The organism is Catellatospora sp. NPDC049111, from assembly GCF_040648615.1.
In the GTDB taxonomy this organism is placed as follows: Bacteria; Actinomycetota; Actinomycetes; order Mycobacteriales; family Micromonosporaceae; genus Catellatospora; species Catellatospora aurea.
Map to the genome: position 1 here is coordinate 366,368 of NZ_JBEZEB010000005.1, position 42,383 is coordinate 408,750.

Here is a 42,383-nt window from a genome sequence, read left to right on the forward strand (position 1 = left end):
CGTCACCGTCATCGACGGCCCGAGCCCGGACAAGCGCGCATTGATCACCATCGACTCCTACGGCGGCCACTGCCCGCCCAACGGCGACGTCCTCGCACCGGCACTTTTGATCAACCGCTTCGACGTATCGCTCGCCAAGGACATCCACCAACCGCAGCACTCCGCCGAGATCGTCGCGGCGTGGCGGCACTGCGCGACCTTGGGCGGTTCCGGCGATACCTCGCCATGTTTCACGGCACCACAGCCATCGAGGTCGTCACCGTCGACGCGACCACCGTGGTGGTGTTCGACACCGCCGACTTCCGCACCTGCACCGGCTCGCCGCCGCAGGACGACCTGAGCTGCGAAGCGGCCATGTGGCGCGACTGGCTGCACGGCGACGTCTACACGGTGACCGTACAGACCTACGACACCGTCGACGGCCACGACCCGTTGTGGCACGACCACGAGAGCGTTTCCGGTGTCCTCGGACACCGCGACGCCGTCGAAACCGCCGTTGATCTACTCGCCGATACGAATAGTCAACACATCGACTGCCGCTGCCGACAGATCTGACCGCCGCCACGCATTCACGCCAGCGCTGAGCGAGGCAACCCTCGCCGCGGTCCTCGACGACCCCGGCCAGACCCGGCACGGCAGCGCAGCCGCCTGCAGCTGTGCCGGGTCAACGCCGCGACCGCCGCGCCACCATCCCCCCGCCGTGACCTGTTCCTGCGAGCAGCGGAGACCTGCCATGCATCTCATACACCTTCGGGTGCTGCACAACACCGACTACCGACGCGCCAGGTCGACTGACATGACCTACGCCGACGGCGACCAGCTGGCCGAGGTGTTCGACCACTGGTTCTCTGCCGACGAGACCACCACCGCCGAAGATGTCGCCGGATGGGCGTACCTGGCTTTCAGTGCCCCCCTCGAAGCGCTGGCCGACTTGCGCCGACAAGGCCGCGGCGAGTCCGCATTCCTCGCCGGAAGCCTTTACCACCTGCTGGGCCGGCGGTGCCTTTACATCGGAGACGTCGTCGAGGTCCGCATCGACCAGGACGCAGCCTGGCTGGCCTGCGAACGCAAAGGCTGGCGCCGCATCGAGCAACCAGCCGTCGTCGACGGCGCACCGCTGTCGGCCGAGCTGATCTACGAGTTCCGCCAATCCATGCCGAGGAACTGACGACCGAACAAGAAGACCTCACCAGCCGGGAAGCCCACCGGCTGCCCCGGCCCTACCCCACAAGGACGTAACCGGCAATGAAGCAGTTCACCGTTCGGGTCGGCGACGTCGCCGCGCTGCTCGCCGTCGACGCGGGCTACCGCGGCGTCTGGGCCGACCATCTCCGAGCCGACCGGCGCAGCAAGCTGACCGGCGTCGTCATCGAGGACCTGGTGCGCGACGCGGCCACCACCGCCGCGCTGCTGGTCGAGGGCGCCTACGGCGTGCACATCCTGTCGTACTACCTCAACAAGGAGTACGAACAGGGCGCCGTCGTGGTCGTCCACCTTCCAGACGATGCCCGTGCCATGTCCCAGCCGGTCAACGTCACCGGGTGGCTCGACGGGCTCACCACTGATCCAGACCCGGCCGTATATGCCGCCGCCCTGCTGCAGTCCGTTGCCGACATGGCCTCGGCCGCTGTCAACGCACTCAGCCTCTACCCAGCCGTTCAGACGCGTACAGGCGTGAACGCCGACCCTTTCGCCGTCACCGTACGCATCCAGACCCGCAAGCTCTTCAAACTGCTCGACCGCCAGCACCGCCACTTCCCATGGCACGTCGACCTGTGCGACCGCAACAGGCTCGGCATCACTGCTGCTGATCTGGCCCAACTGCTCGCCGATGCCGCGGACACCGGCCTGGTCATCAGCGGTGCCGTCGCCTCCATCACTGTCATCGCCCTGGACGTGCACGGCTTGAGGGATCCCGATGCCGCGGTGCTGGTCACCTACGACGGCGGAAGCACCACCCTGGGTGCCAAGTTCAACGTCCGCAGCCTGCTCGAATCGTTCGACCCGTCCCTGCTGCCCGGCGATTTCGCCATCTACCTGCTGACCGCGTTGGGCGACATGGCCACCGCCGCCAGCGACAGGCTGGGCGAACAGTTGACCCAGCACACCAGGCATGAGCAGCCGGTCGCCGCAGCGACCACCGCCATCACCCGCACGCCCACCAGGCCGCAGCCCTGACCACCGACACGTGCCTCCGGACCATCATCCGGGGGCAACGCCGTACCTGGAGGACACGATGCCCGCTGCGGCCTTGTATGCCCCCGGCCTGACCGACACCCAGGGCGCGACCCTGCTCCGATACGACACCCAGACGACGGCAGCCAAGGAGCTGCGCAGGCTGTACCTGGCGCCAGAGGTGGCGCCGGTGAAGATCTCGACTCGGTTCGGCTGGTACTGGGCGCTGTGGGCCACCCCGCTGGGCGACCCCGGCGAGGCCAGCATGCTGACCACCGCCGAGCGTGGCTGGCTCCAGGTCTGCGCCGTGCCCTGCGTACGGCACGAGACGACCGGGACGTGCCCCGGCCACCCGTACACCGGCAAGGCCGCCCTCGATTACACGCTAGCGCTGTGCGGGCACCGTACCCGCGTCGCCCGCATCTTCACGCAGCGCCGCGAGAACCGCACCGACGGCACCTTCGATTGGCTACCTGCGGGAACGCACTACCGGGCCAACTGCCTGTGCGGTTGGAAGGGCCGCATCACCGACTGGCACCGCGCTGCCCGCCTGGACGGCGACGACCACAGCGGGGCACCGAGCGGCAACCGCCACGACCGGATCGGCGGGATACCCAGATGATCGACAGCGCCCCCGGTGGCGTCCTCGTGGATCCGCCGATCACCCTCACCACGATCCTCGACGAAACCCTCGCCGACCAGGCGGGCCCGATGAACGCGATGGCCTGGACCGACGCCGAGATCGACACCGCGGCCGCCGCGGCACCATCGCACGCCGACATCTTCTTCCACAGCTTCGGCCTGCTACGTCCCGGCCCCCAGCTCGCAGCCGTGATGACCAGCGAGCTCGTAATACGCAGCCATGCCCGTGAGCTGCTCGCCCGGCTATCCACCGGTGCCGACACCCGACCGGCGACAGCCGTGGAGTTGTTCGTCGCGCTGCATCACACCGGCCGTCGGGTTCCGCTGCACGGCGCAGCGGCCGGCCTCTACTTCCGCCTGCTGCTGTCCGCTTTCCCAGGGCAATCCGCCACTGCCGGCCTGGCCGACCGGCAGGGCCACTACGAAAGCCTCTACCGCGACCGCATCGACGATCTGGAAGAGGACCTGCGACGCAGGTTCACCGACGCTCATCGCACGTTGGCCGCGACCATCACCTGCACCGGACGCCACCACGGCGACCTCGTCGCCTGCCGCTACGCCGCCAGCACCAGACCACTACCGGAGCGGCCACAGACCGCCGGTCCACCACGTATGTGAGGAGCCAGACATGTCCAACCGACGCGGCGGCCGCGGCGAGCCCGGCACGGAACCTGCATCCGCCGACCTGACCTACATGGCACCTGACCAGCTGCGTTTCGGCAGCGTAGGAGTCTTCGCCGGCGAGTGGGCGTGGTACGGCAACCCGCCTCGAGTCCCCGTCGGCTTCGTCGGCACTCTGGTCGACAGGTTGAACGGGTGGGCGGTGTTCAGCTGCACCCGTGAAGTCGCCGAAGCGATCGTCGCCGACAACGACCGGCGACGTCGCGCGGAGAAGGCCAGGCTGATCGACCTCGACCTTGACGTCGCCGGGCCCGAACTTGCGCAGAGGGTCGACCAGCTGTGCCCGCCGCTGCGCTTCGACGGCGATGTGATCGTTTTCGACGAATCGGCCCTCCACGAGGGCAATGCCATCACCCGGTACGTCCCGGATGGTGACGGCCGCTACCGGCTCGACGGCGACAGCTGGTGCTGGCAGGCAATCGATCCGGGTTACTGCGACCGCATCGCCGGCGTCGTCCCCGCTCGGGAAGCCGCCCAGGAGTACGTGATGGCCGTGCACTCGCCGCTGCGGATGCCCCACGGACGGCTCGCGGTCACCGCTATGCAGCACGCGTGGGTGAGCGACGGGATCGCCTACACCGCGTCTCTGCACCTCGACGGCCAATACGTCGGCATGATCGAGAACAAAGGCGGTGGCGTGGCAACCGTCTACCACACCGCGGGCCGCGGTTTCGGCTGGCGCGAGCTGAACGACTTCGTCGCCGCCTGCCGTTGGCAGGAGGGCCCCGTCAGCGAAGATGCGGTTCTGGAAGCGCTGATCAGCGAATTTGAGATCAGCAAGGTCATCAGCGAGTACGAGCCGCATGGTGAGGCCCTGGTGGCGCTGCGCGGTGACGACGGCAGCATTATCAACATTGAGTACCGGCTCGACAAATGGCACATGGCCACCGGCGACCCTCAGCAGATGGCCACCACCCTCACCAGGAAAGTCGCCGGCATCTACAACTCCCTCGACAGCTTCACGTGGCAGTTCTGGTGGGACGGCTGCTGGCGGACCTTGGGCACGGTCGACGCGGCCATGATCCGCGACGCGACCCGACAGTAGCTTCACGCTGCCTGGGCGCAGGTCGGAGCTGCCGCACGCTGCGGCACGAGCACCGCTGCCCGACCGCAGAGGCTGTTCGACAGCTCGGCTCGGACCCGGCAGGACCGGCATATCGACGCGTAGCTGCGCGCGTCGACCGGCGCACTGCACCCCCCCGTACCGCCTACGACCGCTATCTGCGGCCCAGGTAGCAGCCGCTGCTACGGCGCGGCCTCAACCCACCAGCCGTAGCCGGCCCTCCTGGTACGTACCCGTCACGGGCTCGGCCCATCGGCCGTGCCCGCTCTTCCCATCCTCAGAGAAGGGCACCATGTCCGACAACTTCACGTTCAGCAACCGGCAGGAGCTGGCCACGGCCCGCGCCGCCTGCAGGCGGATGCTAGCCGCCAGACTGCACCTGGCCCCATCGCAGCGCGATGCCCTCACCGCGACCCTCGCAACGCTGGAGGGCATGGGCGATGCCGGCTCCGGCAGCACGCTGCTCAACAGCAGCCAGCAGGCGGCGTTGGTAAGCGCCCTGAGCCGACTCGGCCGCCACGCCATCGGCAGTACCCGCGACAACGCGGTCGAGGGCTTGCTGGCCAGGCTGCCGCAGGTGGCGCCGTGGCCACTGCCCAACCTGGATGTCGCCCAGTTCGTCCGGCTGGGCTTCGGCGACTCACACCGCCTGGCCGTCAGCAGCCTGTCGTTCGCCGTAGCCGTGCCGGACCTGCCGACGCTGGAAACCTGTCTGGGCGAGTCGATCCGCACCTACAACAATTTCGACGGCCGCACCATCGCCACGGCGCTCGCCGTCCTGTGGGACGACCTGTCCACCGTCATGCTCGGCCGTGACTCCAGCCCGTTCGTACAGATGCACATCCCGTACACCCGCCAACAGCGCAACGGCGGCGACAACACTCACGCCATCGCCCTCGAACCCGCCGAGCGTGACACGGTGATCGACGCGGTCATCGCCGCCGGCACGGCCTGCCGCGCCGACTCGATCCTGTTCACCACCGCCCGACAGCCGGAACCCGGCCCAATCCGGCCAGCCGCCGCAGACCTGGCGACCGTCCGGCTGTGGTGGGACTGACCAGGAACACACATCCGCTGACGGCGGCACCGGCCGCCCGTCACACCGGCAGCCGCAGCTAGCACCCGACGGGCGCTAGCCGGCATATCCACGCCAGATCCTTTCGCACGGCGGCTTCGAGCCCACCGACCGTGCGGGTCGGGCCGCCGTGACCGTCTCCTCCGGGGAAGGAACACCGGCACATGCCAAACACCGGCCAGGCCCGCGAGCAGCTGCTCGCGATCTTCGGCAGCGACCTGCCGCTCCTGCCCGAACAGCTGCGCATCGCCGCCCGTCACCACCGCGACGGTGCCGAGCATCTACGTCGCCGCCAACCCGACGCGCTGATTCCCGCCGATGGCGCACGGATGTTGGCCGCTGGCCATGACCTCGACGCGGATCGCTGCGACCGCATCGCCGACCAGATCGAACACATCCTGCACGGTGAGGGCAGCGCACCGGTCCACCCGCCGGCCCGGCGCCGCCGACCCCACGTGATCGTCCTGACCGCCGACGCGCAGTTGCGCAGCGCGGTCAGCACCGCCGCCGCCCGCACCAGCGCCACGGTCGCGATCTACGAGACCCCCGGCAAAGCCCGACAGAACGCGACCCGCGCCGATCTGCTCATCATCGGCGTGGACATGGCCCGCTGGTTCACCACGCCGATCACGGGCGGTTGCCTGACCGTGGTCGCTGGTGTCGACCCCGTGGACCGAACCGCGGCCAGCGACCACGCTCACCGGCTCGACGTCGACCTGTTCGTGCTGAGCACGCCTGACCGCGACACGCTCACCGCCCTGCTGGCCAAACTACCCGGAGCGAAGGCCACGACCTGAACGCGCCGGCCCCGTTCACTGACCCGTCGCCCGTCCACCAGACCCACTCATCACGGGAACACCCCGGTCTTCGGCGGACGGACCACAACTCGCAGATGTCCCGTATCTGTCCAGCTCACAGGGAGGTTGCCCGATGGGCACCCGAGGCAACGTCGGAGCGATAAACCCCGAGGGCACCGTATCGGTGCGCTACGTCCACAGCGATGCCGACATGGACTACCTGCCGTACGCCATCGCAAGCATCTGGTGGAACACCTTCAACCGCGACACCAGCGCCACGATCGCCGCGCTGCTGGCGCACGACTGGGCCGACCTGGATCCCACCACGAAACCGAACTCGCACACCTGGGCCGGAGACGTCCCGGTCGCCGGCGTCGGCATGCGCATCGCCGCGCCGCTGACCGACGGCCCCGTCACAGGCCGACCGGACCAGATCCAGGCACACGGACTCATGTACCTACTCGATCCGACCCGCCCCAGTGAACTGATCATCTCCGACGGAAAGGGATCAGACCTGACCGGTGCGCCGGCATTCGACCTGAACATCGGCGAGACCGTCCACATCCCGCAGCGCTGAACTCGCCGGCACCGACGACCGCCAACCACCGCCACCGGCAGGCCGAGCGACAGCCACTGGCCTGTACCGCCAGGGCCGACTGGCCCCGGCCAGCCAGACGCGCAGACATCGGCCTGTCCCCGACCTCGCCCTCACAGCTTTCGCGATCACTCGATCGCACACCAGCGCGGGAGGTCCCATGCGACACCATCTGTACCGCCTACCCGACCGGCCATGAGCACGCACCAGACGGCGGTCACCGCCGCCCAGGCAGCGGTCGGATTCCGGCACCTGTATCTACGCCAGCTCATCGCGTCCGGCATCCCACGCTCGGAGATCGCCGACCTCGAACGGCAGATCTCGGCTGGTGCGGCCGTCACGATGCCGCCTCACCTGGCCGAACTCGGCGACATGCTGGCCCTGCTCGGCAACGCCGCGGCGCACGGCGCGAGCCTGAAGACGACGCTTCAGCTCGGCCTCTGGGAACAACACAAGATCATCTATCGTCTTGATGCCGACCTGGCCAACGACCTCGCTACCGTCAGCGACAAAGACGTCCTTCACCGCGACGTCCTACACCGGCTGCCACATCCCGACCCCTACATCCACCTGCCGAACCCAATCATCTTCACCGGCCGGTCGGGACAAGCGACCGAGGTCCGCGGGTTCTTCATCTCCGGGGTCCGTTACGACGCCGACTCCCCGATGATCTGCAGCACCCATCACCCCCAGCGCCAGTACCTCGCCTTGCTGTTTCCCCGCCTGCCCTACGACACGCTCGACGACACGGCCGCCGGCCACGAAACGCCCGAGTACGAGTTCAGCCGCATCCAGCTGCTCTTCCCCGGCGCCACGGCCACACTGGGCGAGCTGATCGCCGACACGCAACGGCGCTTCAGAGATCACACCGGAGACATGCCAAGAGAAGACGTCGCCAGACTCCTGCGCGCGAGCATCGCTCCGATCCTCTATACGTGCACGGTCAACCCCGACATCCGCCAGACAGCGGCCGGGCGCTCCAAGAGGCACCGTCGCCAGGGCAAAGCCGTCGCCATGTACGACCTGGGCTACCGCCTGGGCTCGGCGATCCGCTCCTGGAAGGCCGAGCGAGCCAGCGTCACCGCGACGACAGGGAGCGGCAGCACAAAGCGGCCGCACTGGCGCAAGCCCCACCTGCACACCTTTCGGACCGGCGTCGGCCGGACCGAGACGGTCATGCACTACATCTCCGGAATCCCCGTCAACGGCTACACCGGCGCCGACAAACCCGTCGTCATCCCCGTCAGGAAGTGACCCGCCCGCACATCGGCAACCGTCGACGACCCGCCTTGAAAGGCAGGACACAACCGTGCCCCGAGTCTTCGAGGTCACTTGGACCGAAATCAGCCAACACAGCTACACGATGAACACCGCGGAACTGGCCGCCGTGCTCGGCATCAGCCCGGTCGACCTCAAAGCCATGCCAGACGCCGACGTTACCTCCGCAGACACCGAGGACGCCGCCGACAACCTGAACGAATACTCCGAGGCCGGATTCGACGGCGTCTGCCGAGAAAACATCGAGATCACCGTCATCCGTAAACCGGCGAAGCCTCGCACATCCCGGCCCGCTGCCGGTACAGCCGAGCAGAACGACGTCGGCGACACCGCAGGGTCTACGCCGAGCCCGCAATAGCCCTCGCACCCATGCGACAGCCCGGGTCCGCAGGTGTCGGACCCGGGCTCTACCGTAACCGGACCCGCCCGGCCACCAGGCCAGGACAAGGAGCACCAAGATCATGACCGACCAGACGACGACCCCGGCCGCCGCACCAGTGGTCGACCCCGCACACGCGCAACCCTTCAGCAACCTTGAGGACTACCGCGCCGCGATCGAGCGGACGCAGCAGGCCGCCGCCGCGTACTACACCGGCAGCGGACTGGTCATGGACGACGCCGACTACGACGCCCTGGTCGCCCGCATCGCCGCGACCGAGGCCGCCCACCCGCAGTGGCAGGCCACCGACTCCCCGACGCAGGTCGTCGCCGGGCTCGGCGGCGATGTCGAGCACCGTGCCCCGATGCTTTCGCTGGACAACTGCTTCGACGAGGACAGCCTGCGGACCTGGGCCGCTCGGCTGGACAATACCCTGGGCCGGCCCGTGACCGCCTACACCGTGGAGCCGAAGCTCGACGGCCTCGCTGTCGCGGCGACCTACCGGGCCGGGCGGCTGGTGCAGCTCGCGACCCGCGGCAACGGCCGCACCGGCGAGAACGTCACCGGCCAGGCCCGGCTGCTGACCGGACTGCCCCTGCGGCTGAGTGAACCGGTCGACATCGAGGTCCGCGGCGAGGTGTACATGACTGACGCCGACTACGACGCCGGTAACGAGCTGCGCCTTGCGCACGGCGGGCAGCCCTTCGCCAATCCGCGCTCGGGCGCCGCGGGGTCGCTGCGGGCGCAGCGTGCCTACGACGTGCCGATGTCCTTCTGCGCCTACGGCGGCTACCTGCTGTCGGGGCCGCAGCCCGATACCCACTCCGCGGCGATCGCCTCCCTCGGCGTTCTCGGGTTCGCCACCACCGCGGCCACCACCGCCGGACTCGTCGTCTGCGGCAGCGTCGACGAGGTCGTGGCTGCGGTCACCAACCTCGGCACCAGGCGCGGTGAGCTCGGATTCGCCATCGACGGCGTCGTGGTCAAAGCCGACCTCGCCGCCGACCAAGCCCAGGCCGGCGAGTCCAGCCGGGCACCACGATGGGGCACAGCGTTCAAGTTCCCGCCCGACACCCGCATGACCGAACTGCTGGACATCGTCGTCCAGGTCGGGCGCACCGGAGTGATCACACCCGTCGCCGTCCTGAAGCCGGTCCAAGTGGGCGGTGTGATCGTGAAGTCCGCGACGCTGCACAACTTCGACGACCTCCAGCGACGCGACGTCCGTGTCGGCGACACCGTGTTCGTGCGCAGAGCCGGCGAGGTGATCCCGGAGATCACCGGCGCACACCTCGAAGACCGCCCCGCCCACGCGGTGCCGTTCACCCCGCCCACGGCGTGCCCGCGCTGCGGTGGAGACATCGACCGCAGCCAGAAGCGGTGGCGCTGCGACCGCGGCCGCGCCTGCGGGCAGGCCGAGCTGCTGCGTTACTTCACCAGCCGCGACTGCATGGACATCGAGGGCCTCGGGCCGAAGATCCTGGACATGCTGGTCGAACGCAGTCTGGTCACCGACGCGGCCGACCTGTACGACCTCGACGCCGTCACCCTCGCCAGCCTCGACCGGCTCGGGGACGTGTCAGCCAGCAGCCTGGTCGCGGCGATCGCCGCGTCCAAGACCCGGCCGCTGTCGCGGGTGTTCACCGCGTTGGGCATCGAGATGACCGGCCGGTCGCTGTCGCGGCGCATCGCCCGCCACTTCGGCACAATGGACGCGATCCTCGCCGCCGCCGCCGAGGACTGGGTCCGCGTCGACGGCATCGGCACCGGCCGGGCAACATCGATCGTCGTCGAGATCGCCGAGATCAGGCCGCTGATCGACCGGCTCGCCGAGCGCGGCGTCAACATGACCGAACCCGGCAGCCCAGCCCTATCGACCAGCGATCGGGCAAGCGAGCTGCCGTTGCGGCGCGCTGACGGCTCACCGATGACGGTCGTGGTCACCGGGAGCGTCCCGGGGCTGTCGCGCAACGAGAGCAACGAAGCTGTCGAGACCCTGGGCGGCAAGTCCTCCGGGTCGGTGTCGCGCAAGACCGACCTGGTCGTCGTCGGCGAAGGCGCCGGCAGCAAGGCCGACGAAGACGCCGAACTCGGGGTGACGGTGATGCCCGCAGAGCGGTTCGCTGAGCTGCTGGCCGCTCACCGCAACGGCGACCAGGCTGCCGTCGACGCCGTCATCAGCCAGACATTCGCAGCCGCCGGCTGAACGACCGGCTACGCCGGTCAGCCACCGCCGCTGCGTACACGCTCGCAACGCAGCTGGACGTGCCGCCTGCGGCATCGCACGACATCGATAGCGAACACCGTCGACGCCGCTGCCCACCGCGGCGGCGTCGACGGCTGCGCAAGCACTTGCCTGGCCGTGGCAGTCCACACGCCGCAGGGCCGAACACGGCCAGCGCTGCTGTCCGGCCGACGGCGCGACGCAACTGCCTTCCGCCCGATCACGCACGGAGGCCGATCCCCGATGCGCATCAGCCACACCCTGCAAACCATGCGGGACCGCTCACGTTGCCTTGCAACCCTGTCCACCCACGCCGACGAGCTGTACTCACTGGCGGCGCTAGCTGTCGTATCCCTGGAACTACGTGCCGTCCACCCCACCGCCGCATGGGTGATCATGGAAGTCGTTCCCAGCGACAGTCCTCGCTACGACGACGACTACCTCATCTCCACCATTCGCAATGCCGACGGCGAGATTCTGCTACGCACGACAGCAGGCCAGGGCGACGATGACGTCAGCGACCTGCTGCAAGAGTTCCAGTTCGAGGCCCGCGACGCCAGCCAGTACATCTGCCTAGGCAAGACGTCCTTCGGTATCGCCGACGCTGGCCTACCCTTCGCCGCCGGCGAAGAAATCACCGTCGAGACAGCCGCCAGGCTCAAATTCCACTGGACAGTACTCAACATCGACGACCTGCTCGTTGAATGCGATCGACGCATTCCCGCCGGCCAAGACCTCGTCCTTGTCGCACCCGGCGTCGGCAGCTGAGGAGCGACGACACCTGGACCGACCCCAACACCAACACCGCCCCCAGCACCCCAGAACCGTCAGACAGCGGACGGTATCGGCAGACCGGCGCCCTCCGGTCCGTAGAAGTTCGCGCAGGCGGCACCATTACCCTTCCCGGACAGATCTACCTGCCCGTCCGCTACGACGCCAGCCGACACCGGGGCGGGGCCGAAACGAACCCAGCCCGGCTCCGGCACCCACACTCATGGCGCTGGGTATACGAAACCGGCGACATCGACAGTGGACCGCCCTACGCACGTGACCTTCCCCTAGGTTTCACGCTCCTGCGTGTCAGCGACGACCACCCCGACCAAGGCTCGGAACACCGGTCGCTCATCGTTGGCCTGAGAGAACTGGACCTCGTCGCCGCGCAGCTGCCCGCCGCCATCATGTCTCTGCCGCCCAGCTGACCCGGGCGCAAAGCGACCCGAACGGAGCTTCAGCCACGTGGGCAGGGCGCGGGTCGACGTGCGACAACACAGCGCCAGCAGTCGGCGCCGGTCACGCCCTGCCTTCGACAAGCAAGGAACCGACCTTGAAGATCACAAACCGGACCGACCTCGGCCCACGCATTGTCGATGGCGCCACCTACGAGATCACCAGACTCGTCTGGCAGGACGGCGGCCTGTCCTACGAGGTGCACGACGCTGACGGCCAGGACCTGACCGCCGACGGATGCTTCGACGCCACGCCCACCGACGACGACCTGCGCTCACTGCCGCTCAGCCGACGCAGTTGCCCGCAGACACCCGACAACTGATCCGCTCGCCCAGCCACGCCACACCCGAGGACACGGCGGCCTGCTCGCCCCCGGACCGGGCGCTCACATCGGCAACCGGTGCCCGCCAACGCCGCCGTCGGCATTGCCGACATCAGAGCCTGGCGCCGTAATCCGGCGATCATGCTGCGACTCGGCCAGCCCCACGATCCCACACCCGTACTTCGCGGGACGACTCCGTGCCTGGCCGCAGACCACGCCCAGGCACCGAACAGGAACAACAATGGACGACCTCGACGGCGACTTCTTCGCCGAATGCGGCGCCATGGCGCTCGAACGCTACATCAACGCCACCCGCACCACCGCCATCAAGCTGTCTCGCGTGGACACGCTGCCCCACCCCGATCCGATGGCAAGCAGGCTGACCGCCGACGAAGCCTCGCAGTACCTGTCCGACCTGCTCTGCGCGATGATGTGCTGGGCCGCCCGAGAAGGCCTCGACTTCGATGAGGCCCTCACCAGCGCACCATGGCATCACTACGTCGACCAGTTCCCCTCAACCGCAGCAACACACGACACGCCCGCCAGACCGGCCGACCACGTACCACCGACGAAGGACACGCCGGTCCTGGATCACCTTCCCCGTTCGGTCACCTCAGACGGCGAAACCTGGCCTGTGCTCGCGGCCGTGCGCGCCACCCTAGACACCGCCCCCGCCGAGTTCGTCGTCATCGCCGACCGAGGATCGGAGTACGGAACCGCCCGATACGCCACACTTCGCATTCTGCACTGGCCCGCCGAGTCACCGAACCGACGTCACAATGTCGTCGTTCGTGATGGCGAATACGACCTGACCTGGGATGACGCCGTATCTTCGCTGGCCGACCGTGGTGGGCTACTCCCACGACGACGCATTGAGACGGTCACGTTCGTCCGAGAGCCGTACCACCACGACCTGGTCATCACCTACGTCGACGGGCACCCGTTCACCCAGGGACGGGACCTCACCGCCTCCGGCGTCGTGTGCCATGTCGACCTCGGCGACGAACCTGATCGTTGGGTGGCCGACGCCATTCGGGCCCTGGAAGCCCTGTCCCCGGCCACCAGCACCGACGCCGTTCGGCGCCTGCGCGCGATGGCCGCTGGCGAAGAAGGCGACCTCGCCAACCCTCCGCCGGCCGACCATGGGGACGAACACACAGTTCGCCAGCGGTTCTCGATCGAACTCGGCAACATGGCCGACCTATTCACGCTCACCGCTGACCACGTCCGCGACTGGCGAACACTTCTGGCACCGCAGTACCGGCACCGCCTAGACGCCACCGACCTCAACGCCTTCGTCAGCGACGCAGCCGACACCGTGTTGCGCATCTCCGGCGCCTATGCCGTACGCGTCTACCCGCTTTCACTTCCCGACGACGACAGCGACGCGATTGTCGTGGTCCATCTCGACAACGGCGACGCACGAGCCGCGTCCGCGCCCATCACCATCCGGGATGTGATCTCCGCCCTCGACGCCGACGAACCCGTCGAGTTCGCGACGGGTCTTCTCTCTGCCATCGTTGCGAAAGCTGCCGGCGCAGTGGAACGTGTCCTCGCCTCTGCACAGCAGCCAGGCGCTGAGCCCAGGTCTCAGGTCGACGCCCGAGACCGCTAACAGTTCAGGTGCGGGGCCTCGCAAGAGGCTCCGCACCGCACGAACGTCGGTAGGCGTTCCCAGGCGGCCGCATCCCCGCCGACCAGAAGGGAGATCCGCCCGGCAACATGTAGGTAGTGCCGTTATCCGGCGACGATCACGTCTGACGTCCGTCACCCGAGGAGAATCCTATGGCCTGGCACTTCATGCAGGCGGAGATCACCCCACCCGCCGCGACGTCCATGATTGGCCAGGGATCGATGCCGCGCGACCAGGCCCACACCGAAGTTCAGTCGCTGCTGGACCGCCTACCCGAAACAGCGGAGACCGCCGCAGCCTGGCGGTGGGAAGCCAAGAACCACACGATCTACCTCGGGCCCTTCATAAGGGCCCTGTTTGAGCACCCTGAAAATGAAGATCCACAGGTGGGCGCCCAGGCATGGCTGGACGACTTCTTCAGAAGCGTCCGCGCCACCGGCGCGCAGATCGAGGTTGCCTGGGAGCCACGGTGACAGATCATCATCGCTTACACCGCACGCAGCAGGAGATCATCGACGCCTACCAGGCTGGCGCCAGCATCAAACTACTCGCCAGCCGATACCAGGTTTCCAGGACCGCGATGAAGACACAGCTCGCCGAGTGGCGGGTGCCGATCCGAGGTCGGGCACAGGCAAGCCAGCTGGCAAACACCCGGCCGCAAAACCATTTCCCAGAGCCGACGGCGACCCCGACGGCCACGGTAGCTGGCGCAACTCGAGCAGAGCCCCGACGGCCAGCACCTGTTGTGCCACGAGTGCGGACAGTGGAAGCGCGCGCTGGGCACCCATGCCTGGCATGTCCACGGCCTCAGCGCCGACGACTACCGCCGCCGTCATGGTCTGTCCACTGGACAGTCTCTGGCCGCTGCCGCGACGCGTCAGCGGCTATCGGAGATGCCGCAGGCGCAGCCTGGCAGCAGCGGGAGGGCGGCCCTGGAGCGCCACCGCGACCCGGCACGAGCCCGTGCCGCGATGACGGCGGACGGACAGCACCGCGCCCAGCTGGTGGATAGACGTGCACACACTGGTGCCGTTGCCAGGCGGGGGCGGGCACTGACAGACACATAGCTGCATGCTCTGCACCTCGCCGTAGACATCGACGCATGGGCCCGCGTCGCACAGCGCCTCGTCGACGATGGGGTACGGCAGGCCGAGATCAGCCGAGCCACTGGCTTGCCGACGCCAACCGTTTCACAGCGACTCAGACGGCGGCGGTGATGATCACCGAGCCGTTGACGGCGCGAGACGTCATCTGCCGGCCCGTGGCACTTAAAGCTTTGCTCGTCCGTGTGGCCGCGGCATCCGCGGCCACTTTCAGTGTGGCGCATGGCGCAGGTTATACAATTTTTTGTTACCCCACACGGTCACTGATAGTAGCCATACACGCACGGGACGCCACGATCGCGGCGGCACGTCGAATGTGTTGGCGTGCTCCTCAGCTGCTCGTTGCTATCTCAGGGCCGCATGTCATCAGACTCCACCTGAGATGCAACGCGGGTTGTCGCATCCTTCTCGGCCGCATGGACGACCCCGTTCATGGAGAGCGGCATCCGATAGCAGTTCGCGGATCTCTTCCTTCGCCCACGCAGGCGGAACAGTGACAGCTTCCAGGTCGAGTGGCCGACCGGTGCGGGTCCGACGGCGGTCCGGTCTCCCGCCTTGCCCGCGTTCGGCGCGTGCGCGTTCCAGTGCTCGCTGATGAACGTCACTGGCTTCGATCTGCCGTGGCAGGCTCGCCGCCTGCATGACCCGGCGGACCCCCGCCCGCAGTCGGGCATCGCGTATGTCGCTGGGCTCTATCCGCTGCGGGGCACGCCCAGACATCCGCAGCTGGCGTTCATGCTCGGCGCGGACCATCCGGACGGCTTCGACGAGATCGACCGGCCACATCCGCTGGCGGCTGGCGGCGTAGTAACGCGACACTGCCTCCATGGCGAAGTGGTAGTCCAGGTGCCCAACAGCCTCGAACCAGGCCATGACGTCGGACTCGCCGATGGTCCGCGCGTCGAATGCGGCACACTTGGCCAGAACCTTGCCCATCTCGCTGAGTTTCATTACACACCCTCCGCGGCGGGCGGGCGTGCTATCGCGGCGGCTCGCCGCGACCGGAGAGCGGTGACCGATTCGGTGAGGTCGACCGGCCACATCCGGTCCTTGCTGTGGGCGTAGTAGCGGGTAACTGCCTGCATGGCGTCGTCGAAGTTGAGGTGGCCGACGGCCTCGTGCCAGGCGACGACCTCGTTGTCGGTGACGGCGCGGTTGTCGAACAGGGCGCATTTGGCCAGGACCTGGCCCATTTCAGCGTGGTTCATCAGATCTCTCCTCGTTCTTCCATGGCCTCGAACTTCGCAGCGACGGCCAGCCCGTCACGGACACGCAGGTCGGCGGTCGACAGCTGCGGCTCGGGGGTGTGGCTGGTCAGTTCGTCGAGCCAGCGGCCTTGTCGTAGCCAGGTGCCGGGGTGGGCGGTATATCGGGAGCCGCCGCGGCGGCGTTGGCCGTCGTCGCGGTAGCGGCCGGCTCCGGCGATGATCTCGTCGAGGTCGACGTCGGGATCGTTGGCGATCTGGTTCCAGGCTTTGCGGGCGTCCTGCTTGGCGACACGCTTGGGGTATGCGGCCCAGAACCGGTCGAAGGCTGCGGCGACCTCAGCCTCGAGCCGACGGGGACGGCGGTGTGTCACCGCTGCGGTGTGTTCGACCGCGGGTTCGACGGCGGTGCCGGGCAGCGGCAGCGCGGCGATGACCAAGTGTGTGTCCCCTGCTCCCTGATCCCTGTTCCTTGCTCCCTGTTCCCTGTTCCCTGCTCCCTGTTCCGGACGCTGGGGTCTCGCGTCACCTTCGCGAGGTAGCCGCGTGGCTCCGTGTACAGCCAGCTGCGTGGTGGCTGTCTGTGCTGGCCACACGCCTGTGCACGGGTCGATGCGGATGCTTTGGCGTGCGGGACGTCCGGTGGGATGGGTGCTGTCGTCGCGGTGCTGTGGTCGACGGGCGGTGCGCATGACGTACCGGCGGCCGTAAATGACGAAACGGATCGTGCGCCGGCGTGCGACACGCCTCGCGTACCTGTCGCGAGGATCAGAAGCAGGCTCCGCTGTCGGCCATGCCTCCATGTCGAGCGCTCTGGCCCGTCCAGGATCAAGTACCTCAGCCTCGGCAACGTCAGGTTGGGGATAGCGGGGTTTGCTGGGACGATCGATGCGCTGGTGTTCCTCCCAGTTGGTGACCTTGAGGTAGCGCCTGCCACCGACGATGTAGCGGACGATCAGGCCCTGTGCGGCAAGGCTCGCGAGGTCGTCGCGAGTGCTGTCGCGGGCTTCGCGGGGGTCGGGTTCCAGGGGGTAGACCTCACTGGTGATGAGGCAGTGGTTGTCGCGGCCGACGCCGTTGTCGTCGACATAGGTCCACACCCCGGCGAAGGTCAATCGAGCCCGGATCGGGACTCTCGCGAGGGTTTCGCTCGTCCAGAACTCCGGTTTGATGGTCCTGATTCTGCCCATGCGGTTCTCCCTTGCGTGTTCAGTTGTCGCCGCTGAGCCGGCGCGCGGACCGTGTGGTCGGGGCGCCGGCAGGTGGTGGACGGCGTGGTGCTGCGGTCCACCTGTTGTGGTCAGGGGCGGTCTTTGCCAGGGTCGGTGGTCAGGTCGGTCAGCAACTGCTGAGCCAGGCGTGCCGTGGCGTCGGACAGTTCGAGGCCTGCCTGGTGCAGGTCGCGGGTCAGGACGGCCAGGCGGTGGCCGACGGCGTCGGCGTCGCCGTGAGCGGCTGCGGCACGCATGGCCCGGCAGGCCAGCTCCTCCGACAGCGGGTCGACGGTGCACGCCGCGTTGAGCAGCGCGCGAGCCTGGTGCGGGTCGGATTCGGCGTACATGGCCGCGGTCTGGGCGTAGATGTTCAGCACGGCCCGGCGTACGCGTTCCTCGTCGACGGTGCTCCACTCATACAGGCACCCATGGGCGAGTGGTCCGGCGATCTCAGCGAGGGCGGCGTGCAGGTGCTTGAGGCGGTGCTGGTCATCGGGTGCGGCGGCGACCTGGGCGTATTCGTCGGTTATGGTCCACCAGTCGGCGTCGACCAGGTCGGCGTTGAGCCGGTAATGGCCGCCGGAGTTGATGACCGGCTCGATCCGGCTCCCGTCGCCCGACGGGCCGGCGACGGTACGGATGACCTTGCGGAGGTTCGCCACGTCGGTGGAAAGCCGCTCGCCGGCGCGGCTGACGGTGGCGTCGGGGTAGATCGCCTCCATGATGTCTTCGATCGCGGCGCCGTCGCGGTGCATGACGAGGTAGACCATCAGCTCCCGGGCGGCGGTCCGCAGTCGTGGCGCGGGCCGGCCGGCTTGGTCCAGGACGGCCGGCACGCCGAGGACCTTGATGCGCACCGGTGACTGCTGTGCGCGTTCGGCACGCGGCGGCCGGACGGCCGGCCTCGGTGCGGCCGGGACCGCCAGGTGCGCCGATGCCGACGGGTCCGGTGCCGGTACGGCCGTGTCGCCGTGGGCTTCGCGCAGGACGGCGAGGGCTTGGGTTGCGGTGCTGGTGTCCAGCACCGCCAGGCGGCGGCCGGGGGCGTCGGTGGTGCCGTCGGCGGCGACCTCCAGGGTCGTGCCGCGGGGCCATTCGCCGATGATGACGGTGCCGATGCCCACGGACTCCCCCAGCGCGACGGCGGTGGCCAGCCGGGTGTGCCAGCGCGGATCGGGGGTGCCCGCGATCAGCAGCAGCTGCGGCAGCGGCTCGGCGTAGGCGCCGGGATTGTGCAGGTCGGCTGCTTCGGTGGTCTGGGCGTCGGCGATGATCCGCGACCGGCGGATGATCTCTTCCTCGAGATGTGCGACGGCCTCGCCGATGGTGTCGGTGACGTGCAGCCGCCGGATCGGCGTCATTACCCCGGCGGCGCCGCCGAGCAGCATCTGCAGGGTGTCGGTGGGCATGACCGCGCGCCCCTGGGCGTCGGGGTCCTCGCGGTGGCCGGAAGACAGGGTGGCCACGAGCATGCCGCGGGCTGCGTCCAGCGCACCTGGCCCCACCAGTCCCAGACCGGCGGTCAGCGGCAAATCTCCGGCACCGGCGAGCTCGGCGCCGGTCGGGCCGCTGGTCACAGCGCCGCCAGCGGGTGTTGTGCGGGTGGCGGTACGGCGGCGAAGGGCGTGCCGGATCCAGCCGACGAACGCCGGTAGTGCAGGCAGGTCGGGGGCGGCGCTCAGTTCGACGGTGACGGTCTGCGGGATGTAGTGCGCCCGGCGGCGCCGCCACACCAGGGCGGCAGCAGCGGCGAGCGCTGCGGCGAGTCCGACGGGTGTCCAGCCGCCGGGCAGCTGGACACCGTCACTGCCTCGGCTCGCGGTCGGTGTCGACCCGTCATGCTGTTGCTGCGAGGTGTCGACTGAGGCCAGGCTCGGTGTCGGCTGCGGCGCGGGAGCAGGTAGGGCAGGCAGCGGACGGGTCGGTTCGGTCGCCGGGCTGGGTTGCGCGGCTGTAGTGGGTGCGTGCGTTGACCTTGCTGGAGTGGCGGCGGCCGGGGGCTTGGCGTCGTCGGGCAGCCGCAGGTCCCACTTGGGGTAGATGAGATCGCAGTCACGAAGGGTGCCGCCGACTTTGGCGTAGTGGCGGTGGAGGTTGAGTTTGCAGATCTCGGGCCACCGGCCGGAGTCGCCGAGCCACTGCTTAGCGATCTTGGACATGGTGTCGGTGGGCCGGACGATGACGTGGTACCGGTGTCCGCGCACCACGAAGCGGATCTCGGTGTTCTTCCCGCTCGCCGCGATTGTGCCCGGCGTCGGCGCGGGTGCCGTCGGCAGCGCGGCCGGCGACGGGGCGGTCGTCGGCGCCGTCGTCAGGATCTGGGTAGCGGCCATGGCCGGCGGTGCCGTACCGGTGGGTGCGGCCAGGGCCTGCGCCGGGGTGGCCAGCACACCGGCGATGAGCAACGCGGCCAGGGCACGCAGCGGACCTCGACTGGCAGCAGTCGGCCCGGTTCTCGGGTTGCGGTCTCGGCGGTGCAGCGCGCCGATGACGTGGGCGGTGAACTGCACCCAGATGATCCATCCGGTGATCGCGGCCGCGTCGGCGTAGACGGTGTCGGGTAGCGGGCTGGTCAGCCACTGCCCGACCTCGGGCCCGGTCGGCACATGATCGGGCAGGGGCCACCCGGCGGTGGCGGCTAGCAGCCAGGGCACGCCGATCAGCAGTGCGAGCAGGGCCAGGAGGCTGGCCGCGCGGACTGCCAGGCGTGGGACGGCGGGCATGGTCAGGGGCCTCCTATCGGGTCGGCGGTGAACGGTTGGGCAGCGGCGGTCGCGGTGACGGTGACCTCGCCGCCGATGCCGAAGATCGCCAGCAGCGGCACGGGCTGCCGGCTGGTCGCGGTGACGGTGATCCGGTTGGCGGTGACGGTCGCTGTCCCGGTGGCGCCGGCGGCTGTGAGGTGGGCCTGGGCTGCGGCGCCGGCCGGTCCGGGTTGCAGGACGAGGTCGCCGGTGTTGCGATAGACGGTGAGGTCGATGTGCTGGACTCCGGCGCGGGCGGCTTCGGCGGCGAGGTTGGCCGCGCGGCTGCGGGCGGCTTGGACCTGCGCGAGCGCGACGACGGTGAGGGCGAGGGCGACGGCCAGGACGCTCATGGCGGCGGTCCATGCCGATACCGCGCCGCGGTCGCGGCGGCTGAGGCGGTGGGTCATGGGGTGGGCTCCTGTCGCCAGAGGTCGATGGGACTGGTCGCGGTCTGTGCGGTGGTGATCTGGCCGGGTAGGCCGATGCCTGTCAGGTGGTGCAGGTCGGCGGTGCAGGTCACGGTCACGGTGACCGCGCCGCCTCGAACGAAGCGGCTGGTGTCGACAGCTACGGTGACGGTCTGGCACAGCCCGGACAGGGCGGTCGTGGCGCTGTCGCGGGCGGCGGCGTCAGCCAGCGCCGGGGTGCGTTGGGCGGCGGCGGCACGGGCGGCGGCCGACGCGGCGGAGGTGACGTCGATGTGGGCGGCGCCCGCGCGCAGGCACACCAGGATCAGCACCACTCCGGCAAGCAGGATCGGCACGGCGAGGGCGAGTTCGACTGCCGTCGAACCGCGGTCGCCAGCGCGCTGCCGCCGCCGTCGTGACGCCGGTTGTCGTGCACGCCATGGTCGTTGCTCGGCGTTGGGCATGGGTCACCTCCCTTCAGCTCGACGGTCAGGGTGTCCAGCGTTCGGTGGGGCCGGAGGCGGTGTGGGCCACCGCCAGGTCGCCCAGCGGGGTGGGAATGGTCGCGGTCACCGTCGCGGTGGTGTTCTGCGGGTCTTTGGTGACGGTGACGTGGATGCCGGTGGCGGCGCCGCCGAGGTCGTCCATCTGCTGCCAGGCGTCGGCCTGTGCCGTGCCCGGGTCGCCGCCGACGACGCGGGCGGTGTTGACGGCGGTCTGCGCGGCGGCGCGGGCGGCGTAGGAGGCCTGGGCCCAGACGAAGCCGTACCCGACCGCGGCCAGCAGCAGCACGAGGATCGGGGCGCCGATCGCCCATTCCACTGCTGCGGCGCCGCGGTCGGCTCGGCGGCGCATCAGAAGCCCCAGGTGTTGAGGACCGCCACGACCCTGGTCCGGTAGGCGATCATCACGATGAGGACGAGTGCTGCGGCCAGCCCGATGGCGATCGCGTACTCGGTCGAGAAGGCGCCACGGTCACTGGCGGCCAGGCGCCGAAGCCGGGCGGTGATGGAACGGATGGACTTCATCGCGGTCTCCTACAGGGTGTCGAATGCGGCGGTGATCAGGAAGATGGCCAGAAGGCCGGCCAGCAGCATCAGCGGTGCGGCCATGCGTTCGGTGGCCGATGCGGCGCGGCTTTCGGTGTCGGCGATCAGCTTCTGGGCGAGGGTCTCGGCGCGGGCGGTGATCGCCGCCCGGATACGGGTGCCTTCACCCGACGCCAGGCGCAGGCTTGTCGCCAGCTGCCGCAGAGCAGGGACCTGTAGCCGGGTGCCGAGGTCGTCGACGGGCTGCCACAGCGGCAGCTGCCCGGCGCGGGCGGTGGCCAGAGCGGAGCGGATACGGTCGGCGGCCCAGCCTGTGCACACCGACGTGGCGTCGCGCATCGCCTGCTCCACACCGGCTCCGGCGGCCAGCGCCGGTGCGACGAGGTCCAACAGCGTGGACAAGGTGTGTTCCATCAGCAGCCGACGTGCCGCAGCGGTGCGCCGCGCCCGCATGTTCGGCAGCCAGAATCCGGCGGCGGCGCAGGCCAGGCACAGCCACGTCGGCAGCACCCACCCGGGTCCGGCGCCGGTCAAACCGAGCAGGGTGAACAGGGCCGCCGGTGCGGCCAGCCCGATGACGGCGTAGGTGAGCTGCCGGGCGACGTGGGCGGCAGGGTCGGTCTCGCACACGGCGAGGTCGGCCAGCAGCCGAGCCGGCGGCAGCCCACGCTTCTGCAATGTCTGGACCAGGCGGGCCTGCACGCTCGGCCGCTGGGCGCTGACTCGGTGGCGGATCAGTACGGCGGCCAGGGATCTGCGGGGCGGGAACAGTCCCCAGCCGAGGACGGCGAGGCCTGCACCGATTCCGGCACCGGCCAATGCGATCTTCTCGATCATGATTGGCCTGCCCAGGTCGGGTTCTGCCACTGCGGCACGGCCATGGCGCCAGGCTGGCTCGTCGATGTGAGGATGCGAGGCATGTCATCGATGGCCGCCAGTCGGTGCATCCACCACAGACACAGGCCAGCGCCGGCACCCAGCAACGCCAGCCGCAACTGGCCGCCGACGGTGGCGTACCCGGCGAGGAAGTCACCGGCCAGCAGCTGCGTCCCGACGACGACCGCGACGATGACGACGGTGACGATCCGGGCCGCCGACCGGCTGCGAGCACGGGCGGCCGCGATCCGCATCCTGGCTGCGGCCTGCCGCCGCGCGGTGACCGCGACCGCGTCGAGGCTGGCGGCGATGTCACGCGCCGGACGCGTGGCCGCGTACAGCAGCACGGCGGTGACCAGGTCCACGGTCGGGTCGGCGAGGTCGTCACCGAACGTCCGCAGCGCCTGCTCCAGCGGCCGACCACGACGCAGCTGGGCGCCCAGCTCCGCGAGCTGCGGCGCGAGCGCGGTCGGGGCGGTCTGCGCGGTCTGCATGACGGCCTGGTCCAGGCCCCGGGCTGCACGCATGGTCCCGGCGAGGTCCTCGGCCCAGGACGCGACGGCTTCCATCCGGGCCAGGCGCTGCTCATGTCCACGGTCGGGTCCCAGCGCGCGAGGCAGTGTCAACACGGCGACGGCGGCCAGCAGCCCGCCGACCGGCCAGCCAGTCAGCACCGCCACCACCAGGCCACCCGCAGCGGCCAGTACCGCCCTGGTCGTGGTCACCCCGGCACGGGCCAGCACCTGCCGACCCCGCACCGTTGCCTCGTGCGATTGCGTGCGGCGTGTCCGCAACGCGGTCAGGATGACCAGGACCCCGGCAGCGAACCCGGCCGCGAACAGCATCGCCAGCGCTCGCATGGTCACCACCCGCCGCTGGTGTCCAGGACCCTCGGGTCGAGTCCGGCGGCGATCAGGTCTGTGGCGGTCTCGGCCCGCAGCGGCGCCGCCGCGACCGCGCGCCGGTCGGGGCCGGGGGCGTAGACCTCGTTGGTGTAGACGTCACGGCCGTCGGCGTGCAGGACCTCCCGCACGCTGGACACCACCCGCGTACCGTCCGGCGCGAACGCCAGGTGGACGATGAAGTGGACGGCGCCCGCGGTCAGCATCGCCGTGGACTCGAAGCTCAGCCGCTCCGGTGCCTGCGCCGCATACGTCATCAGACGGGTGATCGCCTGTGCCGAGCTCGAGGCGTGAATCGTCGCCAGGCTCCCGTCGTTGCCCTGTGACATGGCGTTGAGCAGCGGCAGCACCTCGCTGCCTCGGGCCTCACCGACGATGACCCGGTCCGGGGCCATCCGCAGTGCCCACCGCACGAGTTCCGCCTGGTCGACCGCGCCCTGTCCTTCCAAGTTCGGTTCCCGGGCCTGCAATGCCACACAGTCGGGGTGGTCGGGGTCGGAGTCCAGCGCCAGCTCGTAGGTGTCCTCGATCGTGATGATCCGCTCCCGGGACGGGATCGCTTTGGCCATCGCCCGCAACATGGTCGTCTTGCCGGTGTCGGTGCCGCCGGCGATGACGACGTTGCGGCGCGCAGCCACGATCGCCGCGAGCAGCCTTGCCAGGGGGACGGTCATCGTGCCGCGGGCGACGAGGTCGTCGAGGGTCACGCGCAGCAGCTGGTGGCGGCGGATCGACAGCGACGGCCGTCGGGCCAGGGCCTGGACGGCGAACAGGCGGGCGCCGTCGGGTAACTGCAGAGACAACCGCGGCTGGCCGAAGTCGAACCGCCGCTCCTCGCCCGTGCCGTCGCGGCCTGCGGCCAGCAGCCGGATCATCTCGATCAGCTCGGCGTCGCTGGACGCGACCGGGGCCACCTGCGCCTTGGTGCCGTCGGCGTAGCGCACCCACACCTGATCGGCGCTGTTGACGAAGATGTTGCTGATCCGCGGGTCGTCCAGCAGCAGCTGCAGCCCACCCGCCGGGGTCAGCAGCCGGATCGCCTGCGCTTTGGCCGCCGCGATCACCGACGCCGGCGCCAACGCCCGGCCCTGTTCGAAGGTGTCGGCGCCGAGGTCGTCGATGACGGCGTCCAACAGCCGTCCCAGCTGCGCGGCCCACTGCTCGGCCGGCAGACCGTCGAGTTCGACCAGCCGGGAACGCACGCGCTCGCGCAGCTGCTGCGCCAGCATCAGTTGCCCGCCATCGCCCATGGGGACGCTGGTCGCGTCGGCGGTGCTCAGCTCACGGGCAGGATGTGCCACGGGTCGTCCTCCTCAATGTTCCGGCTGGATTCGGTGTCGCCGCCAGTAGCGGTATTGGCGGCGGGTTCTGGCGCCTCCTCCAGGTCGTATGGGCCGGGTTTGACCAGCGGACCGGCCTGTACAAGTGCCTGGGCGATCGGCGCCGCTTTGCGGAAGAGGCTGAACAGCCGCCAGTGCTTCCACCACCGCTCGCCGCGCAGCAGCGGGCCAGCAAGCCGGTCGCGGGGCACCTGGCCCAGGTGGGGCAGCCCCACGGCGCTGAGGATCTCGCCGTTGCCGAACGGCCCTGAGCCGACGGTGGCCAGCCACACCTTCGCGCCGGTCGCGGCTTTGACCGCGTCCGCGTGGCCCTGCACAAGCGCGAGTTCGGCCTCCACTGGGCGGGCGACGACGATGACGTGGTCGGCGGCGGCGAGGAATCCGCCGCACGGGCCGCCGCGTTCGATCCGTCCGACGTCGGCGATCACGACCTCGGCGGTCGGGATCGCGCCGGCGCGGTCGGCGGCGACCTGAGCGGCTCGGCCGTTGTCGCGGGCCTGTCCTGCCACGACGTCGACGCCGATCGGCAGGCGGATCGCGTGCTCGCGTGCCCGCCAGTCGCTGCCGCGGCTCATATCCTGCGCCAGCGACCACAGGCCTGGGATCTCGAAGAACTTCCAGTGGGCGCCGATCTGGCCGCCGGCTGGGTCTGCCTCCAGCAGCACGGGTTTGGACTGGTCGCCGGGCCAGGTCGCGGCGAGCGCGAGCGCGAGGGTGCTGGCTCCGGGTGAGTTCTTGAGGCTGCCGATCACGATGAGCATCAGGCGGCTCCCCACACGATGATGGCCACGTCGGTGCTGCGGGGCACGCCCAGCAGTGGGGCGTCGGCGGCCAGGACGAGGACGGTTACGACCGACCCGGACTGGTCGGCGGAGGTGGTGACGGCCATGACCGTGCCGCGGACCTGCACTACTGCGGCACCTGCGCCGGTGTGCGGTGCCGTAGGTGAAGGTGTGGCCGTGCCGAGACTCGGAGGTTTGGTCCCCGGGGTTGCGGTGGTGGCGATGCCGGGGGCGGTCGCTGGGGTGACGATGCTGATCTGCGCACCGGGGACGACTCCGGCGGGCAGGTGGCCCTCGTCGACGCCGACGGCGATCAGTGCCTGACCGGACGGCGGCCAGTCGCTCGGGCCCAGCTGCGACGGGGCGAGTAGCTGACCGGCGCGCAGCGGCACCGCCGCCGCACGCCCGACCACCTGGTCCAGGTCTGCGGCACGCACCAGCGGCAGGCCGTCGTCGGCGCCGACCATGACCTGACGGAGGTCGGCTGCGGTCAGCTGCTGCCCGGCCGCGACGTCGCGGGCCGCGGCCAGCGCCGGGGTGCGGTCGTCAATGCGCCCGTAGACCTGCAGCGACAGCAGCACGCAGACCGCGATCAGCAGCAGGCCGCCGAGCAGATGCGCGACCGGAAGCCGCCGCGGCGCGACGGTGGGAGGCGTCGGCGCGCTCATCGGGCACCGCCGACGTTGAGGCCCTGCACCTCGGCGACCACCAGCGGCACGGTCGTCGTGGTCGTGACGGTGCCCGCGGTGCCGGACATGCCGGCTCCGGCCCAGGTGACGTCCCAGGTGACGGTCGCCTGCAGCGGGAAGGTGCCGCCGGGCAGCGCGGCCGAGGCACGGGTGTAGGTGTGCGAGCACGCCGACGACCCGAGCGGGTCACCGCCGGACCACGCCAGCCCCGGCCCGGCGCAGACCAGGCGGCTGCCGTCGCCGGGCAGCCACGTCACCGACACCGGCGTCGCGGTCGCGGTGATCGACGCCCCTCCCGTTGACGCGGTGGCCCGCGACGGCTGCCAGGTGACCGCGTCGACCCACAGCCACGTCGGCACGTGCACGATCGGCACCGCCGGTGGGCCCGGGTTGATCCGCACCGTCGGCGCCGGCGGACGCAGCGCGGCCAAGGCGGTCGCGCTCAGCGGACCGGCGCCGGGGGCGTCGCTGTCGGCGAACCACACCTGCGAGTTGCCCATGCCGCCGCCGGCGAACGCGCAGTTGCGGGAGTACCACGCTCCCGGCCGTGGGCCGGCGGCTGGCGGCGGATCCTGCTCGGCCTTGCGCTTGTAGCGGCAGCCGTCCCGGTGCAGCCAGCCGAAGTCAGGGTCGTAGCACGGGACCTCGTCGCCGTTGAGCCAGCACCGCATCCGGCCGCCACCACCATTACCACCGCCGTCGGTCACGACGATCACGACCACCGTGCACTCGTCCGGCCTCGGCTGGACATCACAGGTCACACCGCCGCCGACGTCGGCACCGGCGGCTTGGGCACCGGCGAGCGACGCGGCCACAGCAGCGGCCAAGCCCAGCGCGGCGGTACGCATCTTGAGGGTCAGCACGACCCCACCTCCCCGAGCTTGATCTGGTTGACCCGCCACACCCCGTCGGCGGCGAGGGCGACGGTGGCGGTCATCTGGCGACGGCCGCCGGGGATGTCGGCGTAGGGCTGGCCATCGGGCCGGTACAGGCGGGTCGCTGAGGTGTCCATGCAGTCGGTGACCGTCGCCTGGGTCGGTGCACTGACCGGATAGGTGCCGCCGATCTTCGGTGACAGCGCCGTGGTGCCGGTACCTCGCAGGCCCGCCTCGCTGCTGGAGCGCACGGCTCTGGTCAGCAGCTGCAGCGCCGGGCCGTCGGCGAAGGTCCGCAGGTCGGGTGTGTTCGGGTCACCGGCGGCGAGTGCCTTCTCGTAGGAGCGCCACATGCCGATGTAGGCGGCCACGGCCAGCTCGCGCGGCTGCGGCGACGCCGACGCCGACGCCGACGGCGTGCCGGGCGGTGGTGCGGTCGTTGCGGGTTCCGATGTGCAGGCTGCGACGCTCGCAGTAAGTAGTGCCGCGACGAACATGCCGGTCCGACGTGGTCGCATCCGGTCACCCCCAATGTGTTCGGTTGTGGCTGCGTGCCCGCGGAGCCCTGCGGGCACGCAGCAGTAAGGCGCTCGACGGCAGGCCCTGTACAACACCCGGCAGGCGGCGCCCTGCCATCATCATCAGATGAACGACGGTTTCGCAATACAAAATAGAGTTTTGCTTTACAAACTTTAGTTCGGACGCGCGAGTGTCTTACCTCGGCCGTTGTGGATTCCCAGTAAGCCTGCGCAGTGTCCCAGCTAAGTTGAGCAATTCTGCTCATTTGTCCCAGTTGATCTGCGCGATCGATATCAACGAGCTGCGTCTCCTCGGCACGGAGGGCGGGCGGCAGCGTGCTGATGATCCGATGGACAGCGTGGGGGGCCTTCGGCACCGACCTCGTGCGGACCAATCGGTGTGTATTATCCCGGCGTTGGACGTCGAGCCACTGGTACAGGAAGGGTCCGATGCCAGATCGGCTAAAGCGCAAGATCAGCGGGCGCGAGCGGCCACCCGCTGCGCGAGACGAGCGGCCACCCGCTGCGCAAGACGCAGCGTCCTCTAGTTGGTCCGCCCTGACCAATTTCGTTGCGCCGGTCGGCCTGCTCGCAGCCTGTCTATATTGGTTTGCATACGTGCGGGCATCGGCCTACTACGGCTTCTTCGGTGTCAGCGGGGCAATCGGGCTACAGTTCCAGAGCCAGGAGAACGCTGCGGACAGTTTCGCGGCGCTCGTCTCTCCGATCGCAGTAATTGCAGGGTTAACACTGGCTGCAGCGGCGATGCACCGCGCGATCAAGGGCATGATCTCTCAAACAATGCGCGCGCGTTCAGCGCGACTTGTCGTCTTTTCGATTTCGCTGATGTCGGCAGTTCTAGTCCTTATGTTCTTAATTATGTGGTTACCGCACGTTCTTCTGTCGAACTGGTCCGGCAGTCCAGGGTGGCCGGTTTATTTATTGGGCTCAGCGGGAGTGCTGCTGTACAACTACGCGTCGCATCTTCGCAATCAGGACGTAGCCCCCCTGCCCCGAGAGACGAGCACCAGCAGATTGAGCACGTGGGCATCGTCCGCTCTCGTCATGGCGTTGATGCTCGCGGCTACTGGCTCGTATGCCTCCAACCTTGGGTTCCAACAGGCACTGCGTGCTACACAGGAGCACGGTTGGCTCAAGAGCGTGACGATCTATTCCAAAGAGAGCCAGTCGCTGACCGGGCCTGGCATAACGACCACCGAACTGTCCGTAACCGACGGTTACAAGTACCGCTACACGGGCCTACGCCTGCTGGCCGTTCGAGGAAACCAGTTCATTGTCGTACCAGAGGCGGAAAGGTTCGGCCCGCCGACGGCGATTTTGGTGACCGATGGCGAAGGCATAAGAATCGAAATATCGTGAATTGGCTGTCGCCTAGCCTCTTGTCCGACGCAGGGGCAGGTGTCGTCGTGCTGACGGGGCACGCGCCTATTGGCTGATGTCGTTCTTGTCGATCTGGAGCTGGAAGTATGCGCCCCAGCCCGGACAAACGCATCTTCTCCGCGCTCCGGCTCAACTCCATGCCGCCCGAGGATATCGACGCCGCCCGGAAATTACTCAGTTCGAGTGGGACATGAGGCGCCGGCCAAGGCCCACTCATACTGGACAGTCCCAGCTCAGGCGGGTCAGAATTGCTCAGTTCGAGTGGGAACTTACAGCCGTCGACCGCAACGACAATCCTTCGATGCCTACGATTGAGCGCAGTTCACGTTCGGCGGTGGCCTGGGAGGTGGCGGCCAGCACGCTTGCGAGTTGATCGGCTGGGACGGCAGGGCCAGTTCCACGACCGCGCGGGCTCATCAGCACGCCGCCGGTGCCGCCGGGATGGCGACCGGAAGAGCGAGTCCCACGTCGGCGAACCAGCCGGCCCCGCGATTGGCCGGCCTCGGTGCGGCTACTACACCAAGCTGTATCTGGACCCCGAGGAGGCGCAGACGCAGTTGTCTATGCTGGTCACTGCCGGACAGGCCGTCGAGAGCCCCCAGTTCGCAGCGGCGCTTGCCGCCGTCCGCACCCCCGGATGGGACCTGGCCGGCCCCTTACGAGACCGAACGGGGTACTGGCCGCCAAGGCATACAGCAGCCGCGCCAACCGCAACCTGCTACCCCGAGCCGGGATCCAAGCCACCATCCCGACTCCGGCCAACCAGGCACACCACCGCCGCCGTCGCAGTCGAGTTGGTGGCCGGCCACCGACGTTCGACACGGTTGTCCACCGACAGCGTCACGCCGTCAGTCGTCACCGACGTTGGAGGACAGGAAGGTGCAGAGTTCGATGCGCATCTGCGCGGCGAGCACGAGCAGCGCGGCCGACTGCACGCCGCCGCACGAGACAACCCGCGGAGGCGGAGTGGCCATGGTCGACCACCCCGCGGCGTCAGCGCCTCGGCGCCCAGCTCGGGATGCCTCGCTCGGTTTCACAGTAGTGCGGGCACCCGCCGCAGCCGGTTCCCCCGCCGAGGCCCACGCCCACATTGAAGTGCTGGTGGATAGCACCGATCATGCGCGCCTTGGGCTTGATCAGGAACCGCGGCGGTGACTCGCGCCAGTCCTTGCGCCAGAACTCATTGATCTTGCGGACGGCGTACATCTGCCCCATCAGGTCGCGGCAGTGGTGGTCGGCGCGCGACTCGTCGTAGAGGTACCGCAGGAACGGCAGCGGGCCGGCGGCCTGGATCGCCGCCTCACGAGCGATGACCAGGTCGCGCCGGTCGATTAGGCCGGCGGTGTACTCGTCCTCGTGCGTGCGGCACAGGCGGGTCACGTTGCGCGGGTGGTGGAACTCCGCCACGAACCGGGCGTCGGCATATCGGTCGCGCTGGTCGGGGTCCACGAACGCGGGCAGTTCGGCACGCTGCCGGGCGAGGGTCTGCTTCTGGTCGTCGACGTGCGCGACGACCAGGTCGACCGTTGCCCCACATAGGACGCAGGCTTGATAGGAACGGGCGAAGCGGTCGAGCGCCGCAGGTGTTGTTGGTCGAGCCACGGCGAACAACTGTATCGATGAAGTCGCCAACCGACCACCGGATTGCCGGCCCGGCCGCGAACACCGCCGGGCGGCCAATGGTCCTTTGCGACGCAGCGACCAACCGGGCCTGGCTGCCAATCTACCCCGGCTGGCCCGGTCGACCGTCAGGCAAGGCAGATCGGAACGGCTCCTCCGTTGAAGGCGATCATGTCGGCCAGGATCGCGAAAGGTTCTAGCTCGGCGCCTTCGGCGGCACCATCGAGTTCGGCGTAGGCGCGGTGGAGGTTGGCGACCAGCCGCTCGGAGTCGAGCAGCTGCGCGTAGGAGCCGAGGTCCGCGCCCTGGGCCGTCTTCAGCGGGGTCAGGCCTTGTACCCGCCCTTGCCGGGCGACGTCCCACACCCACCGCAGGTACGCCTCGTTGGCGTCGATCACCTCCGGTCCGGCGATCGGGCCGTGCCCGCCGACCACGATCTGGGGGTCGAGTTCCCGCAGCAGCTGCAACGTCCATAGGGAGCCGGTGATGGAGCCCATCATGACCAGCGGCGTGACCTCGGAGAACACGACGTCGCCAGCGAACAGGATCCGCTGCTCGGGCAGCCACACCATGGTGTCGCCGGTGGTGTGGGCCGGGCCCGGGTGGATGAGTTCGGCACGGAGGGAGCCGCAGTGGATCGTCATGCGCTCGGTGAAGGTGACCGACGCAGGGCGCAGTCGGACGTCTCCCCAGGTGACGTCCTTCCAGATGCCGGTGAGGTTGAGTCCGTCGGCGATCATCTGCTCGCGGGCGTGGTGGTGGGCGATGACGGTCGCCTCCGGCGCGACTTCGATCGCACCGTAGTGGTGGTCGCCGTGCCGGTGGGTGACGACCAACGTCCGCACCGGCTCGGGCGTGTGCGCGTCGAGGGCTGTACGCAGACTGCGGGCGCGGGGGATCGTGGCGGTCGCGTCGATGAGCACCGGACCCCCGTCGCCCAGTAGGACACCAGCATTGGATACGCACCACCCGCCGTGAGGTTGTATGTAGGCCAGCACGCCTTCGGCTAGTTCTACCAGCTCAGGACTGGATGTGTTCGCGTGCTGCTGCTCGGCCAACGTTGCACTCCCCCGACCATGAATAGACGCATGGGAGTGTGGCAGATTGTTGGGTGCCGGGCCAGCAGTTGTCGGACGACACCGACCCGGCTTGTGCTACATGACTGATCAGCTGGCGCGAGCGCCGCCTTCCAGGTCGTCGATCGCGGCTGTCAGCTCGGCGGCCTGCTGGCGCAGCCGTACCAGGTCGAGGGGCGACGGTGAGGCAGGTGCCTCGACCAGCGCCTTGCCGTTGTTCAAGGCCTCCTGCAGCTCGAAGTACCGCACCTTGGCCTTGTCGGGCCGTTGCGGCGAGCGCAGGACCATCTCCATGACCGCGGCTTCGAGCACGGCAGTGACGGGCAGGTCTTCCAGCAGCGCGTACAGGTTGAGGTACTCGACCACCAGCGTGGACATCCGTACGTTGACGGGGTCCTTGGGGCCCTGGGCGTCGGGAAGCTGCTCGGCGAGTTGCTCGTGCTTGTCGGGCGGCAGTCTGTCGTTTCTGATCCGCTGCCGCCTGCGGTAGTTCGCCAGGACTTCGTCCCGCGTCAGCGGGCCGCGTCCCGGCTCGTACGAGAGTGGTACGGCCTCGCCGGGCATCGCCGGGCCGTCGATGGTCACCTGCGGCTCGGCAATACGCGGCAGGTTGAGCCTGCGCGCGTGCACCCCCGAGCCGTCCCCGTCGGTGGATTTCGCCATGTCCCCGCCAAACTAGGTACCGACACTTTGTAAAGCATTAGTCAGCAGATGTTAGGCGTCATCCCCGGCAGCGGGCAATACACGAGGCGAGCACAGCCTGACCAAATCTCGATCCTCAAGCTGGCGCTCCTGGCAAGATCCGCCCCGAGGATCTGATCACACCCCACGAAAAGCGGAGACAGGTGCCACTTCGCCGGAGTTCTGCTATACAAACATGGGATCTTGAGGAGGTTCCATGTCTAGCACGACATCCGGCTTAGCATATTGCGCTGCCGCCATGGTGGTACTGGGCGCTTCCATCCCCGTGAGCGCGGTACTGGCCGAGTTCCCGACCGCATCTGCGCAGGCGGCCCGCTACGCCCTCGGCGCGGCCGCATTGCTGGCCGCGCTCGCAGTCAAGCGACCGTCAGCCGTGCGCATCGGGCGTGGCGACTGGCTGCTACTCGCGGCGATGGCCGCCTCCGGTCTGGCCGGATTTAACATCGCGCTGATGTCGGCGCTCGGCCATGCCGACGCCGCGGTCGTCGCCGCGATCGTCGGCTGCGTGCCGATCGGCCTGGCCGTTCTGGCCCCGCTGCTGTCCAGGCGGACGCCGGACGGACAGACTCTTGCGTCGGCCACGATCGTGGTCATCGGCACCACGCTGGTGCACGGGGCGGGGACCGCCACAACAGCGGGCGTCGGCGCCGCAGCCGCCGCGCTGGTCTGCGACGTCGTGTTCACGCTCCTGGCCGCGCAGCTGACACCGAGGCTGGGCGCCCTGCGAGTTGCCGCCTACAGCTGCGCGCTCGCGGTGCCGATGCTGGTCGTCTTCGCGGTCTTGACCGGAGAGGTGCAACAGCTGCGTGCGCCCACGCCGACGGAGGCGGCCGTGGTCGCCTTCCTAGGCTTGGTCCTGACCGCCGCGAGCTTCTTGGCGTGGTTTCACGGCATCAGGCGGATCGGTGCCGATGTGGCGGGCGTGTTCGTGGCGCTGGTGCCCGTCACCGCGCTGGCGGTCACGGCAGCCGGCACCGCGTCCGCCCCCCGGCCCGCTGCCGTCCTCGGCGTACTGACCGTATGCGCAGGACTGGTCGCGGCCCTGCACCGTCCGGTGTCGGTGCCGGTTCCCCATCCGACCGTCGCCCGTCCGGGAATCGCGGCGTTGCCGCGGCCGGCATTATTGCCGGCCGCGGCAGCGTGACAACTGTCAGCCCTCGCGCTGCTCGTTCAGTCGCCGCTCGAGCTCGCGGTGGCAGTAGTCGACCATGTCCGGCTCGGTCGGCACGAGCCACAGCAGCCGCAGGTCACCCTCACGAAGCAGGTTCGCCGCCACGACCTCGACCCACACCGGTTCCTCGCGGAACGGGACCTTCAGTCGGCGCAGGTCACCGTCGGGGTGGGAGTACAACTGCGCGGAGGAGTAGTTGGCCCCGGCGGTGGCGTCGGCGCGCAGCACCTCGTCGAGCAGGCTGATGAGTCTGGGGTCGTCGGGCAGTTTGGCGACCTGGATCCGTAGTTGGCCGAGCATCCGCGGCGACCACACGGTCTCGAAGTCCGTCAGCCGTTCGCGGGCCTCGCCGTACAGCCAGACCCAGCGCATCACGTTGAGCTCATAGGCCAGGTGCGGCAGCCAGTCCAGTGCCGCCTGGTTGAGGGCGAGGATGTCCCACGCGACATCGGACACCCAGGCCGGCCACGGCGTCGAGTCGAGCATCTGCCGCACCGCCCGGGTCACCGACGGCGTAGACGTCGGTACGGCCGGAGCGGGATCGCGGCCCTGCGCCAGCAGGTACAGCATCTTGCGCTCGTCCGGGCTGAGCCTCAACACGACACTGACCCGGTCGAGGAAGTCGTCGCTGTAGGAGTGAGACAGGTCGCCACGGTCAAGGAACCCGTACCACCTGGCCGACGACCCCACGAGCTGCGCTACTTCCTCCTGGCTGAGCCGGCGCCGGAAGTCGCCGTTGTCGCGCACCAGGCCGATGACCGTGGCGGGATCCATCCTCTCCCGCCACGTCTTCATCAACGACTTGAGCTCGCCGCCGCGACTCAGCCGCCGCCCCGGCAACCCGGCGGCCTTGCCGCCGCGTACCTCACTGCGAGGCCGTATTCGGCCCGGTTCCCTCTCGCCCACCACTACTCCCCGTTGATGTTCCACATACGAACAGCGTCTCTCGTGGTGAGGTGACGCCGGTCACGTGAAGCTGGTGAGTTTAGCTCAGCGGCTCAGTTCGTGCTGCCCTCAATTTCAGCAGCTCACAGGCACTGACGTTTGCAATTATCGACGCTTATCACTCGGAGTTCGGAACTCAGTGGTTCTTGTGTCACTTTCGGTCATGGGTAAATCTTGCAGCTCATCGCGTGTCGGCGACAGTGCGAGATGCAACTTGCACAGTCGCCGATGTTTTCTGGAACAGGGGGCAGAACGTGTCACGCTCAGTTCTGGTCACCGGCGGTAATCGTGGAATCGGCCTGGCCATCGCGCAGCGATTCGCTGCGGCCGGCGACCGCGTCGCAGTGACCTACCACCACAGCCCGCCGCCGGACGGCCTTCTTGCCGTCAAGTGCGACGTGTCCTCATCGATCGACATCGACCGGGCGTTCAGCGAGGTCGAAGCCGCCCACGGCCCGGTTCAGGTACTGGTCACCGCTGCTGGGATCACCCGGGACTCCACCATCCGGCGCGCGACCGACGACGACATCGCTGCGGTCATCGGCACCAACCTCATCGGGCCGATCTACGCCGCTCGCCGCGCGATGCCGAAAATGCACGCCAACAAGTTCGGACGCATCATCTTCATCTCGTCGGTCGTGGCCGAACTCGGCGCCGTCGGGCAGACGACCTACGCCGCGGCCAAGGCCGGGCTGAAGGGCGCCGCCCGGTCACTGGCTCGCGAACTCGGCCCGCGCGGCATCACGGTCAACGTCGTGGCCCCAGGCCTGACCGACACCGAGATGATCAAGACTATCCCGGACAACATCATGCAACGGATGGTCGACACGATTCCCGTCGGGCGTATCAACGCACCCGACGACGTCGCACGCATGGTGCTCTTCCTCGCCGCCGACGAGCAGGGCACGACCAACGGGGGCTTCTATGCCATCGACGGTGGTGCAGCCACCGGCCACTGACAGCGGCCGCTTCACGGGGGTGAAGGAACACAGATGAACCGAGACGACCCACAAGCCTGGTCACGGCACCTGACCATGCCCGACGCCACCGCCAGCACCGCCTGGGCAGACCGCGACCTGCAGGACCCGGTACCGCGGCCCGGCGTGAGCACCTCGGCTGCCCGCCTGATAGCCGGGGTCTGGCCCAGCAGCGGCGAACCGCGTGTCATCGCCGCTGTCACCGGCCAGCGATCCATCGCAGACACCACTCGCCTGGCCCGCCGCTGGGGAGTACGTCCGTGGCCGTCTGACCTCGACGAGATGGACTTCCCGAAGGTCACCGCAGTGCGGCTGTATGTCGATGCTGAGGCCATCCGGCTGGTGGTCGGCAGGATGACGTGGGCTTGGGCCAGGCGACCGGCCGGCTGGCAGGTCGAAACGGGATGCACGCTCGGTCTCATCGCCATAGCACCGGAAACCGGCCTTGTCGCCGACGAGGAGATCGACTGGAAGTTCCAGGCGGCCATCGGCACCGGCGCGGCATATTTCGGCGACATCAGCGTCGTCGATCTCACCTGAACACCGCCGGCCGCGGCGCAGCAGACTGCGCCGCGGTCGGCGCGCACTACAACACGGGAGGAACATGTACACCACACGCAGGGCCTTCATAACCGCCCTCGCCGCCGCCATCGCCGCCACTGCGGTCGCCGGCTGCGAAGGCTCGGCGATGGGCGACGGCAGCACCGACACCACCACGCTGACCATCGGCATCCTCGCCCCACAGACAGGGCCGCTGGCCGCAATCGGCACCGATATGCTCGCCGGCTGGCAGCTATACCTCGACCAGCACGACGGCAAACTCGGCGGACATCCAGTCCGCGTCATCGTGGCCGAAGAAGGCGACGGCGGCGCCACCGCCCGCGCATCCGTCGACCGCCTCATCAAGCAGGAAAAGGCGTCCGTGATCGTCGGCGCGGCGAGCGCACCAGCGGTCGCCACCGCCGCCGGGCCGACCCGCGACGCACAGATCCCGCTGATCGGCGTCGGCGGCCGCCCGTCGACCATCAGCGACGTGGCGTACCTGTGGCACACCAGCTTCGACAGCCGCGACTACGGCAAGGCGATCGCCGCCCACATCGCCAAGACCGTCCCCGGGCCGGTGTGGGTCATCGGCCCGGACTACCAGGGCGGCCACGACCAGATCTCCGGTTTCGTCGACGCCTACCTGGCCGCTGGTGGCAAGCTCGCCAACGCCGACGGCAAGCCGGTCTTCACGCCGTACCCGGCTACCACGAACTTCGGCCCGTGGCTGGCACAGGCCAAAGCATCGGGCGCCAAAGCGGTCTACGCGTTCTACGCCGGCGCACCGGCGGTCGAGTTCGTGCGCCAATACGCGCAGTTCGGCCTACACGGCACCGTGCCGCTGTACGGGCCGGCGTTCTTGACCGAGGGCGCCGCTCTGCAGGCCCAGGCCGCGGCCGCCGCCGGGGTGTACACCGTGGCTAACTACTCCCCCGACCTGCCTGGACCGGCCAACCAGGCCTTCACCACGGCGCTCGCGGGGCGGATCAAGGGCGCGCCCACCGTGTACCACCTGACGTCCTACGACGCCGCCGCGCTGCTCGACAAGGCCATCGCCGCAGCCGGACCCGACCCGACCCCGCAGGCGATCAACACTGCCATCACCGCTATCACGACCGTCGACAGCCCGCGTGGCACCTGGCGGTTCAACGCCCAGCACACCCCTGTACAGGCCTGGTACCTGCGCCAGGTCACCGGCGCAACCCCGGCTAACACGATGGTGACCACCCTGGCCACCATCGGCGCCTGACTCGAAGTTCGACGAAGGGCACCTGTGAGCACCTACCTGGTCGTCGTCATCGACGGTGTCTGCTGGGGAATGCTGCTGTGCCTGACCGCATCGGGGATGGCGCTCGCGTACTACGCGGGCGCCACCCTCAATCTCGCCCACGGGATGATCTTCCTCGCCGGTGGCTACATCGCCGCGGCGCTCGCTGGAACCTGGGCTGGCCTGGCCGCGGCGATCGGCATCGCGGTCATCTGCGGGGCCGCCGCGGGAGCGGGTTTCGCCAGACTTCTGCGCCCTGTGACCGGGCACCTCCGGCAGGCCCTGGCAACCGCAGGCATGGCCCTGATCGGAGGCCACCTGCTCACCGCCGCAAGGGGCGCAGATCCACTGTCGGTCGCCGCACCACCCGGCCTCGACCACGCCGTGAATATAGGCACACAGCCCTATCCCGCCTACCGGCTGGCGCTGCTCACCGTGACCGCGCCACTGATCGGCGGACTGTGGTGGCTGCTCCACCACACCCGCACCGGATCGCTCGTCCTCGCCAGCGCCGAAGACCCAACGGCGCTGGCATTGCTGGGTCAGCGTCCGCAATTGCTGCGCACCGGCATCCTTGCCGGTGCGACCGCGCTCGCCGCAGTCGCTGGCGTCCTCGGCGGCCCGCTGATCGGACCCGCGCCCGGCGTCGACCACAGCATCATGGTCACCAGCCTGCTCATCGCCGTCACCGCCGCCGGCAGCATCGCTCGCACCGTACCGGTCGCCCTGGCCGTCGGCCAACTGCAGACCACAGCTCTCGCAGCGTGGCCGCAGGCCGCACCATACCTGCCCTACGCACTGCTCGCGGCCGCACTGCTTGTCGGCGCCGTCCTCCGTCGCGAGCCTGCCTCATGAAACAGCTGGTGCTCCATCGCTTCGCCATCGCTGCGGCTACGGTTGCCGCGGCCATGCTGCCTTGGCTTGCCGACGCGTATACCGTCTCCGTTGCCGCCTACGCTCTGATCCTGGCGCTGATCGCGGCCAGCGCTCACGTTCTGCTGATAGCCGGCCTGCCCAGCCTCGGCCAAGCCGCCTACCTCGGCCTCGGCGCCTACGCCGCGACGTGGTGCGCACGGGACGTCACCACCAGCGCGCCAGCGCTGCTGGCGGTCGCGGTCGGCGCATGCGTGACGGCCGCCGCAGTCATCGGCGTGGCGCTGGTCCGGACCCGGGCCACCCTGTTCATGATCCTCACCTTGATGGCCGGGGAACTTGCCTACACCGCGGCGGCCCAACACGGAGAAGGACTCGCCGCGCCTGCGACCAGCCTGGGGCCTGACGTGCGACTAACAGCCGACGGGCACATCTACCTGTACTGCCTCACCGTCACTGCGATAGCTCTCGCCGGGCTGTGGCGGCTTCGCAGCAGCAGGACGTGCCTGATCTGGCGGGGCATCGCTGACAACGAAGCCCACCTCCGCACCACCGGCCACCACGTCGAGAACCAACTGTGGTTGGCGTACGTAGCAGCCGCAGCAGCAGCCGGTGTGGCTGGGGCGCTCCTGGTGACCGCTCACCGGTTCGTCGGGCCAGCCGACATGTCCGCGGACATAAGTGCACTGGCGTTGCTTGCCGCGATCATCGGCGGCCGATCCGCAGCAGGAGCGGTCGCTGCCGCCGCCGTTCTGATCGTAGTGCGCGACCTGTCCGGCGGCTTCCTCTCGGCCCACACGCCGCTGCTGCTGGGCCTGGTCTTCCTCGTCGCGGCGTATCTGCCCCATCGGCGCCTGCAGGCGGCGCCGTGAGCGACCTCCCGCTGCTTGCTATCCGGGCGTTGCGAGTCACTCGAGGTCGCACCCCGGTCCTACGCGGCATCGATCTTGACGTGCACCCAGGGGAGGTACACGCCATCGTCGGCGCCAACGGCTCGGGAAAATCCACGCTGCTCGAAACGATCGCAGGTGGCCTTCGCCCCGATCATGGCCGCATCCTGCTGAACGGACGCGATATCGCCGCCAGTCCGCGCCATCAGATCGCCCGCCTCGGGGTCGGCAGGACTTGGCAGCACCCAGCAGTTTGCCAGACCCTCACCGTCGCCGAGCACCTCGCCTTAAACCCCCGCACGGCCACGCATGCCGAAGTGGTACTGCAGCGGTTTGATCTCCACCACCTCCTCCAACGCCAAGCTGGTCTTTTGTCCTACGGTCAGCAGCGCCGACTTGAACTGGCGATCGCGCTGGCCTCCGGCGCGACGCTGCTCCTGCTGGACGAGCCGTCAGCAGGACTTCCCGACGACGAGATCGATACCCTGACCGATGCTCTCCGCGGCCTCGGCCCTCACATCGGAGTGCTCCTCGCTGACCACCACCCCCAACTGACCGAACTGGTAGCCGACCGGGTAAGCGCAGTTGAAGCAGGATCCTTGCACCCAATCACCCGACAGAGCGCCAGGTCAGTCAGCCGCATCGCGATCGCACGGGCCACAGAGCCTGCCGGCGATGCGCTCCTGTCGGCATACATACCGGTGACGGACCGTATGGCCGCCACCACGTTCGATCTCCAACCTGGGCAGGCCAAGTTGATCGCCGGACCAAACGGGAGCGGAAAGTCCACCCTGCTGCACGTAATCGCGGGTATCGAACCAGCGCCTACAGGCACCTCGATCCTGCTGGCCGGTACCCCTCTGTCCGAGATAAACGTTGACGCACGTGCACGTGCTGGGGTCCGCCTCCTGCCTCAACGACGACGCCTGTTCACCAAGCTCACCGTCGAACAGAACCTACTGGCGGTCAGCGGTGCAACCAAAACCGCAATCGTCTCGATCGCTAACCGATTGCCCGGACTGTCAGCTTTACTGACACGGCGTGCCAGCCACCTGTCGGGCGGCCAACAACAGTTGGTTGCTGTCGCCCGCGCGCTGGTTACCCAACCACGAGTGCTGCTCGCCGACGAACCATTTGAGGGTCTCGACGCAGCCGCTACCCGATCGGTTCAGAGCGCCATCACCGATTTGCTCGGCACGGGATCAGTTGCAGTGATCGCCGAGCATCGCACCGTCGCACTTGATCTTTATGTAGCGCGCGCTTGACCGCGAACACCGCCGGTCGCCTGCCTTTTAGGTTCCGAGCTTGCGTCCAGATCTGTCGCCGACCAGCGCCATCGACTACTTACGACAGCATGCGGGTGTCGCGCCGTCGGCGCGACACCCGCATGCTGTGCCGTACGTGTGCCCGGGGCAGTCAGAACTACTTCATCGCATTGATGAGGAACGTGACCGCAGAGATGACCGCCGCTAGTGCCAGCAGCACACCTTCCCAGCCCGCCAGGAGATCCGCGGACCGACCGTTCGAAGCACGAGGCCGACGCCTTTTACTAGCCAACGGCGCTCTCCGTCCAACGACAGGCCGTTTGGGGGGTACGATCCCGAGCACGGGACCTCCTTCATCTCTCAAGGGATGTTTCCGAATGGGCGGCGCTCGGGCCTACCCCGGCGCCGCCTTCCACGACTCAGTCGTGTGTCTCGACGGTATCGTTTAGACCGTCTACTTCGCATCTCACGAACGATGCCGAATGAGTGCCGCACAGGCACATCAGCCTGGTGGCCCGTTTTCTCACGTCAGCTCATTACCTACAGGCCGTAAGCACGGTGCAGCCCGCCAGGCCCGGGGCCTGCGATGGACGAATGAGCAGCTCATGGCTCTCAAGCTGCACGTTCCGGGGGCACCGCGCCCACTGGGTTGTCAGCGAGATTGGCGGTCGAAGTGCTTGTCACTGAGACGACATACGGTAATGCAACTTGCCTTGGAATCGTGCCTGACCCACCTAGAGCACACCCGCTTCTCATTCCAATACGGGGCACATAGTCGTGAATAAGGAACATCTTCCGCTAGCTTATCTGCGTTGTTTATGCATAGCGCATTGGCAACAGATTCAGCATCTTAGAAGCTGAAACCGAGAAGGCCGCCAAGAGATTCGCAGGCGAGAATTGGCGTTGCAGCAAGCCGAGTATTCCAGCATTGACCGTACGTTCGTACGGTCACCGGTCAGGCGTGGACCGATGACCGGTACCCGGTCAGCGTGCGGTCAACTGTGCGGTGACCGGGCAACGGGCAAACTGGATGACCGGGCACGCGTGCGACCGGTTGACCGGGCAACGTGGTTGACCGGTTGACCGGTTGACCGGGCGACGGGGGCGACAGGGTGACAGGGTGACAGGGTGACAGGGTGACAGGGTGACAGGGTGACCGTACGGCCGTACGGTCACCCTGGGGTGTGGGTGACGGTGTCGGGGTGACCGACTAGCGCGAAGCGCAGAACTGATCCGGGCCGCGCGCTGAGAGTGATCTTGTGCGGCCTTTTGCCGTGCGACGTTCCTGCCGACCGATTCCACCGGTCGGCGACAGCCGACCGGCTGCCGACCGGTCGGGGCGATCCGCGACAGCCGACCGGTCCGACCGCGACCGCGACCGGTCCGACCGGTCCCACCGCGACCGCGACAGCCGACCGGTCCGACCGGTCCGACCGCGACCGGTCGGCTTGAGCGCGGTTCGGTCTGGCCGCTACCGGTGCGTCGCCGGAGACGCTCGTGGTCGTGACGGGCGTCGTGCCGGCACGACGCCGTACCGGAACGTTCGTGTCTGCGTACCGGGACGCTAGTGTCGACACGACGCCGTACCGGAACGCTCGTGCCGCCGTACCGGAACGCTCGTGCCGCCGTACCGGAACGCTCGTGCCGGAACGCTCGTGCCGGTGTACCGGGACGCCCGTGCCGACACGACGCCCGTACCGGAACGCCATCGCTTGCGGCCGTTCGTGCCACGCGTGTCTAGCTCGCGAACGCCACGCCTACGGCCGTTCGTGCCACGCGTGTCTAGCTCGCGAACGCCACGCCTACGGCCGTTCGTGCCACGCGTGTCTAGCTCGCGAACGCCACGCCTACGGCC

General features: G+C 68.7%; 46 protein-coding genes (1 of these 46 cut by a window edge). 26 read left to right on the forward strand and 20 right to left on the reverse strand.

Annotation, left to right across the window (positions count from 1 at the left end):
* The 18 genes from AB0B66_RS10580 to AB0B66_RS10665 form a co-directional block, all read left to right on the forward strand.
* Window positions 1–340 carry the end of a hypothetical protein gene (locus AB0B66_RS10580; RefSeq protein ID WP_360526161.1) on the forward strand. Its footprint begins 527 nt before the window's first position, so 340 of the gene's 867 nt are visible here — the last part of the coding sequence; its start codon lies beyond the left edge, outside the window; it ends in the stop codon at window positions 338–340.
* A 14-nt stretch (window positions 341–354) separates the two neighbouring features.
* Window positions 355–555 (forward strand): hypothetical protein, encoded by a 201-nt coding sequence (locus AB0B66_RS10585; RefSeq protein WP_360526163.1) that lies wholly within the window; start codon window positions 355–357, stop codon window positions 553–555.
* A 241-nt stretch (window positions 556–796) separates the two neighbouring features.
* Complete coding sequence (locus AB0B66_RS10590; RefSeq protein WP_360526166.1) at window positions 797–1,168, forward strand: hypothetical protein; 372 nt, start codon at window positions 797–799, stop codon at window positions 1,166–1,168.
* Between the two features lie 77 nt (window positions 1,169–1,245).
* Window positions 1,246–2,178: a hypothetical protein gene (locus AB0B66_RS10595; protein WP_360526169.1), complete on the forward strand. Its 933-nt coding sequence runs from the start codon at window positions 1,246–1,248 to the stop codon at window positions 2,176–2,178.
* A gap of 58 nt (window positions 2,179–2,236) precedes the next feature.
* Window positions 2,237–2,797: a hypothetical protein gene (locus AB0B66_RS10600; RefSeq protein ID WP_360526172.1), complete on the forward strand. Its 561-nt coding sequence runs from the start codon at window positions 2,237–2,239 to the stop codon at window positions 2,795–2,797.
* Window positions 2,794–3,435, forward strand: a complete 642-nt coding sequence (locus tag AB0B66_RS10605; protein ID WP_360526175.1) for a hypothetical protein — start codon at window positions 2,794–2,796, stop codon at window positions 3,433–3,435. Before AB0B66_RS10600 ends, AB0B66_RS10605 begins: the two co-directional genes overlap by 4 nt.
* Before the next feature lie 10 nt (window positions 3,436–3,445).
* A complete protein-coding gene (locus AB0B66_RS10610) occupies window positions 3,446–4,543 on the forward strand; it encodes a hypothetical protein (protein WP_360526178.1) in 1,098 nt (365 codons plus the stop codon).
* 310 nt (window positions 4,544–4,853) lie between these two features.
* The gene (locus tag AB0B66_RS10615; RefSeq protein WP_360526181.1) at window positions 4,854–5,618 is read left to right on the forward strand and encodes a hypothetical protein; all 765 of its coding nucleotides are present in this window, start codon (window positions 4,854–4,856) and stop codon (window positions 5,616–5,618) included.
* A 182-nt stretch (window positions 5,619–5,800) separates the two neighbouring features.
* Window positions 5,801–6,433, forward strand: coding sequence for a hypothetical protein (locus AB0B66_RS10620; RefSeq protein WP_360526184.1), 633 nt, complete (start codon window positions 5,801–5,803; stop codon window positions 6,431–6,433).
* A 133-nt stretch (window positions 6,434–6,566) separates the two neighbouring features.
* Complete coding sequence (locus tag AB0B66_RS10625; protein WP_360526187.1) at window positions 6,567–7,010, forward strand: hypothetical protein; 444 nt, start codon at window positions 6,567–6,569, stop codon at window positions 7,008–7,010.
* A gap of 213 nt (window positions 7,011–7,223) precedes the next feature.
* Window positions 7,224–8,282, forward strand: coding sequence for a hypothetical protein (locus tag AB0B66_RS10630; RefSeq protein ID WP_360526190.1), 1,059 nt, complete (start codon window positions 7,224–7,226; stop codon window positions 8,280–8,282).
* Between the two features lie 55 nt (window positions 8,283–8,337).
* On the forward strand, window positions 8,338–8,664 hold the full coding sequence (locus AB0B66_RS10635; RefSeq protein WP_360526193.1) for a hypothetical protein: 327 nt from the start codon (window positions 8,338–8,340) through the stop codon (window positions 8,662–8,664).
* A gap of 103 nt (window positions 8,665–8,767) precedes the next feature.
* Window positions 8,768–10,891: an NAD-dependent DNA ligase LigA gene (ligA, locus tag AB0B66_RS10640; RefSeq protein ID WP_360526196.1), complete on the forward strand. Its 2,124-nt coding sequence runs from the start codon at window positions 8,768–8,770 to the stop codon at window positions 10,889–10,891.
* A 261-nt stretch (window positions 10,892–11,152) separates the two neighbouring features.
* Window positions 11,153–11,677 carry a hypothetical protein gene (locus tag AB0B66_RS10645; protein ID WP_360526199.1) on the forward strand — a complete coding sequence of 175 codons (525 nt, stop codon included), beginning with the start codon at window positions 11,153–11,155 and terminating at the stop codon, window positions 11,675–11,677.
* A gap of 556 nt (window positions 11,678–12,233) precedes the next feature.
* Complete coding sequence (locus tag AB0B66_RS10650; RefSeq protein ID WP_360526202.1) at window positions 12,234–12,458, forward strand: hypothetical protein; 225 nt, start codon at window positions 12,234–12,236, stop codon at window positions 12,456–12,458.
* 241 nt (window positions 12,459–12,699) lie between these two features.
* The gene (locus AB0B66_RS10655; protein WP_360526205.1) at window positions 12,700–14,073 is read left to right on the forward strand and encodes a hypothetical protein; all 1,374 of its coding nucleotides are present in this window, start codon (window positions 12,700–12,702) and stop codon (window positions 14,071–14,073) included.
* Between the two features lie 170 nt (window positions 14,074–14,243).
* The gene (locus AB0B66_RS10660) at window positions 14,244–14,564 is read left to right on the forward strand and encodes a hypothetical protein (protein ID WP_360526208.1); all 321 of its coding nucleotides are present in this window, start codon (window positions 14,244–14,246) and stop codon (window positions 14,562–14,564) included.
* A 231-nt stretch (window positions 14,565–14,795) separates the two neighbouring features.
* Window positions 14,796–15,158, forward strand: coding sequence for a MucR family transcriptional regulator (locus AB0B66_RS10665; protein ID WP_360526329.1), 363 nt, complete (start codon window positions 14,796–14,798; stop codon window positions 15,156–15,158).
* Window positions 15,159–15,560: 402 nt separating this feature from the next.
* On the opposite strand, the gene AB0B66_RS10670 is transcribed toward AB0B66_RS10665, so the two are convergent.
* The 15 genes from AB0B66_RS10670 to AB0B66_RS10740 form a co-directional block, all read right to left on the reverse strand.
* Window positions 15,561–16,145, reverse strand: a complete 585-nt coding sequence (locus AB0B66_RS10670; protein WP_360526211.1) for a hypothetical protein — start codon at window positions 16,143–16,145, stop codon at window positions 15,561–15,563.
* Window positions 16,145–16,402, reverse strand: a complete 258-nt coding sequence (locus tag AB0B66_RS10675) for a hypothetical protein (protein WP_360526214.1) — start codon at window positions 16,400–16,402, stop codon at window positions 16,145–16,147. The genes AB0B66_RS10670 and AB0B66_RS10675 overlap by 1 nt, the downstream gene beginning before the upstream one ends.
* On the reverse strand, window positions 16,402–17,589 hold the full coding sequence (locus AB0B66_RS10680; RefSeq protein WP_360526217.1) for a hypothetical protein: 1,188 nt from the start codon (window positions 17,587–17,589) through the stop codon (window positions 16,402–16,404). Before AB0B66_RS10680 ends, AB0B66_RS10675 begins: the two co-directional genes overlap by 1 nt.
* Before the next feature lie 110 nt (window positions 17,590–17,699).
* On the reverse strand, window positions 17,700–20,336 hold the full coding sequence (locus tag AB0B66_RS10685; protein WP_360526220.1) for a hypothetical protein: 2,637 nt from the start codon (window positions 20,334–20,336) through the stop codon (window positions 17,700–17,702).
* A 2-nt stretch (window positions 20,337–20,338) separates the two neighbouring features.
* Entirely contained in the window at window positions 20,339–20,767 is a 429-nt protein-coding gene (locus AB0B66_RS10690; protein ID WP_360526223.1) for a hypothetical protein, read from the reverse strand.
* A complete protein-coding gene (locus tag AB0B66_RS10695) occupies window positions 20,764–21,231 on the reverse strand; it encodes a TadE/TadG family type IV pilus assembly protein (RefSeq protein WP_360526226.1) in 468 nt (155 codons plus the stop codon). The genes AB0B66_RS10690 and AB0B66_RS10695 overlap by 4 nt, the downstream gene beginning before the upstream one ends.
* 25 nt (window positions 21,232–21,256) lie before the next feature.
* Complete coding sequence (locus AB0B66_RS10700) at window positions 21,257–21,622, reverse strand: TadE/TadG family type IV pilus assembly protein (RefSeq protein WP_360526229.1); 366 nt, start codon at window positions 21,620–21,622, stop codon at window positions 21,257–21,259.
* The gene (locus tag AB0B66_RS10705) at window positions 21,622–21,795 is read right to left on the reverse strand and encodes a hypothetical protein (protein ID WP_360526232.1); all 174 of its coding nucleotides are present in this window, start codon (window positions 21,793–21,795) and stop codon (window positions 21,622–21,624) included. Before AB0B66_RS10705 ends, AB0B66_RS10700 begins: the two co-directional genes overlap by 1 nt.
* Window positions 21,796–21,804: 9 nt before the next feature.
* Entirely contained in the window at window positions 21,805–22,653 is an 849-nt protein-coding gene (locus AB0B66_RS10710; RefSeq protein WP_360526235.1) for a type II secretion system F family protein, read from the reverse strand.
* Complete coding sequence (locus AB0B66_RS10715) at window positions 22,650–23,552, reverse strand: type II secretion system F family protein (RefSeq protein WP_360526238.1); 903 nt, start codon at window positions 23,550–23,552, stop codon at window positions 22,650–22,652. Before AB0B66_RS10715 ends, AB0B66_RS10710 begins: the two co-directional genes overlap by 4 nt.
* 2 nt (window positions 23,553–23,554) lie before the next feature.
* A complete protein-coding gene (locus AB0B66_RS10720) occupies window positions 23,555–24,895 on the reverse strand; it encodes an ATPase, T2SS/T4P/T4SS family (protein WP_360526241.1) in 1,341 nt (446 codons plus the stop codon).
* The gene (locus AB0B66_RS10725) at window positions 24,871–25,695 is read right to left on the reverse strand and encodes a hypothetical protein (protein ID WP_360526244.1); all 825 of its coding nucleotides are present in this window, start codon (window positions 25,693–25,695) and stop codon (window positions 24,871–24,873) included. The genes AB0B66_RS10720 and AB0B66_RS10725 overlap by 25 nt, the downstream gene beginning before the upstream one ends.
* Window positions 25,695–26,384 carry an SAF domain-containing protein gene (locus AB0B66_RS10730; RefSeq protein ID WP_360526247.1) on the reverse strand — a complete coding sequence of 230 codons (690 nt, stop codon included), beginning with the start codon at window positions 26,382–26,384 and terminating at the stop codon, window positions 25,695–25,697. Before AB0B66_RS10730 ends, AB0B66_RS10725 begins: the two co-directional genes overlap by 1 nt.
* Complete coding sequence (locus AB0B66_RS10735; protein WP_360526250.1) at window positions 26,381–27,268, reverse strand: hypothetical protein; 888 nt, start codon at window positions 27,266–27,268, stop codon at window positions 26,381–26,383. Before AB0B66_RS10735 ends, AB0B66_RS10730 begins: the two co-directional genes overlap by 4 nt.
* Entirely contained in the window at window positions 27,262–27,798 is a 537-nt protein-coding gene (locus AB0B66_RS10740; RefSeq protein ID WP_360526253.1) for a hypothetical protein, read from the reverse strand. The genes AB0B66_RS10735 and AB0B66_RS10740 overlap by 7 nt, the downstream gene beginning before the upstream one ends.
* A 618-nt stretch (window positions 27,799–28,416) precedes the next feature.
* Between AB0B66_RS10740 and AB0B66_RS10745 the strand changes: the two genes are divergently transcribed.
* Entirely contained in the window at window positions 28,417–29,178 is a 762-nt protein-coding gene (locus tag AB0B66_RS10745; RefSeq protein ID WP_360526256.1) for a hypothetical protein, read from the forward strand.
* 869 nt (window positions 29,179–30,047) lie between these two features.
* Here the strand turns inward: AB0B66_RS10745 and AB0B66_RS10750 are convergent.
* From AB0B66_RS10750 to AB0B66_RS10765, 4 genes are all read right to left on the reverse strand, one after another.
* Window positions 30,048–30,173, reverse strand: coding sequence for a hypothetical protein (locus AB0B66_RS10750; RefSeq protein WP_360526259.1), 126 nt, complete (start codon window positions 30,171–30,173; stop codon window positions 30,048–30,050).
* 19 nt (window positions 30,174–30,192) lie between these two features.
* Window positions 30,193–30,801 (reverse strand): hypothetical protein, encoded by a 609-nt coding sequence (locus AB0B66_RS10755; protein ID WP_360526262.1) that lies wholly within the window; start codon window positions 30,799–30,801, stop codon window positions 30,193–30,195.
* A 146-nt stretch (window positions 30,802–30,947) separates the two neighbouring features.
* On the reverse strand, window positions 30,948–31,817 hold the full coding sequence (locus AB0B66_RS10760; protein ID WP_360526332.1) for an MBL fold metallo-hydrolase: 870 nt from the start codon (window positions 31,815–31,817) through the stop codon (window positions 30,948–30,950).
* A 168-nt stretch (window positions 31,818–31,985) separates the two neighbouring features.
* A complete protein-coding gene (locus AB0B66_RS10765) occupies window positions 31,986–32,558 on the reverse strand; it encodes a hypothetical protein (RefSeq protein WP_360526265.1) in 573 nt (190 codons plus the stop codon).
* Window positions 32,559–32,793: 235 nt separating this feature from the next.
* Here AB0B66_RS10765 and AB0B66_RS10770 point away from each other — a divergent pair, with 235 nt between their 5' ends.
* Window positions 32,794–33,741 carry a DMT family transporter gene (locus tag AB0B66_RS10770; protein ID WP_360526268.1) on the forward strand — a complete coding sequence of 316 codons (948 nt, stop codon included), beginning with the start codon at window positions 32,794–32,796 and terminating at the stop codon, window positions 33,739–33,741.
* Between the two features lie 6 nt (window positions 33,742–33,747).
* Here AB0B66_RS10770 and AB0B66_RS10775 read toward each other — a convergent pair whose 3' ends face one another.
* A complete protein-coding gene (locus tag AB0B66_RS10775) occupies window positions 33,748–34,542 on the reverse strand; it encodes a hypothetical protein (RefSeq protein ID WP_360526271.1) in 795 nt (264 codons plus the stop codon).
* A 425-nt stretch (window positions 34,543–34,967) separates the two neighbouring features.
* Here AB0B66_RS10775 and AB0B66_RS10780 point away from each other — a divergent pair, with 425 nt between their 5' ends.
* The 6 genes from AB0B66_RS10780 to AB0B66_RS10805 all read left to right on the forward strand — a co-directional run bounded on the left by AB0B66_RS10780 (window position 34,968) and on the right by AB0B66_RS10805 (window position 40,528).
* The gene (locus AB0B66_RS10780) at window positions 34,968–35,672 is read left to right on the forward strand and encodes an SDR family oxidoreductase (protein WP_360526335.1); all 705 of its coding nucleotides are present in this window, start codon (window positions 34,968–34,970) and stop codon (window positions 35,670–35,672) included.
* A gap of 33 nt (window positions 35,673–35,705) precedes the next feature.
* The gene (locus tag AB0B66_RS10785) at window positions 35,706–36,230 is read left to right on the forward strand and encodes a hypothetical protein (RefSeq protein ID WP_360526274.1); all 525 of its coding nucleotides are present in this window, start codon (window positions 35,706–35,708) and stop codon (window positions 36,228–36,230) included.
* Between the two features lie 64 nt (window positions 36,231–36,294).
* Entirely contained in the window at window positions 36,295–37,482 is a 1,188-nt protein-coding gene (locus AB0B66_RS10790) for an ABC transporter substrate-binding protein (RefSeq protein ID WP_360526277.1), read from the forward strand.
* Window positions 37,483–37,506: 24 nt separating this feature from the next.
* Window positions 37,507–38,355, forward strand: a complete 849-nt coding sequence (locus AB0B66_RS10795) for a branched-chain amino acid ABC transporter permease (RefSeq protein WP_360526280.1) — start codon at window positions 37,507–37,509, stop codon at window positions 38,353–38,355.
* A complete protein-coding gene (locus tag AB0B66_RS10800) occupies window positions 38,352–39,245 on the forward strand; it encodes a branched-chain amino acid ABC transporter permease (protein WP_360526284.1) in 894 nt (297 codons plus the stop codon). The genes AB0B66_RS10795 and AB0B66_RS10800 overlap by 4 nt, the downstream gene beginning before the upstream one ends.
* Entirely contained in the window at window positions 39,242–40,528 is a 1,287-nt protein-coding gene (locus tag AB0B66_RS10805; RefSeq protein WP_360526287.1) for an ATP-binding cassette domain-containing protein, read from the forward strand. Before AB0B66_RS10800 ends, AB0B66_RS10805 begins: the two co-directional genes overlap by 4 nt.
* Window positions 40,529–42,383 lie beyond the last annotated feature (1,855 nt).

Bases quoted from the DNA above. Each gene is read 5' to 3' on its own strand.
- AB0B66_RS10585 (WP_360526163.1), top strand. From the start codon at position 355: ATGTGGCGCGACTGGCTGCACGGCGACGTCTACACGGTGACCGTACAG.
- AB0B66_RS10590 (WP_360526166.1), top strand. From the start codon at position 797: ATGACCTACGCCGACGGCGACCAGCTGGCCGAGGTGTTCGACCACTGG.
- AB0B66_RS10595 (WP_360526169.1), top strand. From the start codon at position 1,246: ATGAAGCAGTTCACCGTTCGGGTCGGCGACGTCGCCGCGCTGCTCGCC.
- AB0B66_RS10600 (WP_360526172.1), top strand. From the start codon at position 2,237: ATGCCCGCTGCGGCCTTGTATGCCCCCGGCCTGACCGACACCCAGGGC.
- AB0B66_RS10605 (WP_360526175.1), top strand. From the start codon at position 2,794: ATGATCGACAGCGCCCCCGGTGGCGTCCTCGTGGATCCGCCGATCACC.
- AB0B66_RS10610 (WP_360526178.1), top strand. From the start codon at position 3,446: ATGTCCAACCGACGCGGCGGCCGCGGCGAGCCCGGCACGGAACCTGCA.
- AB0B66_RS10615 (WP_360526181.1), top strand. From the start codon at position 4,854: ATGTCCGACAACTTCACGTTCAGCAACCGGCAGGAGCTGGCCACGGCC.
- AB0B66_RS10620 (WP_360526184.1), top strand. From the start codon at position 5,801: ATGCCAAACACCGGCCAGGCCCGCGAGCAGCTGCTCGCGATCTTCGGC.
- AB0B66_RS10625 (WP_360526187.1), top strand. From the start codon at position 6,567: ATGGGCACCCGAGGCAACGTCGGAGCGATAAACCCCGAGGGCACCGTA.
- AB0B66_RS10630 (WP_360526190.1), top strand. From the start codon at position 7,224: ATGAGCACGCACCAGACGGCGGTCACCGCCGCCCAGGCAGCGGTCGGA.
- ligA (WP_360526196.1), top strand. From the start codon at position 8,768: ATGACCGACCAGACGACGACCCCGGCCGCCGCACCAGTGGTCGACCCC.
- AB0B66_RS10645 (WP_360526199.1), top strand. From the start codon at position 11,153: ATGCGCATCAGCCACACCCTGCAAACCATGCGGGACCGCTCACGTTGC.
- AB0B66_RS10655 (WP_360526205.1), top strand. From the start codon at position 12,700: ATGGACGACCTCGACGGCGACTTCTTCGCCGAATGCGGCGCCATGGCG.
- AB0B66_RS10660 (WP_360526208.1), top strand. From the start codon at position 14,244: ATGGCCTGGCACTTCATGCAGGCGGAGATCACCCCACCCGCCGCGACG.
- AB0B66_RS10670 (WP_360526211.1), bottom strand. From the start codon at position 16,145: ATGAAACTCAGCGAGATGGGCAAGGTTCTGGCCAAGTGTGCCGCATTC.
- AB0B66_RS10675 (WP_360526214.1), bottom strand. From the start codon at position 16,402: ATGAACCACGCTGAAATGGGCCAGGTCCTGGCCAAATGCGCCCTGTTC.
- AB0B66_RS10680 (WP_360526217.1), bottom strand. From the start codon at position 17,589: ATGGGCAGAATCAGGACCATCAAACCGGAGTTCTGGACGAGCGAAACC.
- AB0B66_RS10685 (WP_360526220.1), bottom strand. From the start codon at position 20,336: ATGCCCGCCGTCCCACGCCTGGCAGTCCGCGCGGCCAGCCTCCTGGCC.
- AB0B66_RS10690 (WP_360526223.1), bottom strand. From the start codon at position 20,767: ATGACCCACCGCCTCAGCCGCCGCGACCGCGGCGCGGTATCGGCATGG.
- AB0B66_RS10695 (WP_360526226.1), bottom strand. From the start codon at position 21,231: ATGCCCAACGCCGAGCAACGACCATGGCGTGCACGACAACCGGCGTCA.
- AB0B66_RS10700 (WP_360526229.1), bottom strand. From the start codon at position 21,622: ATGCGCCGCCGAGCCGACCGCGGCGCCGCAGCAGTGGAATGGGCGATC.
- AB0B66_RS10705 (WP_360526232.1), bottom strand. From the start codon at position 21,795: ATGAAGTCCATCCGTTCCATCACCGCCCGGCTTCGGCGCCTGGCCGCC.
- AB0B66_RS10710 (WP_360526235.1), bottom strand. From the start codon at position 22,653: ATGATCGAGAAGATCGCATTGGCCGGTGCCGGAATCGGTGCAGGCCTC.
- AB0B66_RS10715 (WP_360526238.1), bottom strand. From the start codon at position 23,552: ATGCGAGCGCTGGCGATGCTGTTCGCGGCCGGGTTCGCTGCCGGGGTC.
- AB0B66_RS10725 (WP_360526244.1), bottom strand. From the start codon at position 25,695: ATGCTCATCGTGATCGGCAGCCTCAAGAACTCACCCGGAGCCAGCACC.
- AB0B66_RS10730 (WP_360526247.1), bottom strand. From the start codon at position 26,384: ATGAGCGCGCCGACGCCTCCCACCGTCGCGCCGCGGCGGCTTCCGGTC.
- AB0B66_RS10740 (WP_360526253.1), bottom strand. From the start codon at position 27,798: ATGCGACCACGTCGGACCGGCATGTTCGTCGCGGCACTACTTACTGCG.
- AB0B66_RS10750 (WP_360526259.1), bottom strand. From the start codon at position 30,173: ATGGCCACTCCGCCTCCGCGGGTTGTCTCGTGCGGCGGCGTGCAGTCG.
- AB0B66_RS10765 (WP_360526265.1), bottom strand. From the start codon at position 32,558: ATGGCGAAATCCACCGACGGGGACGGCTCGGGGGTGCACGCGCGCAGG.
- AB0B66_RS10770 (WP_360526268.1), top strand. From the start codon at position 32,794: ATGTCTAGCACGACATCCGGCTTAGCATATTGCGCTGCCGCCATGGTG.
- AB0B66_RS10775 (WP_360526271.1), bottom strand. From the start codon at position 34,542: ATGGATCCCGCCACGGTCATCGGCCTGGTGCGCGACAACGGCGACTTC.
- AB0B66_RS10785 (WP_360526274.1), top strand. From the start codon at position 35,706: ATGAACCGAGACGACCCACAAGCCTGGTCACGGCACCTGACCATGCCC.
- AB0B66_RS10790 (WP_360526277.1), top strand. From the start codon at position 36,295: ATGTACACCACACGCAGGGCCTTCATAACCGCCCTCGCCGCCGCCATC.
- AB0B66_RS10800 (WP_360526284.1), top strand. From the start codon at position 38,352: ATGAAACAGCTGGTGCTCCATCGCTTCGCCATCGCTGCGGCTACGGTT.